Below are 57,671 nucleotides of genomic sequence, written 5' to 3'. Positions count from 1 at the left end.
GGGTTTGTGATGAGTCAATAAAATCTTCACGATATAAAATCTGATAGTTTGGTGTGTTAAGCGCATTGAGATCCGTTTCTGCTGTCGCGGTTACGACAGTCGTCTCTGTGGTATTCTCTGCCTGTGCAGAGGATAAATGTAGCAGTGATAGGCACGCCGCTAATACGGGTGTTGGTCGTCGAAATAACATGGGTTCCCCAATGATGTTGGGGATGGCAGAATACAAAAAAACCATGTATGTGTTTATTGCCAAAAAGCAAAACAGAATAGGATTTTTCTATTCCGCTATCGCCCTCCGCAATACGGTAATATTTCAATAGGCCGGTATCGGGCTCTCAACATTCGTTGATTACCGTTGCGGGGGCAGCGTTGGTTTCACACCAAACTTCCCGTTTAACTCAATCCTTAATTGCGATCACACGCTGTTTAATATTGAGCACCTACTGTAAGTCGCGGCACTTTAATGATAAACAATAATAAAAGCAACGCTGTTAACAATATAGATATGCAGTTGCATAAATTTTGTACGACTCATCAAGCACTAAGGTATTTAAAGTCGAATTGGTCATTGTGATCATCGTACTCGGCATCACCTGGGTAATGGTTATTATCAATCGACGGTTACCCTTAAGGCTGGGCTATGCTGTTTGTACCAAATGGTAAATCAGTGAGGGACCAATGTTATGCATTTTATGCATTCAGGGTGAACAATGGAATTGTCGTATACAATGAAGTATCTAGAATTGAAGACGGGTGTTAGTTTTATTCGCGCTATTTCATTTGATGATTTTCTGGTAAAAAATAAAAATAAAAATAAAAATAAAAATAAAAATAAAAATAAAAATAAAAATAAAAAGGGGAGAAACACATGTGGTTTCTCCCCTTTCGTTTATTTTATACTAGCTAACAGCTATTTTGTTAAAAATGAATGCCGTTCTCTAGTGAACTAATACGTGCTAATGACAAGGTATCAATGCCTTTTTCTGCCAGCATTGCTGCGCCACTTTGGAACGACTTTTCGAATAAGATACCGACACCGACTAATTTAGCTGTGGTTTGCTCAAGAATCGCTAGCGTCCCTTCAACCGCATTACCGTGTGCTAATACATCATCAATAAATAATACGCGGTCATTGTCATTAATGTGTTCAACATTGCAGTTCAATTCGTATGAGGTATTTTTAGTAAAGCTGAATACGTTAGTCGTTAGTACATTCTCTGGATCTAACATGCTACGCTTTTTCTTCATGACCACTAATGGCACATTGAGTTTTAAAGCCACCAATGTCGAGATCGCAATACCACCGCTCTCAATCGTTAAAATACGGTCGATCTTAGCATCTTGAAAGTGGATCGCTAATTGTGATGCACACCAGTCTAAAATCTGAATATCGATTTGCTTTGTTAAAAAGCTACTAGCGTCTAGCGCTACGTTCTTTACTGATTTTCCGTGTTCTAAAATCGCTTTTTCTAATAAATTCATGTGTCAGTCCCTAAATTATGAAATTGCTAAATAAACAATAAATAGTAGTGCGAGTGAGTAAATAATCGGGTGAACTTTTTTGCCGTCACCTTGTACTAACATAACGAAACAATAACTGATGAACCCCATTGCCATGCCGTTTGCAGGTGAGAAGGTTAACAAGCTAAATACCATAATAAAGAATACAGGAATTGCTGACTCTTTCTTATCCCAGTTAACGTTTGCCAAATTCTTAATCATATAAATACCGATAACAACCAGTGCTGGTGCCACAATCGCCGAGGTAAAGATTGAGAATACAGGAAATAAGAACATAGATATTAAGAACATCACGGCCACCGTGATCGCACTGATACCTGTTTTAGCCCCTAATGATGACGCGACTGCAGATTCTGAATAAGCGGTAATTGACGTCGTTCCTAATATCGTACCAATGATCGTACCGCCTGAATCAGCCACTAATGCCGATTTCGCGTTTGGTACTTTACCGTCTTTACCGATAATACCTGCATCACGGCCGACACCGACAATCGTACTTAAACCATCGAAAAAATCGACAATAAAGAAGATCACAACTAAGAAAATTAAATCAGTCAGTTTTGGCATTGTTAGTTGTGACAAATCAAAGATAGCACCGAATGTAGGCGCTAAACTTGGCGGTATAGAAAATACTTCAGTTGGTAAGGTAATTAAGTTACTGCCCAGGAAGTGGTCGCTTAATAAACTTAAAATTATAGATGAGATGAACGAAATAACAGTCGCGAGTTTCATATCGCGGACTAAACAGCCAATCGCAATAAAGATGCTGAACAGGGCGATAAATACTTTGGGATCGCTAGCATCACCCATACTGACTAAGGTAAACGGGTTACTTACAATGATACCGGCGTTACGTAAACCAAGAAAAGAAACAAATAAGCCCAGACCAACTGCAATACCGAGTTTTAAATCTTCAGGAATCGCATCAATCATCACCTTACGAGCTGGTGTTAAGCTTAAAATTAAATAGAGACAACCAGAAAGGAAAATAGCAAAGAGTGCTTCATGCCAAAGTAACGAGATACCGCCACCGAGTAAGATAGCTTTAAAGAAGCCGTTCATCGACATACCCGGCGCTAACATAATTGGGTATTTAGAAAACGCACCCATAATAAATGTTGCGATAGCTGCAGACAGTGCTGTCGCGGTAAATACCGAGCCTTTGTCTATCCCTTCGATGCTTCCTAAGATTGCCGGATTCACTGCTAAGATATAACTCATCGCTAGAAAGGTAATTAAACCCGCGTAGATTTCATTTTTTACAGTTGCGCCACGCGCAGACAGGAGGAAGTACTTGTCCATTAAACACCCATTACTATTTAGTTGGTTGATTTAAAATGACAATATTCCGAAGTATAAACTTGGGTAGGGAACCATACCAGAAAAAAGGTACAATTATCCTGCTTCATTGTAGGTCTGAAATTTACGGTTTCAGAGTAGAGACTTAAGGCCCATATTGCCAAAATTATACAACGTCACATTGCTTGCGGGGCATCATAAAGATGTTGACGCAGTTGTCAATTTTTTTGTGCGATGCGATGATTCAAAACAGGCCGGTATCTATGCTATAAACAGCCTGTATTGTTAGGGCGGACTGCTACTTATAGGGCTTTGAAGGGATTTAGGTATATAATGGGATAATATTAAATGTTTTTAATTTAACTGACCTTTTGGTCAATATTCGAACAAGACGATAATATGCTTTATATGTTCATATTTGACTAAATATTGGTGAACTTGTTGTTAATTTGAACTTTATTATGTCCTGAAACGAAAAATGGTGAGCCTAGGCTCACCATATCTATCAACTTAAAAGAACCACTTTAACTTTTAAAAGAATTACTTTTTAAGTTCAGCAATTGCTTTAGTTAATTCGTCAACTTTAGCATTTAGCGTGTCAACTTTAGTGCTATCAACACCAGAGATTTTAGTGAACACTTGGTTTACGCGAGTTTCTAAAACATCTGTAGAGATTTTTTTATCAGATAATTTTGCTTTTGCTGATTCTTCAATCTTAGCGCCTTTAGCAACAAGTTCTTCGAATAATGTTGAAGATTTGTCTGAAACTCTGTTCGCTTCATCAATGCTTTTACCGTATGCACCAAGACCTGCTAGCCAAATATTTTTAGCGATTTCGTCTTTGCTGCTCCAAAGTTTTTTAGCTGTATCAACTACGTTTAATTGTGTCATGGTACTTATCCTTTCTGGGTGCGTTTCGATTTGATGTGGCCAGAATATGGTTTTAAATTAGAAAATGCATACAAATTGTGGATTTACTTTTATGAAAATAAAGATTAATTTAGAATGGTTTTTCAGTCTAATTATGCTCCACTTATTTGGTCGTCACCTGATTTTTGTATTCGTAATTCAAACATGTATTTGTGTGATTATATGTAGGATGAGTGAAAGGGTGATGGGAACGATTTTTTATTCATATAATACTTATCGAGGCTCATAACTTTTGTTTATACATATTGTTCAATTATTAATTGAACAGCTATCTTATTATTAATGACTATTATGCTGTTTTTATGAACCGTTGCATTGTTACAACGAAAATTTAATTATATTCAATTCTGCTTTTTGAGGATGGTGACTATAATTCGGCGACTTAAATTTAATTGAGAGGCTAACAGTGGAATTTCAACAATTAATAAAAGATGGTCTGGCGCTTGTGTCACGGGTAAGACAAGAGATTAGTTTTATCCGTGGATGTAATTATACGCAAGCAAGTTTAGACATCTTACACACAGCTTCTTATAATTTGGCTTCTGCTGAAGATTTACTGAATTATGCCGATGAACTTGCCTTAAAACAGAGCGATGCCGCAGGCGAGAAAGTGTTGATTGCCAGTGATGCGATTAAAAAAGTACAGTCAATGTTATCCCGTAAATTTGATGCAGAACTAGACTGCGAAAGCCAACCTTGGTTTGATGATGTAAGCCGTCATATTGGTATATGCGCTTAACGAAAGATTGTCACATTCAAGTTAAAGTACGCGATCACCGTATCGATAAAAGCCAGTTACATTTTGTTTCTGGCTTTTTTGTGTGCGTCATTCTCCGTTAGTGGGCGCTAGTCACTTAATTTGTGACGCTCGGTTAAACCAAAGTCATCTAAGATGCCATAAAAAGCTGGTAGAATTAAGATCACTAACATGGTGGATGCTAGCAAACCAAAAATCAACGCCACAACCAGTGGAATAATCACCTGAGCTTGGATACTTTGTTCAAGTAATATTGGCATTAAGCCCGCTGCCGTTGTCGCTGTGGTAATTAAGATCGCACGAATACGGTGAGTTGTTGCATGTATTGCTGCTTGTCTAATGTTATTACTCTTGACTAAATCTTCTTTGATAAACTGTACTAACAAGATGGAGTTATTTACGACGATCCCGGCCAATGACGTAAAGCCCAGCATTGACGGCATAGTCAGATCATAATTCAGCATGTAATGACCCCAGAATACCCCAATGAGTGCCAGTGGGATCGCAAGCATAACAATGACAGGTTCAACATAACTGCGGAACTGGAAGCTTAAGATCGCAAAGACCACGAACAGACCGATTGAGAAACTTTTTACCATTGAAGTACCAGTTTCAGCGGTGGATTCAACTTCCCCGCCTAAACGCACTTCAATGCCAGGGTATTTCTGTGTCAGGCTAGGGACGAAATCTTTCTGCATCTGCGTCATGAGTTCTACGGTATTGGCTTTTTCTTTATCAATGTCACCTTTTAACGACATCGTCCGGATATTATTAATACGGTTCAACTGACTGACACCACGGCCCCATTCTACTTTCACAATACTGGCAAGGGGGATTTGGCTACCATCAGCAAGTGTAAAAGGGAAATCTTCATAGTAAGCCAGATCAGAGCGGTAACGCTCGGCCAGCCTCACGTCTAATTCGACATTTTCACTGCCGATTTGTAACTCATCGACGGTGACACCAAAAAATGCCGCGCGCAGTTGTATCGCAATATCCTGCCCTGTGACACCAAACGTTTCAGCGCCAGGCAGCAGTGACATTCTCAGCTCGGGTTTACCATCACGAAGATTGCTGATAATGTTACTCACACCATTAAATTGTGACAGGTATTGTGCCAATTCATTACCTGCATCTTTCAACGTTTGAATACTAGGATGACTGAGTTCAATATCAATCGCACGCCCCGCTGGTCCGATTGCTGGCTCGCGGACAATCAGGTTTGTCACACCGGGAATCACACCAATCTGTTGTTGCAGTGCAGCTAAATAATCGGCCATACGTGTCGAGCGTTTTTCTGATGTTAGCAGGTCAACAAAGATCGTGGCGACATGTTCACCTGTTTCGCCTGCGTCTGGATTCGCGCCACTTTGTACCGTGATATATTTCAGCAATGGTTCATTATCGGGTTGTTCCCCAAACTGGGCACTGGTGATCTTAATATCTTTGCTGATACGGGTCACCACTTTATCAGTTTTATGGAGAGGGGTGCCGGGCGGCATTAATACGGTGATCTGTACCCAATCACCTTCCACTTCGGGAAAGGCCGAGAAGCGCAACATTCCACTGGATGCCAGTGATATTGTACCGATGAATAAGACTATTATGCCTGCTGTGACCATATAACGACGGTCGACAATGGCACCAATTACTTTAGGTAAAATCGTAAACTGGAAGTATTCGAATTTTCTATTAAAGCGACCTTTAAAACTGCTTTCTGCTACCTTGTCATCGGCATCTTTAATAGATGCGTACAAGTGATGCGGCAAGATTAAAAACGCTTCAACCAAGGATACACTTAAGGTGATAACTAAAGTTATTGGGATAACTTTAAGTACTGCGCCCATGTCCCCTTCAAGAAATGCAAGCGAACCAAAGATCGCCACTGTGGTTAAGAACGATGAAAACACCCCATTTTTAACTCGGTTAACCCCTTTGACTATACCTGCAAGTTTGTCTTCGGTTTTACTGAGTTCATGAGCGATACTTTCGGATAATACAATGGCATCATCCATTAACAGGCCGATAGCCACTAGCAGCGCCACCATTGACATCAGGTTTAAGCTAATGCCCACCAATGACAGTACATACATACTGGCAAGGAAGGAGACTGGTAAGCCCATTGCAACCCAGATGGCGTAGCGCCAAGGGAAAAATAACCACATCACCAAGAATACTAAAATGAACCCCTGCCAACCGTTTGATAACAGAAGATCCAGGCGATCTTTCGCGATCGAGGCAATGTTTTTTGTGAGCGAAAATTCAATATTATCCGGTGTGTTCAGTTTTTCGCTTACAATAAATTGTTGTATTTCTTCAAGTACATCCAGTGAGTCATCGGCTTTCGATTTTTTGATATCGAGCATGGTACCTTCTTTACCATTGACCGATATTTTTGATTCGTCTAGTTCAAAGCGTCGGGTGATTGTAGCTATGTCTTTTAACTGAACTTTACTACCATCTTCATTACTTAAAACAATGATCTCACCCAGTTCGCGTGGGGTATAACGTTGTGCATCGAAACGTAATAAGATTGTGCTGCTAGGGGTATTTAGGTTACCACTGGGCATTTTCACATTTTGTTTGGCGATCTGGTTTGCCACGTCCTGTACTGATACGTTGAGTTGGCGCAGGGCGATTAAATCAAGTTCGACGCGCAGTTGTGGATCAGAGAAACCATTGATCTCAACTTGGGCAATACCTTTTAAGTGTTTTAGACGGCGCTTAACATCTTCTGCATACAGTTTGAGTGCTTGTTTATCCATGTCACTGTAAATAACCAGACTGACCACACTGTCATATGTCAGGAGTTCTTTTACAATGGTCGTTTCTACTTCATTAGGGAACTGGTCAATGGCATCGACTTCGGTTTTAATATCTGAAATAAAGGTTGTGCCATTACCGTCATGGGTCATTTCCGCAGTCGTTACCGCTAAACCTTCACTGGCACTACAGGTGAGTTTTTTGAGGTTGTTTATCCCATCAAGGGCATCTTCCATTGGCAAACAAATTGCCTGTTCTACATCTTCAGGGCTTGCGCCTGGGTAGGGTACAGTAATTTGTGCGATAGTTACTGAAAAGTCGGGAAAGGTTTCACGCTTCATATCTGAAATAGTGATAGCACCGAGCGCTAAAAACATCGCCATAATTAAGTTGGCAGCAGTTGGATGTCTGGTAAAGAATTGGATCATTATTCTTTATCCTCTGTCCACACTGTCGGCGCGAGTTTTAAGCCATTGGCAACAGGGATAATGTCAGATAACACCACCTGTTGACCGGCTTTAAGGCCATCTGCTTTAATGGCGGCGACTTGATCGCGAATAAACAGCACATCAACGGTTTGTAATTGGAGTCTGTTATTTTTATCCACCAGATATAAACGATTATTATGCAGGGCTGCTAATGGCACGGTTAATTGCGGTTGAACTTGGCCATTTACGGTCACTTCAACAAACATACCCGAGATGATCGGACTGTCATTGGGATCATTACGTTTAATGAATTCAAGAACATCAAAGTCAGCTTCAACGACTAAGCCTGCAGTGCCTAAGCGCGAATCAATTTCACCTAGAATTCGGGTTACCTTACCTCGCCAATGGGTTTCTGATGATGAATTACGTAATGTAATATGTGCCGTTAAATTCGCGGTAGCGATATCAGGGACAGCGTTAAGATTATCTAATACCCCCCGGTCTTGTTTTAAGCTGTGTATTAGGCGGCTGAGCTGGCTGGTGGGCATTTTCGCTTCGACTTCTAATTTCGACACGTCATGGGCCAAGATTAGACTGGTGCCAGCAGACACAAATTGTCGCAGTTCGGCGTTAACATCAATAATACGACCGTTAAATGGCATGGTAATGATGGTATTGTCTAAATCCAGTTGTGCTTGTGCGATTTGGATTTGCGCTTGAGCTACTTGTGCTTGTAGTGCTTTTTTACGGGCTGGAAGTTGACTTACTTGTGCTTTTAAATCATTTAATTGTAGTTGGGTATTGTATACGATACGTTCTTGCTGCTCTAAGCTTGACGCCGAGATAGTACCTTTTTTGTTTAGTTTGATATTACGTTGGTATTCTTTTTTTTCCAGCGCAAGGGTTTTGCTTTCGACTTGGTATGAACGCGTTAAGCGCAGTTCTTCAATATCGAGATTTTCAACTTCAGCGTTAATACTGTCTAAGTTCGCGTGTGCAGTTGTTAGATTTAACTTATACGAGGCCGGGTCTAGGCGCAGTAGTTCCACACCTTTATTGATGAACGTACCACGTTGTAATCGTTCGTTTTTGTAAATCAATTTGCCGTTGACTTCGGAGATACCTTGCCACTTGTTTTTCGCGATGACATGACCATAACCTTTTACTGTGGGAGCAATGCTCAGAACTTGGACCTGAGTAGTATAAACACTGCGTGCAGGTTCGAGCGTTTCTAATACAACGTTTTTTTCCATGATGAAGTTATTAATGGCCATGATACCTAGCCCTGCAGCAATGCCGAGTGGTAGCCACAGTAGCTTATACTTCTGCATTGTATTGATCCGTTGTAATTGAATTGATTAACATATTATAGTTCTGTTGGGCGAGATTGTGATAAAACTGCATGTCTAAATCAGTGGGGGTTAATTGTTGTAATAAAGGTTTAAATGCACAAGGGAAGACACATAAACTTAGAATTTGAATCGTTAATAACTCCGGATCTAGTTCCGATTTTATATCACCTTTAGTTTGCAGTTTAGTGAGCATCGTTTTGATTAATTTGAAGGATTGCTGTGGCCCTTCTTGAATAATATGCGCTTTAAGCTGCGGGTTGTCGTTACTGGTCATGTTACGTCTGATGATGTGGTGTAAGCTTTTATTTTCTTGAACCGTCGTATAATAAAGTATAAATATATCATGTAGATTATGTAATGTTGGCTTGGCGACATGCTGTTTGAAAATATCTAATATTGGCTGGCGATATTGCGACATAGCGGCATGAAACAACCCTTCCTTATTTTGGAAGTAATAGCGGATCATCGCTGGAGTCGTATTGGCTGCGATTGCAATTTTTCGGGTACTGATTTGGTTGTATTCATTATCGGCGAATAGCTCAAATGCCACCGTCATTAAATGTTGGCGGACATTGGTGTCGGAAGATTTTGTGGGTCTACCTATGTGACGAATCGGGGGCTTATTTTTACTATCGTTATTATCCATTTCTGCATCACCATTAATTAGTCAGATGGATAATTCTGAACTTGTTTGAATAAATTATCCAGATGATTAATTTCCCATTTTTACCGTTTTGGGTGAATTAGTTCGTTAGCTGGTGATTTTAAGTAAATGCCGAATACGTCGAGATACCAACTTTTCAATACCTGTGCTAATTAATTTTTTATCATCTTTGACGAAAAACATTGTCCTTTAGGGCGGTGATATAAGTCATCATTGCGCAGTAATAACCCCCCTGTGCTGTTAGTAACATTGACATATTTGCATATCGAACCTAGGTTTATAACTTAGCCTCTATCTATGTATGGATACTGTTATCTAAGGCGCTGAGAATTGAGACTTATTACGTATAAATACAGGTTCTACCCAAACAATGAGTAGGTGAAATATATGTACGTAATGTTCGTTAACTCACCTGAGGTAAGCTTTAACTTTATGATTTAAAATAACAAATCTTTATTTTAAGAACTGTGATTGTAAAGAAAGTTTAATTACAGTCAACTTCTGTAAAGTAAGGTAATTGTCATTTTACAAAGAGGATCTAGCGAGTTTTTTTTTATTTATTTTAATCTTTATTTTTTATTAGTTTATCTTCCATCAATCCTAAATTTTTGGATTATTAACTACCGAACCTAATATGAGCGCCTCTTGATATGTTTTTTTTTAAGACTAAGCTTTGAAAGTGAAATAACAACTCAAAAACAAATTAGGAAAACTAATGAATATAAGTAAGCATACTATAGTAGCTTCATTGCTATCTTCAATTCTTATGGGTTGTGGCGGAAGTGGCAGTGGCGGCGGAAGTCGCACTACAGACTCTGATCGTGTCCTTCAGTATAACTTTGATAATATAGCTTCAGAATTTTTAGGCGCAGATATAGATTATGAGTTGACAACGGGGCTACAATTTAACTCGGGGTGGAATGGAGAGACGGTGAAAGCGTATAACAAGCAAGGAGTTCAAGTTGAATCTTTTAGTATAACTCCAACCATACTAGCGAGTAATACATGTGCTCAAAAACCAGAACCGTTGAATTTAGGTAAACAAGGTGGTCCTCGCTTTAATATATCACCTATTGGTAGTGATGGTTCTCGCCACGTCGTTAACTTTGAGGGCTTACCAAAAAAGTATCAACCTAATTTTACAGATAAATGTGAGTACCAAAATTATAGTCTTCATGGACGGTATATTATCGGAAGTTCAAACGAAAAATTAACTGATCTAGGTGACAAAGAAGAGATAGTAAACCCTACTGATTTGGTGTCTTTAGATGATATGAGCAGATTACTATCTGTTTCTATACCTAATTTGGAAGAACCACTTTCAAAGTACGTGAGCAGAAAAGTAAATATGTCTGATCATGAATTTATTGTCAACAATGATAGTGGTGCTGTAAGAGTATTCGATACTGATCTTAACCAATATGTTAATCTTGACGGTACAAAAGGTAAAAAATGGCAATTTTATGGTAACAACTATCTAATTTCAACATTCATAGGTGGTAGTGTATATGTTTATGACATTAAAAATAAACAACTTATCGATGATGCATCCTTTGAAGTAGCCGTAAATTTTAAGGCTAGCATAAAAGATTTAGCGGATGATAAAATCGTAATTAGTTATGGTATCTTTCCTGATGAAAATAATGTTAAAGGATTACCTTTTAAATTTGTCTACGATAAAGCTAATACTGAGAATAAAGTATATGTACTTAAGCAGGGTGAATGGGTAATAGCTAGTGAAGAAGCTGATCGACTTCCATTATTAACTGTTTATTTTGCAAGTTTAAAAAGTGGTGATGTATCACAATTTGATTATGATTTAACTAATGATAACTTTTATGCAACATATAATCTGAGTGGTGGTGGATTTACAGTTAAGGTTAGTACACTAGAGAAGTTAATAAGTACAGGTAATATAGATGGTATAGCTGATATCAAGATTATTACTGGTTTTCCTGATGAGAAAACAGGTATACAGAAGATTAACGGTAGTGTGGTCGTGAAATCACGGAATGTCGACTATACCTTGAACAAAAGAACGGACACTTTTTACATGATTAAGGATAATGATAAATCTCGTCTTGGTGGTATTAGTACTGACAATATGAAGAGTATTGAAGCTTCATCTCACAATTAAAGATGAAAAGCAAGTAACTGTGTTTCCTACGGTTTAGGAAACACAGTTACTCTTGAAAAGAATATTCAGTCGTTTAAGCACCTAGCCAATCACAAGTTTCGTTTCTGCGTAGCGCAGTTTTTTTGCTCTTGGACTCGCGAGAAAGTAAGCGAGTGTTAATGGCCCCAAGCGTCCCATAAACATCATGAAAATGATAATGAGCTCACCTGATTCGGAAAGTTTGCCTGTTAAACCTCGGGATAAGCCGACGGTACCCAAAGCGGAGACAGCTTCAAAAACAATATCAATCATGGGGGCATCCTCACTGAGTAACAATGCAAAAATGGCTAACCAAGTGACCCCCACCGATATCATCGTCAGCGCCAGTGCTTTACTCACAGTGTCTTTAGCTATTTCACGTTTAAATACATAGATCGATTCATCACGACGTAAATAACTATATGTCGCCATAATCAGTAACATAAAAGTGACTACTTTTATTCCGCTGGCAGTACTTGACGACCCCCCACCAATGAACATTAATACTAGCATTATGGCTGTGGTTGCATCCTCAAGCTGGTCAATCGCTAAGGTATTAAAACCTGCTGTACGAGGACTCACAGCCTGAAACCAAGATGCTAACCACTTTCCCAGTTCGCTGAGTGGCGCTAAGGTATTTGGGTTATTGTATTCAATTAGATAGATGGTAATAACGGCGAACGCATTGATGAATATTGTACCTGTAATCATCATTCGGCTATAAACTGTCAAACGTGACCAGCGTCGGTTACGGCGTAGATCCGTCCAGACTGAAAACCCAAGACCGCCGATAATGAGTAGCCCTGTAATTGTCAGGTTAACAACAGGATCTGCGACATAAGGCATTAAACTATCAGCACTCAAGGCAAAACCAGCATTGTTAAATGCGCTGATAGTATAGAAAAATCCATGGAACAAACTGGTTGTCCAACCCAATTCGCCACTCCAGTATACCGAGAGAATCACCATACCAATCAGTTCTACGAATAATGAAAAAGCCAATACCGACTTGGCTGTGGATGCTAATGTTGAGGTGTCGGTTTGGTTAAAGGCTTCTCTTGCCACTGTGCATTGCAAAAAACCGATTTTTCCGCCCAGAGCAATCAGTGTGACAATCGCGAACGTCATTAATCCCAGACCACCACATTGGATCAATAGCGCAATAATGGTTTGACCAAATGGCGTGAATGCCGTTCCGGTATCAACCACAACCAACCCAGTGACCGTCACCGCTGATGTTACTGTAAAAAGACTTTGCAACCAAGAAATAGGTTCTAGTGTTGCGATCGGTAATTTCAGTAAACAGGTTCCAAGCAGAATTAAAAGTGCAAAACTGCCACTCAAGATGAGCGGTGGTGCGCCAAGTAACTTTTTACCCGCTTTGGGCTTACGCTCAACGGGTGACATTGAAGGGTGCCATAACACCACGTTACACCAACCTTGGAGCTATGCTCTTTAGTTCAGTTCGTGTACCACACAACAATAGCGTGTCATTCACATGCAATACAAAATCATCATGAATGTGAGTGAAAACTTCCTGTTCTCGATTAACTAAAACCGCACGTACATTACTTCGAATATTACCAATCACTTGCGAGATAGGCTTATCATGCAGTGCGGATTTTATGTGAATTTCGACTACATAAAATCCATGGCCGATGGATAGATAATTATTCACCATAGGGTAATTAAGGGCTTGAGCGACACGAACCCCCATTTCTTCTTCTGGGTGAATTATCCGTGATACCCCGAGTTTGGACACTATCGTATGGTGTGCTTTGGTACTTGCTTTAACCCAGATGCCTTTTACGCCAAGATTCTTTAATGCGAGTGTGCAAAGCAGGCTGGACTGCATGTCTTTCCCTATTGCAACCAGCACGGCTTCACTGTTTGCGAGGTCTAATTCACTTAGCACACTTTCGTCGGTCGCATCACAGATAACTGCCTGAGTCAGTTCTTCTACGTATTTTTCAACAATTTTCGGGTCTGTGTCGACCCCTGTTACCGTGTGGCCAAGATGAATTAATTCCAAGCTGGCAGAGATGCCAAATCGCCCCAAACCAATAACTGTAAAATGAGCCATAATGACTGCCTTTTCTATTTTCCAAAAGTGATAAAGAAGCCCCCGAAAGCGCTGCTCGGTATCGTTATGTTAAGTAAATAAAATAAAATAAAATGAAACGAAACGTGTTTAAGGATTAATGAAGCCTAGAATTATCTGATATTAATCGATAACCCAGTCCTGACTCTGTCTTTATGAGTTGTTGTAGATCGGCACTATCGCTGAGTTTTTTACGCAGCTGGCTCACTAAAATTCGCAGATAATGAGTATCAATGCGATGTGAGTGCCCCCAAATGTCCTCAAGTAACTCCGTTTGCTTCACTAGTTTCCCGGGCTGGTTCATTAGCTTTTCAACGAAAGCAAATTCCTTTTTTGTTAAGGCGACCTCTTTACTGTCCAGCCATACTTGATTAGTGCTTTTCTGTAATTGAAGTCGGTCACTGACGAGTATATCTGAGCAAGACGCTTCATCGACCAAATCACGAACAAGCACTTTAATGCGCACGATCAGTTCTTTAATGCCGAATGGTTTGCTCAAGTAATCATTAGCTCCTGCTTCTAATAGGCGTACTTTTTCTGCTTCCTGATCTCTTGCTGTTAGGATGAGCACAGGTGTTTTAACGGTTTGACGAATAGACTGCAAAAATTGAGTACCATCCCCATCAGGTAGTCCTAGATCAAGCACAATAATATGCGGTTGCTCCCGATGGAAAATATCCAGCGCTGATTTAATCGATGTTGCACCAATATAGTCGAAACCTTCCGCTGCTAATGAGATACGAATAAAAGTATGAATTTGTGGTTCATCATCGACCACCAATACTTTATAAGTCATTTATTGATCCTCTTTAGTGATGGGTAAACGTATACGAATGAGACAGCCATGAGTCACGGGTATCGCTTCAACATTACCGTTATGAGCGGTCAGAATACCCTTAGCGACGGCTAACCCTAGTCCGGTGCCACTATCATTATTTTTGTGCGTATTCTCGCTATAAAACAAGTCAAAAATATGTGCCGCTTGATCAATCGTAATACCGTCGCCTTCATCTTGAATATCTAAAATGACCTCATTACCTACTTGGTAGGCGTTGATATTGACCATGTTGTCTGAAGGGGTGTAACGGAGTGCATTATCTAATACATTAAAGATAGCCTGTTCAATCAAGGAACTACTTATCTGCAACGTGGATAATGGCGTTGCTGCGATGAGCTTGATACGTTGTCGTGATTCAGGAAAGCGATCGATAGTTTGGCTAACGACGTTTAAAATGGAATCGGCACTTTTATTGAATCTAAGTGCGCCGTGCTGCAATTTGGTTGCCTGCAGCAGATTTTCTATGTATTGATGCAGTCGATGGCTTTCTGCTGTTGCACTGTCTAACAACTCTATTTTTTCGCTCTCACTGAGTTTTTCCATATACTCTTTTAAGGTCGTTAGTGTACCTATGATAGTCGCTAATGGTGTGCGTAAATCATGTGAAACCGAGAGTAGGATGCTGTTTCTAAGCTGCGCTTGTTTTAACTCATTTTTCTGATGCTGGTAATGATCCGCCAATTGACTTGCTGTCAGTGCGACAATGACAAATACCAGCAGGTTCACTATATCGTCCATATTAAACATCTGTAATGAATAACGCGGAGTCGTGAATAAGAGATTGAAACTCACGGCTTCGAAGATAGCAGCAAAATAAGCAAACTTCGCGTTACATCGTAAGGCTACAATCACCACGGCTAACTGCAAAATAAGTAATACTGCAATCGTTGCACCGAACAGCAGATCAATGATAACGCTACTTAATAGCGCGCTAATTAATATAACGAACGTGAAAAACACGAGGTTAGAACGCCAATACTTGTACATCATACAAACAGGCCATAAAGAATGATTTGTAAATACTGTAGCAAATTAGTGCCAGTTGTTCGCGTAAAGAAAGCGTAAAATTAGTGATTCTTCATGATGTCAATCTGATAGTTAAACACGTGCAATCGTTGTTATTTAATAATTAATTATCGATAATCGATAATTAATTATTGAAATACACTTATTTCTGCCTTAGTATCCAGTTATCTACTTAACAGGAACACTCATTATGTCCAAGATTCAAAAGCAAAGCCGTCGTGCTCGTATATTTTTTCAAAGCCTTTTTGTTTTCACCCCAATAGCGGTATGTTATTACTGGCTAACGGTTGAAACATCATATGATTTTCTTACATCGTTAGGGGCCATTCAAATCACGCATAACATCGATAGTTACACACAATTACCGCTAACGTTAACAACGCGAATATTAGCCATGATCGCTAGCTTATTTTTATGCAGTATCATTATGTATGCGCTTAAGGTACTGATTAATTTATTTCGTAGCTACGAACGGAATGATATTTTCACACTCGATAATGTGATGAGCTATCAAAAACTAGGCTACAGCTTATTCTATTGGGTTGGTGCTTCTGTCGTTTACGGCACACTAATGTCGCTTATCTTGTCATTTAATAATCCTCCTGGCGAACGTATGATTTCAGTTGGATTTCTAGGGGTGGATTTTTTAACATTAGTACTTGGCTTTATTATCTTGATTATTTCATGGGTGATGAAGGAAGGTTATATTCTTGCCGCTGAAAATAGCCATACAATTTAAGGAGCCGAGATGACTATTTGTATTAATTTAGATGTAATGATGGCTAAGCGAAAAATGCGCTTAAAAAGCTTGGCTGAAGCTGTTGGTATCACAGAGGCAAACTTGTCGATTTTAAAAAACGGTAAAGCGAAAGCGGTCCGGCTATCAACACTCGACAAGCTTTGTGAAGTACTAGAATGCCAGCCTGGCGACATTCTTGAGTTTGAAGTTAACAAAAGCGATAACGCCAGTTCAGAAACGGTTTAAACCGGAGCTATAGATGACAGTTTTAAAAATGAAAACTAAATTGTGGCTTGGGTTTTATCTATTTATCATAGGTATTCTCGCAGTCGGTATTCATATTCAAATGACCAAAGCAGGAGTTAGTTATCCTCAATGGGAACCGCCTGAGTGGGTACCACTGGCGTTGTTTGTATTGCAAAATATTGGAATACTATGGTTGAGCAAACGAGTTAAAGAGTGGAGAGTATCGCCAAGCTTTATCAAGCAGTGGTCTATGGTTTTTATTACGATGGCGGCTTTGCTGGAACTATTTATACGTTTACCACTAACAGCAGGTTATACAGTTGATCAGCAATATCTGTTTTTATGGGTTTACAGCTATTTACCTGAATTGTTAATTACGTTAATGATTACTGGGGTTATTGTTGCTATTAGTCGAGGGTCAGCACTAAACGGTAAGGTGATTAGTATTTTGTTAGTTATTATTTTTAGTGTACTGGCTTTTTACTTTGCTCTGCCGGTATTAAAAGAAATAACTCAGCCGCTACTTCAATATTTAGCAGAACCAGACCCCGCTGGTGTTTTAGTATCGCCATATCCGTGGCAGGTAGAGGTGATTGCCTCTGTTACTTTTATTGAACCAGTGATGGCATCATTCTTTATTTGTTATTTGATTTATTTGAACCGTTATTTAGGACTCAGTAAATTGATTTTACAGACTATTATCGCGTTAATGGTGTTAACGCAGAGTGGTGCAAAATTTGTATTTTATCTGTATTACTCAACTATTGAGTCTTATATTGAGCGTATTTTGAGTATGGGTCAGTTTACCTTGGAGTGGGTATTTATCGGTGTAGCTGTGAGCTCAGCGATTGTGTATTTGACACGTAAACAACGCTTTTCCACTGTTTAAATGGATGATTTGTGGGTGTAACAACCCACAAATTAAGTGTTCATTATAGCCTTATCCCTTCAATAAATTTAAAGCATAGGAATAATGGAGGCGAGTAACAATCCGGCCATGCTGTAGTTGAAGAGCTTTATTCTGTTTGGTGCTTGTAGGCTGGTTTGTAGCTTTTTCCCTGCCGCCGTCCACAGACTAACAGAAGGTAGATTAACAAAAGCAAATATCAAAGATACGATCAAAATATCTTGCTGTGCATTTGATGAGGCATAAACGGTTATTGCGGTTAGTGCCATTGTCCATGCTTTTGGGTTGACCCATTGAAAGCTAGCTGCTGACATAAAACTCATGGGTCTATAGCTAGATACTTCGCTGGTCATGTTTTTACTCTTGGCAATTTTCACGGCTAAATACACAAGATAAATCATACTGACTATACGTAAACCTTGCTGGACCACAGGATAGGCTGTAAATAACCCCATTAGGCCAAAACCAACCAAATAAACCATCAGGCTAAAGCCAAAAGTAATACCCAGCATATGAGGGATAGTACGCATAAAGCCAACGTTCGCGCCAGAGGTCATCAACATAATGTTGTTTGGCCCTGGTGATACGGTTGAAACAAGTGCGAAAGTTATTAGTGCTATAAGTTGTTGATATTCCATATTTATCCATATTGTCGTTTCGATTTGTAGTTGTATTTTAAGCAAATACGAGGTAAATTTTGTGTCTATATTTGCTCTCACTAAAGAAAATTCACAAGGAATGGTCGCTATGGATAGGTTTGACGAAAGAATATTGCGTGAGCTTAAATTGAACGGTAGATTGTCGAATGTAGAGCTTGCAGAAAGGATCGGATTATCGGCTTCTGCGACATTACGCCGTGTGCAAGAACTAGAACGCAGTGACGTTATTCAAGGCTATCGTGCCGTGCTAAATTCAAAAAAATTGGGTATTGGCTTTATCGCTTATGTCACTATTGGGTTGTCGAGCCACAGTCAAAAATCTCAACGCGGTTTTGAAGAGCAGATCATGGATGTGGAGCAGGTGACTGAGTGCCACAATGTTACTGGCGCCAATGAATATTTACTGCGAGTCGAGACTGCTGATCTGACCGCTTACAAACGTTTTCATTCTGATGTACTCGGCGAGATCCCACAGGTAAATTCAATTACAACGCTGGTGGTGATGGAAACAGCGAAGGACGCACGGGCGTAGTGCGTGCGTTGACTGCCGAAAAATTGATGCTGTCTATTGCTAAGGTATTAAGGCGTGAATGATAAACTTAGTTAAACTGCGTCTTTACTTTAAAGTTAAACAAAGTGTATCATAGCGTTGCTTTATTATATGTTTCGTAGAATTATACATTTCAAATCCAGGGTACAGAGATGACGCCGCCATAACCTTCAGACTACCTCCTCTATGCAATTTGTATGACTTTTCTGTCTAATATCAGGTTCTTGCACATCGTAAGATTAGTATAAATTGAACTTTATCAGCACGAGCTAGTATGTCTATCGAAGATACTACTGCTAATTGTTGATGCTCTCTATTTTCCTGAAATATTTTAGGCTGCTCAATCAGCTCTCGTGTCTGCGTGACAAATAGCATTATTTAAAGCAGGAGTCCTTCAATCATGGCATCATTGCCATCGCTATTTATCGTTTAAAAGTACACTACATTGAGTGTGGATACCTTCGTGGATGTTTTCTTCCTGGAGGCCATTGACTGTGCCTAAAATAGCATAATCCCCACGATGTAATGGCTTACCTAAACGAAATATCCGTGCATCATCACGTGTTTTCACGTGCCTTGATCTGGATTATTTTAGGAATTTTAATGTCAGGTAATCATCACTACTATTCAGCACACCGTTCCCAAGAAAACCGAGATTACAGTGTTAATAAGGCTAATTCTATTGCGCTTGTTGTCGAGGGCGGAGGTCAAAAAGGTATTTTTACTGCGGGGGTGCTAGATGCTTTTCTTAAAGAAAAATTTAATCCGTTTTCATTATTAATTGGTACCTCGGCAGGCGCATTAAATCTTGCCTCCTATATTTGTGGGCAATATCGGCACGCCTATCGCGTGATTACAGAAGCCACAATGCATAAAAGCTTCTTTAACATGCGTTCTTTTTTATTCGAGAGTAAAGGTATGGATCTTGATTGGTTGATTGAACAAACAAAAACAAAGATACCGCTTGATTGGAATCGTGGTTATGAAAATATGACAAACCGTGTAGTGTTAGTGACGGCTACTCAAGCTGATAATAACCAAGTGGATTATTTTGATTTATTTGGGGCCGGTTGGGAACTGGCATTAAAAGCGAGTTGTTCTATTCCTGGCATTTATAATACGCCAGCTACACTCGATAAATATCATTGGTTAGATGGTGGAGTGCAGGCGCCAATACCGTTAGAAGAGGTGTATCGGCAAGGCTATAAACATATTGTCGTGATTAGAACTGCACCGCCAGAGGTCAAATATGAACATAAACTTTTAGCTAAATTAACACCGTATATTAAAAATTTAAAAGCCAAAGAAATAATGAATAACTTAATCGATCATGAAGAATCGTATCTTAAAGCTCAGATGTTTTTAGAGAGACCACCTGAAGATGTTTCCATATACGAATTGCATCCAACTCGGTTATTAAAATCAAAATTGATTGGTAGCAAAAAGACATCGCTTGATTATGATTATCAACAAGGGTTTGATTGTGGTCGACAATTTTTAGAATCTTATCAAGGGATTGATATGTATCGATGATGTGTCTAAATCCACTATTCCCTGACTAGGCTAAACATGCCAAAGCGTTATAATAGACTGAAAAATAAGTATTAATCTTGATGTTTGTGTCTTTTAGGCCTAAGTTTTCAACATTTCCTCGCAACCTTCTATTTCCCCTTGTGTTGCATGTGTACATTTTATAAGGTGATAGGTTACTTTGGCGTGTTGAATATCTAGCGTCATCGTGTTTCACGCTACACCTGAATGGATTCAAACGATTTGGAGCTAGCTCTTATTTACATATTAAGGAAGAAAGTGATGATTGATGATTATTGGGAAGCGAGTGACTATGCAAATCATGCTAGCTACGTATCACAGATGAGCCAGCAGGTTATGCAGGACCTAGCACCGAAAAAAGGTGAGAGAATTCTTGATTTAGGCTGTGGTGATGGCGAGTTAGCTAAAGTGATGGTTGATTTAGGCTGTGAAGTCATTGGCGTTGATACGAGTCAAAATTTGATTGATGTTGCTCGTAGCCGAGGAGTTGATGCTCGTCAAATAGATGCGCAAGCTATTGATTTCGAGTCTACTTTCGATGCGGTATTTTCCAACGCTGCATTACACTGGATGCCTAAACAAGAAGAGTTGATACATCGGGTATATAGGGCGCTTAAACCTGGAGGTCGATTTGTAGTTGAAATGGGCGGGCAAGGAAACATCGCTATATTATGCTCAGCGATGACTGTCGCACTTTCCGAAATAGGTAAAGATTTTTCCTCACGTAACCCTTGGGTTTTTCCTTCACCGGAAGAGCACAAAAAATTATTAACCTCAGCAGGATTTAAGGTAGAAACAATAACGTTGCGTGATAGACCTACATTGTTGCCTACAAATGTGCGAGGCTGGTTTTTGACTTTTACACAGGAAATTCTTAGTGATCTAGGTGAGTCTTCGAGAGCCTCTGTGATTAAGCGAATGGTCGATTTGTGCAGACCTAAACTTTGTGACAGCAATGAGCAATGGACGGCTGATTATAAACGATTGAATTTTGTTGCGATAAAAGAAGGATAGGCGTAAGACGCCAATACGCTTAGCGTTAAAATAAACGTATACCTCAAAGTGCAATACATTCCAGCGATAACGCAGTTAGTCAGGTATAACATTGATTGCCGGCTTTCTTGCCGTGTGTCTTCAGCATCACTTCTATAGGCGAGTTTTAGCCTCGCCTTCCACCCAGTACTACGCCTCTTCACAACATGTAACTTATTATTTATCGTTTTTTATTAATGTTTTATGGGAAATGGTCGATACGCTGCATTGTGTCATTGATGGATTATTCAGAATATTCTCATTGTTAGGAAGTAATAAATAGAGAATGAAGGACGTAACGAAGAGTATGAGGTTAATTTAAAGCATATTCTAAGTTTGTTAGACACTACTGCAGTTAATTTTATGGATGTAAATTATCTCAGCAGTTAATCTCTGATCTATCTAATTGTGGAATAAAAACAATGATAAAAAATTTAGGATTTAAAAGGCTCATCATATTGTCGGTAGTTATTTTACTGACCGCTATTTTACTTGTTTCGAATATAATTTCTTATAATATAATTAAATCTAAAACAATTGAAGATGTGAACCTGCTGTCGAGTTCAATCGTAAGCTACGAAGCTAAAAAAATTGAAGATTGGTTTACAACAAAAACGGATGCGCTTAATGCTATGTCCCAAAAATATAAGTCAAATAGCCTTGGTGATGATTACGTCACAATTGCGCGACTTATAAAAGAAACCAGTGGTTTTGCTAGCGTCTTTTTCTCATTTGACGACGGTGTCACGTATTCTACAGCTCAAAATTCAGACTGGGTTAATGGCGTTGCGATTATAGAACGTTACGATGCGCGTAAACGCCCTTGGTATACCAAAGGTAAGAACACAGCAACGCTAGACGTGACGGATGTTTATAATGCTAGGAGTACTGGTCTTCCGGTTATCTCAGTCGTACGTAATATCGGTAATGGTGTGCTGTTAGGTAATATTGGTTTAGAAATTCTTGAAAAAACCGTTAAAAATGTTAATTACCCTGGCTCTGTGACTGCAATTATGGATAGCGATGGTAAGGCATTAGCATCCAATTCACTTACATTGAAAACGGGTGTTAATTTTTCTGATATCGGTATGGGTGATGTTAAAACCGGTATGCTAAGCGAAAGAGCACATACTACCGCTTATACTTTAGGTGGTGTCGATAAGTTAGCTTTTACTCAAGAAATCACGCTTACTAATGGTAAGCGATGGTACTTATTTATTGGTGTTGATAAGTCTGTCGCTTATGCTGAAGTTGATGAGGCGTTAGAAAGTGCGATTGTGGTCTCTGCTATTATGCTCGCAATTGGCCTATTCTTGACTATTTTCGTATTGAATATTGTTTACCGTCCAATTGTATCATTGAAAGCAGTTGTCATGGATTTATCGAAAGGTAATGGCGATTTAACGCGTCGTTTACCGGTTGAAAGTAACGATGATTTAGGTGATATTTCGGGCGGTATTAATGCCTTCATTAAGAACCTACAAACCTTAATGCTTGAGATCGATAACTCTTCACAGCATATTTCTGAAAGTGTAGGAAAGCTAGAGCAGCAAACGACAAGCAATAACCAAGTATTGGATGCTCATTCAATTGAAACAGACCAAATCGCAGCGGCAGTCGAAGAAATGAGTGCAACGGCAAATGATGTTGCCAGTAATGCAGAGGAAGCTTCACAGTTTACAGATGCAATGAATAAGCAGGTTGGTTCGTCGAAAGTGACGGTAACAACGACCACATCAACCGTGTCTAAGCTGGTTGACAATGTAGAAAGTTCATCAAAAAGTATCCAAGACATTGAGAAAGATACGCAAGCTATCACTAAAGTACTTAATGTGATTGGTGAGATTGCAGAACAAACAAATTTACTTGCGCTTAACGCGGCAATTGAAGCTGCGCGAGCGGGTGAACAAGGTCGTGGCTTTGCTGTTGTTGCTGATGAAGTTCGTGCGCTAGCGGCGAGAACGCAAGTGAGTACGGCTGAAATCAAAGAGACGCTGGATGCATTAACTATGGGGTCAAGTTCAGCTATTTCTGCTATGGATATGACACAAATAACCTGCCAGCAGGCCGCTGAAAGTACGTATGCAGTAGCTGAAGATTTAGATAATATTGCTAGTTCTGTCACTCAGATAAATGATTTAAATACGCAAATTGCAACCGCAGCTGAGGAACAGAGCAGTGTTTCGAGTGAGGTGACTCGTAACATGACTGCGATCCGTGAAATGGCGCAAGAGCTAGCTCTAAACGGCCAATCTACCGCACAAGAATCGATCAATGTTGCTGTTGCCAATGAGCAACTGAAATCAATTGTGGCTCAATTTAAACTGAAGTAATCTCGTTTCGTCTTATTTTAGTGAATAAAAAGCCATTAAGTATTCATGCTTAATGGCTTTTTTATCACCTTCGGCTTTTTAACTAATTAGTACTCGCGCTTACATATCCTTACACTAGTTTACTTACGCTTAAGAATAACCTTATGGTAGATTGTCGACATATAAATCTTGATCTAGATCAAGAAATGTCTTTATGGCTCGTAACCTAACGTGCCAAGCAAACCATAATTATGAGGTTAATAATGTCGATCACTTTCCAAGGAACACCTGTTTCAGTATCTGGTACTTTCCCACAAGTTGGCCAAGTTGCACCAAGCTTCACGCTTTGTGCTGCAGACCTGAGCGAGCTAAGCCTTGATAGCCTGAAAGGACAGCAAGTTGTGTTGAACATTTTCCCAAGTATCGATACGCCTGTATGTGCGACTAGTGTGCGTGCTTTTAACGAAAAAGCAGCGAGTATCGACAACGTAACAGTGCTTTGTATTTCTGCTGACTTACCGTTCGCAACAAGCCGTTTTTGTGGTGCAGAAGGTATTGAAGGTGTTAAAACTGCTTCTTTCTTCCGTTCACCAACGTTCACAGAAGACTATGGTGTTAACTTAAACGAAGGCGCACTTGCTGGTCTTGCAACACGTGCTGTTATCGTTTTAAACGAAGAAGGCAAGGTTGTTCACAGTGAATTAGTATCTGAAATTACAGATGAAGTAAACTACGATGCTGCGATGTCTGTTTTAGGATAATACGATGAAAAAAATAGCTATATTATTATCTGCTTTACTTTCAACTAGTGCGTTTGCACAATTTGAAACGACAAAAGAGAGTGCGAGTTTTGGTACTGGTCAAATCGTAACACTTGAGCAAAGCAACAAGTTTGACTTGACTGGTAATGCACTAAAAGTTGGTGACTTTATGCCATCAGTTGTACTTATGACGTCTGGCTTAAAGTCTTACGACACTAGTGCTGAAAGCAAAGGAATCAAAATATACAGTGTTTTGACATCTGTTGACACGCCAGTATGTGTACAGCAAGCTGTTGACCTATCAAGCTATGTTAACTCAAATGATAATTTGAAAGGCATTGAATTCTACGCACTTAGCGCAGATACACCTTTTGCTCAACAACGCTTTATCAAGGACCATAATCTTGATGGTGTGACTTACTTATCAGATTCTTTAGATCATAAATTTGGTCAAAAAACGGGTTCATTGATCAAACAACTTGGTTTGTTAGCACGTAGTATTATCGTAACAGATAAGAACAATCAGATTATTTATCTTCAGCGCGTACCTGAGCTGACGACAATTCCTGATTTAGAAGCAGCAGTTAAGATTGCGCAAAGCCGTCTATAAAATAAACCCTGTTTTATGTGATAGCAAATTTAATTTAGCCTCCTCATTGGAGGCTTTTTTGTATCTAAAGCTCTCGTTATAAAACAAATGTATTTGGAACAAAACACCTAAATGCGGTTGGCGCGGTAAACCTGATTATCAACTTTTGATACAACCCAAATAACCAACGACACTTGCCCATGAGCTGTAATATGCTAAGTAGCATAATTGGCCTAAGCTTAGGTGTTGAGTAAGCTGGAATCCTTGCTTGGTGCTGGTAGGATTACTATAGGACGGTTAGCTGTTACTTAATTAACCGCGAACAGAGCAGACTACGTTTATAGACATAGTAAAAAACAGTATAGAAAAATTATAATTGCGTGGTTACAACGACCTGTATCATGACAGCGTTGTACATAATTAGGAAATAGACATGTTTTTGCTAAATAACATACATAATAAAAATTACAAAAAATGCTATCCAACAGAATCAGATGTCATATTTGATATCTCGGAAAAGCAATTAGGAAATGTTAAAAATGCTGCTTGGAAAGAGCTTCGAGAAGGAAGTATCGTTTGTGTAGTGACAAGCACAAAAAAGGTGAGCACTTTTTGCAAAGTGACTGCGATTAAGGGCCTTGGAGACAATGATCCGGATTGTGGCGAAACATTTCTTTTATTTGGTGTCGTAATCGCAAAACTTATGCCTGAAAGTAATATGGGCTTACTGCTTAGTAAATTCAGTGTGAAGCATCAATATCTTACCAATAGTAAATTTAGCATTGGATCTAATGTGGTTGAATTGGGCACAGTGTTAGATACCTTAGAAGTAAAGACCAGACGCGGCATTAAAAGCATTAGTGAGCTTAAAGCGAGCGCATAACAAATGTACTCGCCTTAAATATGAACCGTATTAGCTTAATTTAAAACGTGCAACCAACGCTGCGAGTGTCTCGTTTTCGTCGGTAAGACTCTGCACACTTATCTTTGTTTCTTGACCGTTTTGACTTAACACTTGCACCATCTCTTGGATGGTATGCATATTACGTGTGATTTCTTCAGTCACAGAGCTCTGCTCTTCAGATGCGGTTGCAATTTGCGTACTTAAATCATTAATTTCAACGATAGATCCTGTCATACTATCTAGGCTCTTTGTTACTAATGATGTGTTTTCTGCCACTTTCTGACAGCTCCCGGTAGTATTGTTCATTGCGGTGACGGCTGAGCTGGCTCGAACAGTCAGGCTTTGCAGCATATCATTAATTTTAGCGGTACTATCTTGGGTTAAGGCTGCTAAAGAACGCACTTCATCTGCCACAACGGCAAAACCACGACCTTGTTCACCTGCTCTTGCGGCTTCAATTGCGGCATTCAATGCTAACAAATTCGTTTGATCAGCAATGCCCCCAATGACTTCTAATACCGTTGCAATATTCTTCGTACTTTCATCCATCGCGTGGATACTTTTTGCCGTATCATCCATTTCAGTCACTAAAGACATGACACTATTTGATGCCTCGATAACCGTCACTTTCGATGCTTTCGCGTCATCATTTGCGACTTGTGTACTGGTTGCTGTTTGGAGTGCATTTTGGGCGACAATGTCAGCGGTTGTGCTCATCTCGGTAATAGCCGTTACTGCTAATTCCGTTTCTGCACTGTGATTATCCAGCGCTTGTGTATTACGCTCAGACTGTGAATGAATATCATGAATACCACGTGTAATATTTTTTGAAGCGCCGGAAATATCTAACATCATCGATTGTAAGTAACCAATAAAGTTATTTACAGAATGGCTAATATCGGCGACCTCATCATTCCCCTTAATGACTAATCTCGAAGTCAAATCTGCTTCACCAGTCGATAAATTATCAATACTTAATTTCAGCACAAGTAATTCACGAATAATTCGGTTGATAATCCAAAGTGAAAGCACAATAGCAAAAATGAAAAGTGCAGTTGCGAATTTAAAGTTATTTATTATTTCATTATCGAAAATATCAGTTGTTGCTGTCGTTAAACTATCTTCAATTGTTAATATTTCACTCTCATAAGTACCAGTACCTAGTGACCAGCCCCAATCAGGGAAGATGTTACGTATATACAGGATCTTATTTTCTACTTTATTGGTTTCTTCATTTTTAAATGTCGCAGACATAAAAATATCAGACTTATTTTGAAGGCTGTTTGCTGCATTACGGGTAAAGTCCGCAGTCGTACCGATTAACTTCGCGTCTGGATGCATAAGGATTTTACCGTTTGCATCTTGAATCCAAAAGTAGCCATCTTTACCATACTGAGTAAGACCGACCGCATTCAACGCCATATCAATTTTGCTTTGTTTTAATCGGCTCGTATATTCACCTGTCGCAATAACAAGGTTAAGTGGCTCAAAATAGAAAGAAGCCGACATTTTTTCTTCAACTTTATCCGATGCAGGGTTTAGAAAATAATATTGGCTATAACCAATGGTTGATTTTTTAGCACTATTGATAATATCTCGAGCGTAGTAATTGCCTTTTTTATCTTGCGAATTATAACTAGACGTCCCAATAATGCGATGGTTTGCACCATTTGCCATGTATTCAGATGAATCCGCATCATAAGCAAAAATGTAACGTCCACCATTCCAACGATAGTTATCTATAAAGGCATAGATATTTTCTTTTGCATCGTCGTCCGACGGTGCGTCAGAATACATATCTGCAATTGTTTTTTTGAATGTTAATATCTCAGTGCGGAGTTCTTGCCTAATATTATTGCTAGAAGATGATTCATATAAACTGGCTAAAGAGAAGCTAAGGTTGTCGGTTTGACCTTGTAAGTTATTCTTTATTAAGCTTTCGACTTTCGTACGAATGTTAACTTTCTCTGCCTCTAGTACTGTCTTTTCTGTCATAAAAATACTGGTAATAAAGAATCCATTAACAAGTAATAGCATTACGCAAATTGTCAGTGTTAATTTAATTTTGATTGTTATTTTCATTAGACTCAATTTCGGAAAAGCGTGATTTAATATAAATCACTGAGATCACAGAAAAATAACATATAAATTACATTTTTCAACATCTTTGTTTAACTTTAAAGGGGTAGGTTGTAACAGCGTGACTCACTGGATTTTTCATTAGTAACAATTAAACAACTGAATTAACTATGTATATCAACACTAAAGCAGATGTTAAGGTTTAAAATGGGCATCTAAAATGCGCAATTGATATCTGTTAAATCGATATTTAATATTGTGCTGAATATTTGTTCATTTACATTAAAATCTTATTATTCATTGAGTTTGTCGCTATTGGCCGCGGGAAACTGATAGGTAGTCTGTTTAAACCGAAATACACCACTAGTGGTAGGTTTACCAAAGTGGTGTGCTGATTTGTCGGAATTGATTGTTATTGTTGCGGCCTGTTAGTCAGTCGAAGGGTTTTACTTGGGTCCAGATAGACACGAATAAACTGGTTCATGTCTGCAACCGAAATACTGTTGAATATCGCAGGTGCATTTTCCCCTCAACAGTGTGACTTATGTTTAGTCGTTACAATTAGTTACAAATAGGTATGACTTAAGCTGAATTGAGGTTAGTGATCTGACAACAGGTCAGGATTATTCACTAAGTTTCTCACTCCATGTGCATAATGCTCGTCAAAAACATTGTTTTTTAGCCACGTACCTACGCTATTTATATTCACCTTCATTACTTGTGGACGAACGCTCCAGCTAACCTGAAAAGGAGAGCCTATTTCGTTATAACTCGGTCCAGTTGTTGAACCTGCATACTGTACCGGAGTACCTGTATTACTTGGAATATTGACTGCTTGATTAACACCATTGGCCATACCGAGCTTAGTTAACTCAATAAAGTTGTTCGCTTCTGGATCGTTAACAAGTACGTAAACTTGAGTCTCAACTCTAAGTTGTGGGTTTTTATTCGTATCACTGAAACATGAGCCTAAAGTTGGACCAGGGCTTACTTGAGCAGTTGAATAGACATAGTGAGCTTCAATTGTATCGCCAGGGTATAAACTGCCGTGCTTACTTGCACCGACTTCATATTTAAGTGGAGATAATTCTTGTTGGGTTAATATACCTGAGTATTTATAACCGCTGTGATAGCCTTGACCGTCTCCGTTACCTGCATATTGGGTAAATTCCCCGCCTTTATGCTCTGCATTTTTATGAAAATGGATATTACAGAGGTTCATTTTTGTGTATTCAGGCGCTTGTGAAAATACTTGTTTGTTTCGGCCTTGTATTAGGTCAATATCACGTGGTGACTGAGGACCGAAGCCTTTACTCTGAGTATTGTCTGCTAAGGCTGATCTTTGTTCTTTTATTTGTTTATCTGAAACATGAGAAGTAACCTCTTGCTCAGAAGCTGCACTTGCAAAAAGTGGGGAAAATGCAGCTATGCTAAATAGTAATGTCTTGTTATCCATGTTCATCCTTTACTAATCAAAAGTTAAAATATACAAAAATAGTTTTCTGTGTAACTAAGAGTATTAATATATATCAAAGAGGTTTCAAGGTATCGGACAAGCTTGAATACTCAGTTCTAAAGCTATGCGTCAGCACCATTATACCTTGATATGATTCTGGTGCTAAATATTAGTGTATTCTTCAGACCAAACATCATGTATTTCAGGCCAACCCCAGACATTTATCGACACACCTTTGAGCACCCCTTGAAAATATAAGGTCTGCCTGTGATGCAGCATGGGTATCATCCAGTGCTCAGTAATCATTGCTGTGCTAATCGATTCCAACTCGGTAAGATAATGGGTTAATGGCTGTTGTTGGCGGATGTTGATTAATTTAGTTTGCAACCAGTCTCTGGCGTCAACAGAAAGACTGTGATTTAGAACCGTATTCGATAACATCCAGTGAAATACCGACGTTGGCAGGTTGTCGTCTAAATCCAAACTTATCAATATAAGGTCTTCCATTAGTGTATTGGCACTGGCCTTTTGCAGTAACTCCTCAAAGGAATAGACGTTAATTTCGCATTCAAATCCCGCTTGTTCAAGTAACACCCTCATCGCCTGTGCACATTCCTTTAAGGTATGGTGCTCGAATATTGCGATCGTCAGTTTGCTTGGCAAAGGCTGCGCTGTTGTGCCTGTCGACGTTATTTTTAACCAATTGGAAAGCAGATTGTATGCTGGAATGGCTTCAATCGGGTTGGTTGACTTACTTAATTCTGCCATTAATTTATCAGCCGCAAGCAGTTGGCTAAGGTATTTACGCTGTAATAATGAAAGCTGAGTTTTATTGTTTATCACCGCCAGCAGGCAGCCATATTCTATTCTGCTTTTTTGATCGCTTTCAATGGCCTGATCATTACTTGAAGTCCCCTGTTGAAGACTGCCGATTTCTTGCTCAGGGCTATTTTCCTGTTCAAGACTGTTAATGTCTCGTTCAAGGCTGCTAATTGCATAATTTGAACGGATCTGACTGGTTTTATGTACCACATTTGCCTGTATTTCCCTGATACACGAAGGACTGATTTGTGGTGACGCTACTTGCCAAATAGTGACGGTATCGGTAAGTGCGCGATGGCCATAATAGTTGTCGTATGCCTGCAATCGCAAATACTGCTGTGTGTGTTCCTGTACCCTAAATGCACCACTACCGACGATAGCCGTGGTTGCGTTAAGCTGAGAGTAAGGTTGAATTGAGTACTTAACATCAGCAACGAGTCCTGCAAATCCAGGGTCTGGTTGATCTAATTGAAAATCGATACAGAGCGGGTTTATCGCTGATATATGGATGACATGTGCCAGTTCAGTTTTGTATGTCGCTAATCGTTTTAGGCGATTAAATAATTCCGCTATCTTATCGGCATTAATGGTACTGCCGTCATGAAAGGTAAGCGCTGGGCGCAGATAGAATCGCCAGCGCTGTAACTCTGCGTTGTAAACCCAGTGGTGGGCTAGTTGGGGGCTGATAACTCCGTTCTTATCGCACTGTACCAGGCAGCAATAAACCTGGCGTAACAAGAAACGTTCGCTGTTTCTTAATGCAATATGCGGAAGTAGGGCTGAAAAAGAACGCGCGTAAGTCAGTTGAATGTGTAATCGACCTTCACGTTGTACCGCGCCAGAGGTGTTTTGCAGCAATTGCCCAAATAACAGTTGATCATGGTCGATAAGCGCCAGTGCTTTCTCGTATTTACCTACGGCGATCATCTGCTGCGCTAGTTCTGCTTTCAGCTCATCGACAGCATAAACGAGATAGAGCCGAGAACGTTGGTTACGGCCTGCTTTTGGTGTCCATTCTAACCAGCGTAAATCACGCATCTCGTTTAATAAGGTACGGCAATGTCGGGAACTGGTAAACATTACTTCAGCCACTTCATGCAGGGTGATCGCTATTTCTTGCTTAACACCTAACTTACTTAACCGAGAGAAATACAGCATTTTCTTATCATTGTTCAAAACGGGCACCATATCGTCATCTTGACTTCCCTGTTTAGTGAGGAAATCGGGTAAAAAAGACATTATAGGTAAGATTACGACTTTAACCGGAAGTAAACAATATAATTCAATCTGTTTTTCACTTCCCTTTATTGGGTGATACTTACCTCAGTGCTTAAACAAACAGAGGAATTAACATGCTAGAGATAATCAAGAAAATATTACTAAATACATCAAGTAATGCACTTACTGAGTATTATCAGTCTCGGTTGAAAACAAGTAACAGTGCCGTTGAAGTAGAAGCGATTCTTAGCATGGAGTCGTTAATGACATTTAGTGAGGAAGAAGATCAGCAACGTGACGGGGTTAAATGAGAATCGAACATGTGGCGATTTGGTGCAAAGATCTGGAAGAAATGAAACATTTTTACACGCACTTTTTTAATGCTACAAGTAATGAAAAATACGAAAACCGGACCAAAGGTTTTCGTTCTTATTTTTGACTCTGTCAGGTGGTCCGCGTATCAAGTTGATGCAGATGGATTCGGTTTTAATATCTCCATCTGCTACCCCTTGTTGCATGTCAGTATTTTTTACACCTAATAAACCGATAATGATATGCCGTTCTTGAAATTCACTAAAGTGACATAAAAACAGTAGGTTGCTGGTATTGGAATGATACGTGCTTAAAGTAGTTTAGTGCTGATTTATATTTCACATAATTCTCAAGCAATATTTTAGGAGATCTGAATATGAAAATTAAAAAGATCGCAAGTTTCTTACGAAATTCTATTGTTGTAGTCAGTTTGTGCGGCATGGCAGCCACTGCTATGGCAACTATCATTGATTTCGAAGATGTTGCTGTTACTCATAATACACACTTAATTGTTAACAGTTTTATAGCCAATGATTTCGTGCTTTCCAGAGATGGGAACGGCCATATTGATCTTGGGAATGATGAGGTGTTGTATACAAACAACGGCACACAGGTTGCTTTTGTGCATAATGGGTCTTTTACCATCAATGTGGATTCTATTTCCGGCGACACGTTTGAGATTTCCCAGTTTGACGGTGCGGAGTTTTGGAGAGACGGACAGGCAAATGCAAGCGCAATAACACTCGATGGTATTACTGACCTAGGGATTAATGTCTCAGAAAGTTTTGTGTTGGACGGTATTTTTGATGGCCGTAACGGCGTTGATGACTTTGAACTATTTACAGTCTCTAATGCCTTTCAAAATTTAGTTCATGCTGAATTTTCTGGCGGTGGAGCAGCCTTCTCTATTGATAACATCATCGGTTATACCGCGAGTGAAGTTCCTGAGCCATCTATCTTGTTTCTTTTAGGTATTGGCATCACATTTTTTGCTGCAGGGCGTAGAAAAATACGCGTAACGGATTAACTGATTTTTATGCATTTATTTCCTTTGCTATAAATTAAAATAATAATAGAATCAGTTGTATATTTGTCATTGTTAATTATTAACCGGACTTGAAAATAAATAACAGGAACGCATATTATCGGCTCTACGCGTCTTTGCGTGGAATAATTAATTTTACTAAACTTGTGTCACTTTCAACTATGACACAAAAAAGGTATTTTCTATGTTCGGTATTCCTTCTGGTTCACTCAATATTACAGCGGAACTATTAGGGTTACCAGATGTGAAAGTGATAGACGTCCACACTAATCTATTGGTTCGTGAGATCACTATTGCAGTTGAAAGTACACGAAACACCTCCTCTGTCGTCAATGTGGTAAGCCGACTAAATCACATGGTTTGAGCCGTAAATTACGATTGCGACATTTGCCCATGTTTGGCAGAGATACGATCATTGAAATCATTCCTCGCAGGGTTGATGTGAGCATTGTGATGGGGGGCCCTACCACCACCGAAAAACTGGATTGGTATGATGCTAAAGGCAAATTAACCAAACCATTAGAGCATCACTTACTGTTTGAGTTGGTCAATTCGACCGTCGCGGATGTAAGTCGTAAAGCTGATGTAGATTATCATACCGTTGATGCCTTAATTGATAGCTATATTGAAACCGACATCGATTCTTCGACAATTAAAACACTGGGTGTTTTAGGGCTTGATGAGATCAGTATGAAGAAAGGTTATCGAGATTTTGTCACACTTATAACCTACCGAGTGGATGATAGGGTTAACATACTAGGTGTCATGGGCGTTAAATGTTCAATTTTATCCGGTTCTTACGTACAATCCCGATATCATTACGCAACAGTGTCAGAGCAGTATATTATGATTTATACGATGGTTATATGAATGCTTGTAAAGCTGTATTCAATAAGACTATTCCCATTGTCGCTGACCGTTTTCATGTCCGTAAGTTGTATCGAAAGAGTCTCGTTAGTTTACGGAAGTCCGAGCTGAAACGATTAAGAAAAGAGCTTACGGCGGAAGAGTATGCAGAGTTTAAACCAGCTATATCCGTAAGCGCGTAGTTAAGCGGTGAAGCCTGATATCATCAGGCTTCTAGGTCTGTATTCCAAGGCAATAAATCACTTAAATCAGAAAGTTCATCCCGTTGTGGCAGTTCTGTGAAGAGTTTTTGGAAGTATAAATACGGATTTATATCGTTCGCACGGCAAGTCATCACAATACTATAAAGTACTGCGCTCGCATCGGCACCATCGACTGATTGACTGAACATCCAATTTTTTCTACCTGTGGTAAATGGCCTGATATCTCGTTCAGTGACGTTATTATCAATCCCTAATTCTCCCGAATACAAATAGCGTCTCAGCTTTTCCCATTGATTTAAGGTATAGCTAATAGCCACGCCTATTTTACTTTTCGGAGTGACTGTCTTTCCACTTTTGCTTAACCATTCATGAAATTTCTGCAAGACTGGTTCGGATTTTTTCACTCGTAAGTGTTGCCGTTCTTCGGGGGTTAATGATTTGGCTTTTTTCTCAATCGCGTAAAGCGATTGAATGTAATTTAATGCCACAGTGGCTTTGCCTGTCTTTTTTGGCTGCGCGGTTAAGGCATCGTGAAATTTACGTCTTGCATGAGCCCAGCAACCAACTGGAATAATATCATCGATATTTCATAAACACTGTAACCATCGCATTGTAAGTAACCTGCAAATCCAGTTAAGAATGCTTTAGGGCAGCGACGTGCGCGACTCGGTTGGTAATCGTAGATTACAACCGGCTTTGCCGTGTATTCATTGCTACGATAAACCCACATGTATGATTTTTGCTGCGGGGTTCTATCTTTTTCATCAAGTACTTGGATCGTTGTTTCATCTGCGCATAGCGTTGATTGAGCAAGTAAATGTGTTTTCATTACCGCTAATAATGGGTTGAGTAATTCAGCACTTTTAATACACCAATTAGCCAATGTGCCTCGGGTAATTTCAAGACCACCGCGAGAAAATATATCAGTTAAACGATAGAGTGGTAATGCATCGCAGTATTTAGCGACGACAACTGCGGCCAGTGCTTCAGGGCTAGCAATGCTGCCAGGTATTGGCTGTGCTGGTTTTGATGCAGTCACTACTGATGAGCTAATTGACGTTGCTTCGCATGCACGACAGGCGTATTTAATTTGTTTGTGCTTAATAACGCTGATTTTTTCTGGAATGATCTTAACTTGTTCGCTTATCTGTTCGCCACACTCATGCATATCATGCCCACAGCATGAGCATGTTGGAGTGTCGATAACGTAAGACTTTTCTTCTCGTTCAAGATGTTCAGGTAAGATCTTACGGCCTTTTCGTACGCGAGGTTTACTTTCTTCTGATTGGTTTTCTTCAGCTTCATTGAATGTGCCTTTAGGCATTTTTTCACTACGTGAACCAAACTCTTTTTTACGATTGAGTTTCAACTGTTCTAAAGCGATATTAAGGCTATTTTGAAGCTTTTTGTTTTTAGCTGATAATATTTTGTTGTCTGTATCCAAATCTATATTTTTAGAGTTAAGCACCTGATTTTCACGCTGCAAGTTTGCCTGCATTTGTTTTAATTGTTCAATATCATCAGGTAGTTCAGTAGTCATTTATTAGCGCTCAATACAAGTAGATAGCGCTAGTTTTCCTGTTGTATTGGATCATGCAACAGGCAATTGTCGATCCAGTGACGATCACCTCACTGCGAGACCATTTAAAGGCTTGTGTGAATGAGCAGTTTCTAATGATAATCCTGAGAGCAACCAATTTAGCTGATGTTGGTTGATTGTCAGAGCGTCTTGCTCACCAGTGGCACAAGGCCACTTAAAGCGGCCTTTCTCTAAGCGCCGATAGTAAAGCCAGAAACCATTGGTATCCCAAAATAAGATCTTAATTTTATCGCGATGGCGATTCAAGCTTCACTCAGCGGGTCCATTTCCAGCACATCACTGACGATTAAAGATAAGCCATCAATGGATTTACGCATGTCCGTATGACCCGTAACAAGGTAGATCAGCTTGTGTGGTGTCATGCTGAAAACACACTTAAAAATTGCTGTAATTTGCTCGGTTCTAATGACACGGGAAATGAAAATTGATAACCATTAGGTAATGTTAGAGTGAGTTGCTGGTCAGGTTTAGTTTCAGGAAATACGAGTGGTATAACCTTCTGCTTATTTGTTTTTTTTAGGTGGTTGTGGGCTGAGCTTTTTAGACCAAGCATAAAATGTGGATACGGCAATATTGTTACGTTTACAGAATTCAGATTTGTTTAGGCCACTTGCAGCTGAAATATGCGCTGCCAATGTTGTTCTTTTTTGCTTTGTGACATGATTTTATCCCTTCATTTAATGAAGGATAATCATGCAATAACTGAAAATATTTGGTAGGTGGGGTTAACTCAGCGCTTACCTTGCTTCGTAGACAGCTCTTAGCTCATCAATTAATTCTTTAGAGTTCAATATTTCCTCCTAATACGCTTAGCAACTTGTTATTTGGTTGAATTTCCGATTAAAACGATGTAATTACTAATATATTTTTTAGCTTAACTTTATATTATTAGCTATAGCTTTCATATTATCGTAATGTTCGTACTTAATTCTCTCCACCTTCACATCACGACTCCACAAATAGGCATGTAATGCATTAACTTCGCGCTTATCATATAGGGCAACACATAAAGTACTGTAAGCACAATTCAACGCACATCTATCTAACCCCCCTTCGGTAAGTCGAGGAAGAATTTCTTCCAATCTTAACTGTACTTTCTCACAACTCTTTTTCGCTGATTGCGAAACAAGTAAGTCCTCTTGAGATAGAAACATTCCGATGCTCTTAATTACATCATTCAAAATATGCTTAACGTTAGGGCTATACAAACTACCATCAAGTGTGTTGGTTACTCTGAGAATCTAGGGTCGACGTTATTCTGTAGTTATTTTTCATTAACAAGCAAGTATTGAGCCATTAAAGTTTAATTGAATTTTTATTGAGGCTTTATTACTTTTTAGTTGTTTGGGCGCAGACTCAGCAAGCAATACTGTTTTTAAGCGCATATATAATGGCTCAAGTAATGCCGCACAGCGTAATATCCAACTCGACATTGTTTGACGGCTTAACTCAATACCGATATCACTGAACATAGTTTCTTGTCGATAAAGGGGCAAACCAAATTGATATTTACAGGTAATGATTTGACTGAGCAAGCTCGGTGTCGCCATGCTTTTGGGTATCGGTGTTGCTGGCATTGGTGCCATTTTTACCTGACTTTCAATCTCGTTATTTTCACAATGTCGGCACGTATACTTCGGGCGAATGGTTTTGATGACTTTAATATAAGCAGGGACAAACTCAAGGGTTTCGCCACTACTTTCACCTATCTTATGTAATGGATGACGGCAACAATCACACGTTTATGTGTGTCATCAATATCAACTGTAATGGTCAACTCAAATCGGACACTTGCTTAAGCTACTTTTCTTAATATCTGTTGCTCAAATTCCATCGGTGATAAATACCCCAATGTCGTATGTGGCCGCTTGCTGTTGTAATAAGCAAGATAATCCAAAATACAGAGTTCAGCGTCTTTCTTTGTTTTCATGTTGTCGGCAATACTCCATCCAATGATTTGCCTTGAATATAAATCCATTACAACGGCTAAGTACATCCAACCTTCAAGTGTCCAAACGTAGGTGATATCAGTTGTCCAATATTTATTTGGCTGTTGAACATCGAATTTACGATCTAACAAATTATCTGCAATATTAAAATTATGCTTACTATCAGTCGTTATCTTGAATCGTTTTGGGTAGCGAGCTTGCAAGCCTAAACGCGACATTAAGCGCCATATTTTATAATAGCCTACATCAAAGCCTTCTTTGCGTAACTCATTGGTTAATCTGCGATACCCTAGCGTTTTCCTGTGATAATTAAATATCTCAGTTGCCTTGATATCAAGCGCAACATCTTTCTTAGGCGACGCTCTATTTGATAGCCAGTGATAAAAAGCACTAGGGCTTACGCCCATTGCTTTACATGTAACTCGAATTGGAAATGTCTTCTTATACTCAGCAATAAACTGAAACCTTACTCGCTTTCCTTGGCAAAGAAGACTGCGGCCTTTTTTAGGATTTCCTTCTCCATCAGCAGTTTAGCGTTTTCTTTACGTAGCATATCAAGTTCATTACGTTCAGATAGGTTCAAGCTTTCTTGTTTGGTTCCTGGTCTGGCTTGCGAACCACTTTCAGCCTTAACCCAACGCGTGATAGCACTTAATGAAATACCTAAGCTATCTGCGGCACCTTGACTGGTATATCCTTGCTCAGTAACGAGTTTTACAGCGCCTTGCTTGAATTCAGTTGTAAATTTCGGACGTTTAAATTTAGTATTCATAATCACCTCTAATTAACATTATACTTAAATGCTTTTAGAAGTGTCCGATAGAATTAAACCACAACAATAACCTTGTTCTGTTATTAAGCCTAAAGCTTCCTCTTTAAACTCTTTGATATAAGTTCGGTACTGTCTTTTCGTATTCATGCTTACCTCAATTGTTGGTTCTATTATCCACAATCAAGGTGTCCAGATAGATTAGACCAGAATAATTGATGTCGAAAAGGATGTTAACTATTATCAGAATGCAACACAACCCTCCTTGTGAACATACAGTTGTAAAACAAATATACCCCAAGTTCAATGTCCTATTGTGAAAGTAACATTTTATTAACTATTAATTAACTTTTGTCCGTTGAAATGGGGATCTGCGTATGAAATACTCTAACAAACAAACATAAACTCAAGATCATAGGAATAAGAATATATGTTAAAAAATAAGAGTTTTTTTTTAAAAAGTTCACTTTTATCGCTAGCACTGTGTTTTCCTGCAATAGCCAGTGAAGGCATTTTTTCTCCAGTATATATTTACAATAAAGAAAGTGAGACAAATAAATTTATATTAAGCAATTCAGATTGGAGTTCAATTCAAAGACTTACGAGTAATCTTCTTTCTCTTCCTCACAGTAAAGCCGAATTAAAGGCGAGATTAGATTTAAATGATAATAATGATTTTGATCAATTTGAACCATTACTTGCATCATATAAGGGGATTCATGATAAAGCACATGAATGGCTAACAGTCATACATCCAAGCATGCTAAAGTCCGCTTGGTCAATCGTCTCTTATGCTGATGATATGTCTGTATATTTAGCCCAGCTTCAACGAAGTATGGCTAAATTAGCTGACACAAAAAGTGAAGAAGACTACAAGGTTGTAATAAAGATAGCTGAAATATTGAGAAATCAGTCTGAGGGTTTCGAGCATGAGAGTCAGGAATCCTTAGATAGTTTCAAGGAATATAAATGGTATCTTTATCAACAAAGTAAAAATTTAAACACAATCCAAACTAATTATACAGAAGATATAAAGAATATAAATACAGTGGCATTAAAGGAAGAAATAACCGACTTTCTGGATAAAGTTGAAATATTACAAAAAAGGTCAGAATTTCTAGAATATCAAGAGATGATGATTGCAACTTATATATGGATCCCAATAGCAGGATGGATAAGTGCACCTATTGTCGCCAAAGTTTATGGAGATGAAGACTCGATAATATTACAAGAAATAAAAAAATTAAAAAATATAATTAGTGAAGATAAACTAAAGCTATCACTCTTCCAGACATATATATTAGCCGATAAGAGTATGGCGCAGAGTATCACATACCTAAATACCCTGTCTCCTTTATTATCTAAGGTATCAACACAGTGGCAAAAAATGTCATATGATATGGATTCAGTTATTAAATATAGTAATCGAATCATGAGGGGGGATAGCACACTTGAATCGCTAGTGGGAGAAGGGGAAGTACAGCAAATAATTAAAGACTGGACAGACTTATCTACACTGGCTGAGGACTTTATCCGCAAGGCTAGAATTATAAAAAAATAGCAATATAAATAATCCCTTGAAATAGTTAATGAGTAAACTACTAAAATTCAAGAAGTATGAAAAATAGTAGTTTACACATTAAATTTAGTACATTTTCGATAAAATATCAATAAAAGGATAATTGATCATAATGCAATTTAATACAAAAAAAAGTATTCTTAGTGTCCTCATACCATACCTAATAACTTTTAACAGCTTTGCAGGAACATGCACATTAGACCTTGAAGATGAAATATACCGAAATACTCTACTAGCTGATTCACCAGTAGAAAATATAAAAGCAGAAGGAGAATTAGGGTTTGGAGATCTTTTTGGTTCTGCCATGTTTCTTGTCGGAGCGTACAGTCTAATTAATACAATAGAACATGGTGATGTAAATGAGATTCTGGCTAGTACAACTTTGACGATAGCTGGCGGAGCCAGTGTGATATCTTCTGCTATTGCGAAAACGACAGGAAGTCTTATTGCCGAGATCGTTGGAGATTCACTCGATGGTATAGGATTCGTCGTAGGAGCGATACTAAATACAGGCACTATAATGGAATTAGATTCTAAGATCGCTGAATTACAGCTAAGTGCCGAGCCCAGTGAGATGCTGGACACGTACCAGAACGCAATTGATAGTGCTCTTGAGACAATACGCCCGAACGATGAATATCTAGACTTGCCTTTAGAACAATTGGTTGAATTAATTATTAATAATTCAGATGAATATGTTCTATTGCAAAATAAACGAGTATTAGACTTCATTCAACTCAATACTTTTTCATCAGCATTAAAAATACACGTAGAGAAAAATAAATTTTCATCCACTTCACTTGATAACATGAAGAATGATTTTAACGATATAGTTGAATCTATTTATGACCCATCGGATTATTTCTTAAATATTCAGATTCTAGGTCAAAGCTACTTTGCTCCAGGTAAGTTTACAGATACTATCACGATTCATGCGGATTATACAAGTGATAGTTGGCAATCTTATATCCAAAAAATAGAACCTGTTATCGACTCTAGCTCTTACATATTACGAGATAAATCGTCAAAAATAACTCAAAAAATGGACATTACTAAAGACCTTTTGGATGAGTTCTCCCTTGTGACATCGGATTCTGAACGGATTGCATATAATGATAAAATTGATAAAACTATTGGTTGGCTATATTTTAGCAAACACTTTATAACATTTATAAACAATCGTGTAGAACCTATAGAAATCACGGATAATATACTTTCTACGTTGACATTAGGCTTATGGGAATTTTTCTCTAATGATTCTTTACCTAAAGGTTTGATTAATGACTTATTGATAATGAATCATATAAATCAAATCTTAGAAAAATTATCCGGTGAAACAAGTATACAGGAAGATGAAGGCGTTATTTTCAAGAAAATAGTTGAATTCAGCCAAATAAAAAGCATAGATCCTGATCCAGAGAAAGATACAGGGTTCTTAGAACGTGCCATTAAGTCAGCTCTGAAATCTGCCCAAAAAGACGTTGCGCCGCTTTATGTAAAGGAGCATATCAATAAAGATTATCAGGAAAAATTCAAAAACATCTTATCAGACCATATTTCCGTATATTCAGAAGACATAAAAGAAAATATTGCTCGGACGCAGAGCGCTTATATGGAAAGACGTAAAGACGCTATGCTGTCTACACTAAGGTATTCACGCTATCAGCTTGCTTTAGTTTCAAAGCATGAACATGATGTAATTACAGATATTAATAACATTATTGATCAAGAAAGAAACGCATTAAACCCATATATAGTTGATGCTAAAGATACCAAGGATTCTCTAATAAGAGTTAAATATAACATTATCAAGTATAAGGAAAATATAAAAAGTGAAATAATACCAGGTACATATTGGACATATGGAAAGACTCCTAGAATAACAGTATATTTTGATACCGTCCTTGAACACCTTGATAAAGCATACAGTGTTGTCGATTCCTTCGATAATTAATATTAATTCATATACGTAGAGGCGTTACTTTGCATACATATATAAATAAAGAAAAATATAATTTTACTATAGGCTTTGTTGTTACAGTAGTTACCATATTTCTCCTGCTTATTTCTAACATAGCAAACGCTAAACCGATTAAGTTTGATGATATATATATTGATAAGTTACTCAATGGAAAAGCATGGGAAGCTTTGCGTGGTTCATCTCGATCGGGGGACTTAGATTCAAGAAAAACAATAGAAGATGTTATCTTACGAATATTAAACTTTGATGATAGCAGTAGTACTGAATTTATAAAAAATAAAAAATTAATCCGCGAAGTAGATATTCATTCCGAAAATATAAATAAAACAGAAGTATGGGAGATAAATGCAAAGTTTGATGATGATATTAATTTTAATCTCAAGGTGAGTAAAAAATATATTAATTTAGATATTGATGGAGGACAGGAAATGGGGAGGGGAACCCTAGAGAAGATGGCATGGGATTTTGATCACATGCTAGGCCTAGGAATAGTACCACCTGTTGCTGTAGATAAAGACACAGAAAGTAATACTACAATCATATATAGTCTTTTTGCTGAGGATACCGTTTCGGATAACTACCGGTTATTATCTTCAGACCTTGCTCAAGGCCTCAGTTTTGAAGGAGAACCAATAGAGCATATGGGGGTAGAGTTTACCGGAGTTGAAGTAATAGACTGGCTGTTTGGAAATACAGATCGTATTACCATTGGTTCAGCGGGAAGTAAAATAACACTTGCTGGTATAGATGTTCCAGCTCGTGGCATAATTCAAGACAATTTCCTTATAGATTCAGAAGGTTTTCCTATCGCAATAAATAATGAGTCTCTATTAAGTGCGACAATGCCAAAATATCCTATTACAAATTCTTCTTTAAGTGACTTTTTTCATTCTTACCATGTCTATGAGCGTTTTCTTGACTATTCTCATCTTGGTGAGTATACCGCTTCAGATTTTATGGAGACCTATTTATTAGAACTTCCAAAAGACTTTTTAGCGATACTTGAGGCACAACTGGCACAGGTGAATGCAAAACTTTCGAAGGAAAATCAGATAAAAGATATAACAGAGATGATAGCTCAGCGATGGAATGCTATAGCTGACCAGGTCGAACAACGCTGGGGAATTTCAGAGGATCCTGTAGAGACGAAAATAGAGATTGAAGCCGAACCTAGACAACAGGCTTCACGTACTAAGGACGCTCTTGCTTTAGTTAACCCTGAAGATAAAAAAAACATCGATATATCAGAACTAACCCATCCACTACTCGAGGAACAATCAGTTCGAAGCACAAGAGGTGACTCAATATACATTCAAAAAAGTCTCCGATGTAATGAATAAAATAGAAAAAACCTACTGAAACCCCCCCCACCTTACTTCACGCCCTAACAATTTAGGGAAAGGAAGGGGGGATTTGATAAAAAGGATTTAAAAATTATGAATATAAACTCAATAAGAAAATTATCAGTGGTGTATTTTTTAATTATGACATACACCGTTTTGGGTGCTGGGCTGGCTCAAGCTCATACATTAGATCAGAAATATTTAGATAATATTTTAAACGGAAAGGCATGGACTGCATTACATGACGCAACGACGGCTGGAGACTTCGAAGATAAAAAAATTATAAAAAATATAATTCTGGATATATTAAATTTTGAGGATTCAGGGAATGTAACTGAGGCGAGGCTGATACCTAGACCTGAAAACGAAGGAGAGCCGAACAATCTACACCCTGTAGAAATGTGGAGTGTAACATCCGAGTATAAGGAGCAAAAATTTAAAATCAAAGTATTAAAGAAAAGAATTATACCGCCTACTAACGCACCCTACGAAAAAGGAGCCGAACAATCTGAATTAATGGCTTGGAAATTTGATGATCAACTAAATCTAGGTATTGTCCCTCCAGTGGTCATAAATAGTACATCAGAAGACGGTAAAGGTGGTGCTGATGTGTACTTTCTTTTTGTTGATGACGCAATATCAGACAGCTACAGGATATTAGCCCCTAATAACATAGGTATAGAACATGATGCGGTGATCATAATGGATCATATATTTGGCAACCCCGATCGACTTTATGAATACTTGAGTACTCGTTCAAGAGAGATTAATGGGATAGACTACCCTATTAAAGGTTGGAGGCAAACAAATTACCTCATAGATGAAGACGGTAATCCCATTGCTATAGATAATGAACAACTTGTTTCTGCCTACAGCATCACCAAAAAAGAATATATTTCAGAAGAAGCTTATTATGACTTTGCCTATTCCAAAGATGTTTATGATGCTTTTATTAGTCATTCTGATCTTTCTCCAGATGGGTATGAAACCATTTTTTTGGAGGCCTATTTAGCCGAGTTGAGTAAAGAGGAACAGCATATATTACAACAAGATAAAACATTAGAAAAAATTACTGAACGTTGGAATGACATTGCGAAGGAACTCCATGACAGATTTGGAGCTTCTGATTATGATTGGTCAAATCATGGGCGCTTACATAAACAATATGCCAACAATAGAAAGAGCGCTATAGATCAATTTCGTGAAGACATTGATGTGCCGACAAATGAATATGTACTTGGAACAGATATCAGTCAGTCAAAGAATAAAACCATTAGTGAACTCCTTCTATCTAAAAGCAGGGGAGATAGTAAAACTTTAAAGAAAAATACATTGTGTAAATAATTATTAAAGACCAGATAACCGTTTAAAAAACACACGGTAAAACATCTCCAATAAACTAGCAACGTGATCCGATAAAATAAACACTATAAAATTAATTAAAATGGATATAAATATGGCGTTAATAAAAAAAAATATACTGATATTCTTATGTATTATTGTATACATAACGTTGAGTGCAAGACCCGCTCAATCACATACTTTACATCAGAAATATTTAGATAATATTTTAAATGGAAAGGCATGGGTTGCATTACGTGATGCAACTAAATCTGGAGACTTAGAAGATAAAGAAATTATAAAAAGTATTATCCTGAATATATTAAATTTTGATAATTCTGGGCATGTGACAGAGGGAACCATTAAATATAAAATAAAAGGCGGTATAAATAATTTGAACTCTATAGCAGTATGGGAAGTAGAATCAGAATACGAGGGACAGAAATTTAAGACAAAAATATTGAAGAAAAGAATTGTAGCTGATAGCTATGGAGAATCCTCTGAAAGAGAGAAATTTGAATTAATGGCTTGGGAATTTGATGATCTACTAAATCTAGGTATTGTCCCCCCTGTGGTTATCAATAGTACACCAGTAGGCGAGAACGGAGCCTATGTATACTCTCTTTTTGTTGACAATACAATATCAGACAACTACAGGATATTAGCCCCTAATGACATAGGTATAGAGCGTGATTCAACGATCATAATGGACTATATATTTGGAAATAGAGATCGACTTTATAAAAACAGCATAATTTACGAAAAAAAAATTAATGACGTAACGTACGCTATTCAAGGTTGGGGACAAACTAATTATCTCATAGGTGAAGAGGGATACCCTATTGCTATAGATAATGAATTTCTTGTTGAAGCTACGGGCAACATAAAAAAAGAATATATTTCAGAAGAAGCTTATTATGACTTTGCTTATTCCAAAGATATTTATGATACTTTTATCGATCATTCTAATCTTTCTCCAGGAGGATATGATACCTTGTTTTTAGAAACGCATTTTGCAACAATTGAAGGGGAGGTTGCCATTGAATTAAAACAAAGCCAAGCATTAGAAAAAGTTACTGCTCGTTGGAATGAGATTGCGAAGGAACTCCATGAAAGATTTGGAGCTCCTGATTATGATTGGTCAAATAATGATCGTTTACATAAACAATATGCCAACAATAGAAAGAGCGCTATAGATCAATTTCGTGAAGGCATTGATGTTCCGACAGATGAGTTTGTACTTGGAACAGATATCAGTAAGTCAAAGAATGAAATCATTAGTGAACGCCTTCTATCTAAAAACAGGGGGGAGAGTAAAACTTTAAAAAAAATAAGGTTATGTGAATAACCTCAGAGAGGTTTAAACGTACCGCTGTTGTTGCTACGAAGAGGGGAAGATCTAGCCTTATACGATCCAGAATCCCAAACCAGTATTCTTATCCAACAAGTTGATACCGCTGCACAGACCAACAAAATGAAGCTGAGAACTGCGTTAGGAGAAATACATTTAGAGAGTATAATATTGAAAATGGACCTACTATTATCAGCAACACCTAATGAGATCATCACTTATGGGATGTTACAGGAAGGAGAAATAGTCCCAGTGGCGATAGAAAATGCTTCATTTGATAACACAGATATTCCCGAAAATACCCTAGTAAAGGATGTTCCGGGGTGGAATCTTTTTGCTTACAATACTGCAATTGTACGTGAAACCTCGGGTTTATCCGCTGTTGATGGCGGGAACTTCATGCAAATTAGCTGGAGTGACAGCTCGATAAATCAGGAGCTGAATGAAACTTTCGATACCGCTGCAGATTATCAATTGGCGATGGATTTCGCTAATAGCAAGTATGGTATTTCCGTCTCTGGCTTCGAGATTCGTCTATGGGCAGGCGATACCCTATTAGGTAATGCGGTATTGTCGTACAATCAAGCTCGTGAGCGTTTGGGGTATGGTCGATGGAATACGCTGACGCTTAATTTGGATGGTCGATCCCACCAAGAGGCATCAGGGGAAAACCTTAAGATTGAAGTGCTTAATACGGGTACAGAACAGCAGGATACTGTCAATGTGGACAACATACGTCTTGAGACGTTCACTGGGGCTATGGCTGTTTTTAGCGACAATGCGTATACCATTAAACCATTAAGCGAGTAGTGGCTCCGGTTCATTAAGCTCAAATAGGACATAGGTGTCTCAGTTGACCAAGAAAGCCCAATATTTGATTTTGGCGGATATCATGCTCGAAAGTAGCAAAATGCACACGCTTGCAGAGCTTGTCGCGATATCAGGGTTCACCGCATCGCAGGTTGATGCTCAAATCGCTACGCTAAGGTACAGGCACGAATATGCGCTGCTTGTCAAAAGATTGGGTTGTAAGCACCAATACGGTTTAACGGTAGTGAACAGTTTCGGTCAACGTGATTTCGTCACTGAGCTTTTTGCGGGAAATGCATCAAAATCGTTGGCGTTATCTCGTAGTATCGTGAATGCGGAAATATGGTGATTGATATCTGAGGTTACCGAAATTTAGACACAAAAAAAGCTACTCGATGAGTTAACGCCGATCAGTGAAGAGAAATATGATCGGTTGACTGATCCTTTGAGTGGTTCAAAATACCCTTTTTCGTATAGATTGAGGGTATTTTTTTTGCTTGCACATTGGCTACTAGATACGGATACATTTGCTAATCCAGAATCACTTTCTACCTTTCAAAAAGACCTGCCGCTTGAATGGATTGAAGAAGTATTAGAAAAAACTAACAAAGCGAGCATTCGAAAACGTAAACTGCCTGCTGAGTTAGTCGTATGGTTAGTCATTGGTATGGGGTTATTTCGTGATCGTTCTATAACGGATATCGTTTCCAAATTAGATCTTAACCTCTCAGATTCACTCGGTGATAATGTCGCTCCAAGTGCAATACCTCAAGCCAGACAAAGGCTCAGCGATGAACCTCTTGCTGAGTTATTTTCAATGACGGCAAAGCATTGGGGAAAGGAAGAAGACTCAGACGATAAGTGGAATAATCTAAAGCTTTTTTCAATTGATGGTACTCAACTCCGGTGTCATGACACACCTGAACACGTAGCATCATTTGGATATATTAATTATAGTAAAGACAAGCACACTGAATACCCGATTGTCCGTCTTTGTGCTTTGACTTCACTCCGAAGCCGCATTATTCACGATGTTGCTTTTGGCCCAAGTTTCACTGGTGAAATTAGTTATGCCAAAGCACTTACCCGTTCCGCTCAAAATTCATCTTTAACTATTTTTGACCGCTGCTATCTCAGTGCGGAGCTTATGATTAACTGGCACCGAAAAAATACAGATTGTCATTGGTTGACGCCTATTAAAAGTAATACTAAATATGACATTGTTGAAGAGTTAGGTAACGGTGATTATATAGTCGAAATGGCGGTGTCTGCGCATGCGAGGAAGGAACATAGCAGCTGCGCTGCAATTGGGCTGGCTGAGAGATAGCGTGTATAATCACATCCTCTTTTGGTTGAAGCCGTGTTGTTATTACTTATGTTTTCTTCTTTTATTTTACAAATATCGGTCACGAATTAATTAGAAGACCGCTTCCTCCGCCAAAAGTGCATCACCCCAGACCCGTCCGTTATGCATTTGAAAAAAATAAACGCTGGAAGGAGATGATAAACGCGGCACCTGACACATTTAGGCCGATAGAAATTGAAGAAGTCACCAAAATGTTAGCCTGCGCTAAACCTGTTCTCGGTGGTAAGGAATATTGCTGTGATAGAGCCGATTGTCCTCATCAAAAATGCCGCTATTTTACCTGTTCTAGTCGTGCTTGTTCGTCCTGTGGTAAAAGTCCACTGACAACTGGATAATTCAACAGGTGAACAGACTGCCTGATTGCCATTGGCAACACATGACCTTTACGATGCCCGATGTACTTTGGTTGTTATTTTTTGATAATCGTTTTTTATTAGACAAAATATGTCAATTGGCGGTTGATAATTTACTTTATGCGGCCAAAAAACGCGGATTAATCATCGGTATATTTTGCGCTATCCACACCTATGGTCGTCGATTAACATGGCATCCTCATGTCCACGTATCTGTCACGTTAGGAGGCCTCGATGAGAAAGGTAAATGGCGTGCTATTGAGTTTTTTCATGAAAAAGTAGAGCAGCGTTGGCGTAATAATCTGTGTGACCTTTTACTCGCTGAATACGAAAACCTTAATGTTAATCAAAATAGCTACTGTGATTATGATGAGTGGCGTCGATTTATTCATGGTCAACGTCAACGTTTTTGGCACGTGCACTTTGCCCAGCTAACTAAAGACCCAAATAGTACGATCAATTATCTTGGGCGGTATTTAAAACGGCCACCTATATCGGGTATGCGGTTAAGCCACTATCGTGGTGAAGCAACACTTTCATTTAAATACTTAAATCATCGCACTGGTGAATATGAAGAAGAGCACCTATCATAGGAAGAATTAATTCGCAGAATAATACAACACATCCCTGAAAAGGGTTTCAAAATGATACGTTATTATGGTTTTTTAGCGAACCGCGTGGTTGGTACATTATTAGGTAAAGTGCGAGATGCTTTAGGGATGAAAAAGCTAACACCAGTCGCGCGATTACGCTATGGGCAAATGTTAAAAAGCTTTTTAAATCAGGACCCATTCACCTGTATTTTGTGTGGTGGAAAAATGGTATTTCGTCGTTTTATTGCTGGTAAAGGCAGAAGAAATTTGGTTGAAGAGGCATTTGATAATTGTTAAAAATAGCGTTGTGGGATAGATCTATCTAAAAACCCAACCGTACCCCTAAAGAGTTGCTATTGCTCGCGTTAATTAACACTTTTTAATAATTTAGCAATTCAGGATCCTTTTTTCAGAATTGAGTCAGAAGAAAAATTACTTTTTGTATCATTTTAGCTAAATACTAGATCTTTCAGATCGCTAAACATCAAGATGACTTCGGCACGACAAATAAACCATTAAAGCCGAAAGCCACGAATGCTAATCAATTGATATCATCGCCCTTTTTTATTTTTTAATTGATAAAATATTGCTTGTTTATTTTCGTTAACATAGCATTAAATACATATTTATTTATAACCATCAACTGTCGACCCGGTCGCGTTTAACACCTACAGCTACATGTTCAATTCTTATTTTGATTCCTCATTTTTCGGGTCTTCGACCTCATTAAATGTCATTAACGTGTTCATACTAAGAATGGCTTCGACCTCAACAACACTTTTTATCCTAGGTGGCGTTTATGGAATTTGAATACATTTTATCTACAGTCATAAATCAGATGATTTTCATACTTCAGCATTTATTTATAATGATAAGATGACCTTATACATTTAGAAAATAAGGATATTATCTAATGACGACTAGAAATATATTATTATTAATCTCGATTGCAACACTAACTGCTTGTTCCGCACCAGAAGAACAGTCCACATACGCTTATCAGTATTACAAAGAGCAATATATCAAATTCGAAAAAGTGCTAACTGAATGTGGAAATAAAAGTAAGCGCTTAGTTAACCCCACCTACCAAATATTTTCAGTTATTGCATGATTATCCTTCATTTAATGAAGGGATAAATCATGTCAAAAAGCAAAAAAGAACAACATTGGCAGCGCATATTTCAGCTGCAAGTGGCCTAAACAAATCTGAATTCTGTAAACGTAACAATATTGCCGTATCCACATTTTATGCTTGGTCTAAAAAGCTCAGCCCACAACCACCTAAAAAAAACAAATAAGCAGAAGGTTATACCACTCGTATTTCCTGAAACTAAACCTGACCAGCAACTCACTCTAACATTACCTAATGGTTATCAATTTTCATTTCCCGTGTCATTAGAACCGAGCAAATTACAGCAATTTTTAAGTGTGTTTTCAGCATGACACCACACAAGCTGATCTACCTTGTTACGGGTCATACGGACATGCGTAAATCCATTGATGGCTTATCTTTAATCGTCAGTGATGTACTGGAAATGAACCCTCTGAGCGAAGCTTGGTTTATCTTTTGTAATCGCCATCGCGACAAAATTAAGATCTTATTTTGGGATACCAATGGCTTTTGGCTTTACTATCGGCGGCTAGAGAAAGGTCGCTTTAAGTGGCCTAGTGCTACCGACGAACAAGATGCGCTGACAATTAATCAACATCAGCTAAATTGGTTGCTCTCAGGATTATCATTAGAAACCGCTCATGCACACAAGCCTTTAAATGGTCTCGCAGTGATGTGATCGTCACTGGATCGACAATTGGCTGTTGCATGATCAAATACAACAGGCAAACTAGCGCTATCTACTTGTATTGATTGCTAATAAATGACAAGTGAACTACCTGATGATATTGAACAATTAAAACAAATGCTGGCAAAGTTGCAGTATGAGAATCAGGTGCTTAATTCTAAAAATAAAAAGCTTCAAAACAGTCTTAATATTGCTTTAGAGCAGTTGAAGCTCAATCGTAAAAAAGAATTTGGTTCTCGCAGTGAAAAAATGCCAAAGGGCACATTTAACGAAGCTGAAGAAAACCAATCAGAAAGCAAACCTCGCGTACGAAAAGGCCGAAAGGCCTTACCAGAACATCTTGAACGAGAAGAAAAGTCTTACGTTATCGACACACCAACATGCTCATGCTGTGGGCATGATATGCATGAGTGTGGCGAACAGATAAGCGAACAAGTTAAGATCATTCCAGAAAAAATCAGCGTTATTAAGCACAAACAAATTAAATACGCCTGTCGTGCATGCGAAGCAACGTCAATTAGCTCATCAGTAGTGACTGCATCAAAACCAGCACAGCCAATACCTGGCAGCATTGCTAGCCCCGAAGCGCTTGCCGCTGTTGTCGTTGCTAAATACTGCGATGCATTACCGCTCTATCGTTTGACTGATATTTTTGCTCGCGGTGGTCTTGAAATTACCCGAGGCACATTGGCTAATTGGTGTATTAAAAGTGCCGAATTACTCAGCCCATTAATAGCGGTAATGAAAACACATTTACTTGCTCAATCAACGCTCTGCGCAGATGAAACTACGATCCAAGTACTTGATGAAAAAGATCGCACTGCACAGCAAAAATCATACATGTGGGTTTATCGTAGCAATGAATACACGGAAAAGCCGGTTGTAATCTACGATTACCAACCGAGTCGAGCACGTAGCTGCCCTAAAGCATTCTTAGCTGGGTTTGCAGGTTACTTACAATGCGATGGTTACAGTGCTTATGAAAATATCGACGATATTATTCCTGTCGGTTGCTGGGCTCATGCAAGACGTAAGTTTCACGATGCCTTAACCGCGCAGCCCAAAAAAACAGGCAAAGCCACAGTGGCATTAAATTACATTCAATCGCTTTACGCGATTGAGAAAAAATCCAAATCGTTAACCCCCGAAGAACGGCAGCACTTACGAATGAAAAAAGCCGAACCAGTCTTGCAGCAATTTCATGAATGGCTAAGCAAAAGTGCAAAAACAGTCACCCCGAAAAGTAAAATAGGCGTGGCCATTAGCTATACCTTAAATCAATGGGAAAAGCTGAGGCGTTATCTTTATTCGGGTGAATTAGGGATTGATAATAACATTACCGAACGAGATATCAGGCCATTTACCACAGGTCGAAAAAATTGGATGTCAGTATTTTTTACACCTAATAAACCGATAACGATATGCCGTTCTTTAAATTCACTAAAACAACATAAAAACAGTAGGTTGCTGACATTGGAATGATACATGCTTAAAGGTAGTTCAGTGCTGATTTATATTTCACATAATTCTCAAGCAATATTTTAGGAGAGCTGGATATGAAAATTAAAAAGATCGCAAGTTTCTTACGAAATTCTATTGTTGTAGTCAGTTTTTGCGGCATGGCAGCCACTGCTATGGCAACTATCATTGATTTCGAAGATGTTGCTGTTACTCATAATACACACTTAATTGTTAACAGTTTTATAGCCAATGATTTCGTGCTTTCCAGAGATGGGAACGGCCATATTGATCTTGGTAATGATGAGGTGTTGTATACAAACAACGGCACACAGGTTGCTTTTGTGCATAATGGGTCTTTTACCATCAATGTGGATTCTATTTCCGAAGACACGTTTGAGATTTCCCAGTTTGACGGTGCGGAGTTTTGGAGAGACGGACAGGCAAATGCAAGCGCAATAACACTCGATGGTATTACTGACCTAGGGATTAATGTCTCAGAAAATTTTGTGTTGGACGGTATTTTTGATGGCCGTAACGGCGTTGATGACTTTGAACTATTTACAGTCTCTAATGCCTTTCAAAATTTAGTTCATGCTGAATTTTCTGGCGGTGGAGCTGCCTTCTCTATTGATAACATCGTAGGTTATACCGCTAGTGAAGTTCCTGAGCCATCTATCTTGTTTCTTTTAGGTATTGGCATCACATTTTTTGCTGCAGGGCGTAGAAAAATACGCGTAACGGATTAACTGATTTTTATGCATTTATTTCCTTTGCTATAAATTAAAATAATAATAGAATCAGTTGTATATTTGTCATTGTTAATTATTAACCGGACTTGAAAATAAATAACAGGAACGCACATTATCTTAGTGTCGATTTTAATATCCGATTGATGTGGGAATCGAGATGACCTGCTATACAAATGTTATATTCTAAAAGGGCTGTTCATGATAAACCTATTTAAAGTTACCTTGATCACAAATCTATTGGCTGCTTTAGCTGTATTCGTTCTCTTTAAGTATGTCGATGCTTTTACTTCAACAAGTCTTATAGATCACCTGCATTTTTAGGTTCTATCTTGTTGCTGTTGTGATCTTAGCGATACTACTTAAAATATCACCAAGTCGTTATTATTCTATGCCATATATTTTAGGCCATGCTCTTTCCAATGCATCAAGTCCATTAAATGGTTCCTGCATTTCTTGAATTGAGAGTAATGCTTTTTGGGTGTCAGCAGGTAGTTGTTCGAATTTTCTTTTTGCTGGTAAATATAAATCTATGAATTGGATTTTTTTGAGCGTTAACAATTCATTTTCAATTTCACTATTACCATTTTTATAACTTTCAACTTCGGCAAGTAATAGGGATTCCATAAAATCACGGTATATATTTGCCATGCACTTACGATCCGCTAAATTCATAACATGGCCAAACCCTTCAACAGACTCTTGAGGTAATTTTTTTAATATATCTATAGCCGAATCAGATAATGTTTTCTGTCTTTTATTTCCACATTCAGTTAGCACTTTTTCGAATTTGATATATTGCTCTTTGTAATACTGATAAGCATATGTGGACTGTTCTTCTGGTGCGGAACAAGCAGTTAGTGTTGCAATCGAGATTAATAATAATATATTTTTAATTGTCATTATTTTGCTACCTTACATCCATAATACATGGCTCTCCAAAATTTACGCTCTTTTGGTGTTAGATCATTTCTATATGTTTGGTGTGTTACAATTTTTTCTATTTTATTTTTAGCTATTGCATCAAAAGCGCTGACAGCTTGAAAGAAAATCTCCCAATTACTTTGGAATATATTATAAGCAACAGAACCTGCGGGGCCTCCTGCCGCCTCTGTTAGGTTGGTCGCTGCCTTTAAGATAGGTTTAGCCCCCAGAGCTGTAATTTCTTCAGGGATAGCTTTTCCTGGGCTTAGAACTAATCCCGCAAAAATTAAACCTAAATTACCTATTGTCAGAGTAATCCAGCTTTTTGTTGATAGCGTATGTACCTCGTTTATTAAATCTATCGCGCTTTGACTACTTGCGCTAAATTCAAGTTCTACAATGGTTGGACATACATTTTGATTTCTAGTCGTCATTAGATAATATCCTTATTTTCTAAATATATAAGGTCATATTATCATTATAAATAAATGCTGAAGTATGAAAATTATCTGATTTATCACTGTAGATAAAATGTATTCAAATGCCATAAATGCAAAAAGGCGAGCACAATAATGGACATGCCCATATCAATGCTCGCCTTTGTTAGCTTAAATACGCAGTTCTAGACCTGCGTATTCACACTAATTTATTCTTTACCGAATACGTTATTTTCTTGCTCAAGTACGCGGACAAAGGTAGTTCGTTTGCTTAGCTCTTTTAATGATGCTGCGCCAACGTAAGTACAAGTCGAACGAACGCCACCTAGGATATCGAAAACAGTGTTTTCGATTGGACCACGGTAAGGTACTTCTACAGTTTTACCTTCTGAAGCACGGTATTTCGCAACACCACCTGCGTGTTTGTTCATCGCAGTGGTAGAGCTCATGCCATAGAATTTCTTCGTTTTCTTGCCATCAACTTCACACAGCTCGCCGCCACTTTCGTCGTGACCTGCTAACATGCCGCCAAGCATAACGAAGTCTGCGCCGCCGCCGAATGCTTTAGCAACATCACCAGCGCAAGAACAACCACCGTCACCAACCACCATGCCACCAAGACCGTGTGCAGCATCTGCACATTCGATGATTGCAGACAGTTGTGGGTAACCAACACCTGTTTTAACACGTGTTGTACATACTGAACCTGGGCCGATACCAACTTTGATGATATCTGCGCCAGACAGGATAAGTTCTTCTGTGATTTCACCAGTAACTACGTTACCAGCCATAATCGTTTTAGAAGGGTACGCTGCACGTACTTTACGTACGAAATTAATAAAAAATTCTGAGTAACCATTAGCTACATCGATACAGATAAACTGTAAACGCTCATCTAATGCTAGAACTTGTTGAAGTTTTTCGAAATCTGAATCTGATGTACCAGTAGATACAAAGATATGGTCAAAGATTTCTGGGTTTGCTTCTAGGAACTCTTTCCATTGGGCAACAGTGTAATGCTTATGTACAGCTGTTAGCATTTTGTGTGCAGCAAGTTCTTTTGCCGCTTCAAATGTACCTACAGTATCCATGTTTGCAGCAATAACTGGTACACCTGTCCAAGTGTACTTGCTGTTAGGGAAAGTGAATGTACGCTCTAAGCTTACTTGTGAACGACTCTTTAGAGTTGAACGTTTTGGGCGGAAAAGTACATCTTTAAAACCTAGCTTCAATTCTTGTTCTATACGCATGACATCTATCTTCTGTTTGTTTGCACAGGCTCTTATTCTTACGCTACGGTATATTGCAGGCGCAAGAAAAACCCTAATTCAATGGGTTCAGGATGGTACTGTGCAAAAAATTATAAGGATTTTAGTTTAAGCGGTACAAGCGAATCGTGTGTGCGGGTAAGCCGCGTTTATCCAACGCGCTTATACGGGTAGATACTAGTCTAAGGGTCGTTATCTTGTAAAGGCTTTATTTTGGGCTGAAAGGGCGGATAGATTAATTTCCTGACTTGAAAGTCAGTATTTACGCGGGTCTAGACAGTGTTTAACTTTTTTTAAAATAATGAAAATAATTTTTAAGTGAATTAGGGCCATATTTTAAACAGGAGAATGTAATCGCTTGTTAAACAAAAAAGACCAAAACCCCAACGGCATTACAGTGCTTACCGTGGGTGTTTTGGCCAAAGGCTTATCAACTATTAATAACGACCAACTAGCCGCGACAGACTAGGGTGCTGTTTTTTTAACAGGGTATATACCGTTTATAGTAACGAGAATAAGTTTTTCACATCATCCAGTTCAGGGATCAATTCCATTTCGCTGCCGATGTTATGTTGCTTAGCTAGCTTGTAGATCAAACGTAGTACTGAGTAATCTTCCAATGCAAAACCTACTGAGTCATACAAGATAGTGCCGTCTGTAGCAACGTTCAGTGTTTTTTCGCCTTTCACAATTTCGTGTAGTTCAGTACAGGTAAAGTCAGGACCCAGTTGTTGGATCTCACCTTCAACGCGTGATTGTGGTAGGTATTCAACAACAATCGTTGCACTTTCTACTAACTCTTTTTCAATTTCTGTTTTACCAGGGCAATCACCGCCAAGACCGTTAATGAATACGTCTTTGCTGATCATGTCCTTGGTTAATACTGTTTGGTATTTCTTGTCTGCTGTACATGTGGTAATTAAATCAGCACCTTGAACCGCTTCTCTTGCGTCTTTACATGGTGTTAGGCGAATGTCGAAACGCGCCATGTTCTGTGCAAATTTACGCATTGCTGCAGGATCTGTATCAAAGTAACGTACTTCTTTTAAATCAAAGATGAACGAGTATGCTAAGAATTGGAATTCACTCTGTGCGCCAGTACCGATTAACGCTAATACTTCTGAATCTTTTTTTGCTAGATGCTTGGCAGCCATTGCTGATGTTGCAGCCGTTCTGAAACCTGTAAGCAGAGTCATTTCAGAGAACATAAGCGGTTCGCCAGTCTCAGTTAACGATAGTTGACCTGTCGCCATTACTGTCATTTTGTTTTGCGCTGGGTTTTTTGGGTGGCCATTTACATATTTAAACGAGTACATTTCAGCATTAGAAATCGGCATTAATTCGATAACACCATCGTCAACATGGTTGGCAACACGTGGACATTTATCAAAGTCGTGCCAATTTTTATAATCTTCAGTCAATGTATCATTAAGCTGTGCAAAAAAGTCTTGGTAGCCAACTTTCGCAATTACCGCTTTAATATCTTTTATCTCTAAAACAATCATGGTGATCCTTGTTAAATTCCGTCTAAGGTAAAAGAGAAAAATCGAATTTTTCCATTACATTCATGATTACAATAATCAATGAGTGGTTTATCTAATACGTTTAATAATGAGATACACATCAGTTATGTGCATCGGGTTAAGTGCTATTATTATTCGGTTTAGCTTAATAAATTGCCAGCATCACGCCCTAGGGGTATGATTAATTTTCGTCGAATAGACTCACCTTATACTTAAATACGGATTAAATACCTGCCTATGCCAGCGAAAGGAACGAAAGGTAAAAACCGTAAACAAGAGTTAATCAATGCCACACTTGATTGCATTGCTAACGAAGGTTTACAAAAAACCACTGTACGTAATGTGGCTGAATATGCGAACGTGACCAACGGTCTGATCCGTTTTTACTTTTC

Annotated in this window: 55 protein-coding genes, 4 pseudogenes and 2 riboswitches (2 of these 61 running past the window's edge); of the genes and pseudogenes, 33 read left to right on the top strand and 26 right to left on the bottom strand. The window is 38.6% G+C overall.

The window, feature by feature from the left end; translation table 11 throughout:
- The 4 genes from HWV03_RS16555 to HWV03_RS16540 form a co-directional block, all read right to left on the bottom strand.
- Positions 1-190: the beginning of a TonB-dependent receptor gene (locus HWV03_RS16555; RefSeq protein WP_211676892.1), read on the bottom strand. Its footprint begins 1,838 nt before the window's first position; the window shows 190 of its 2,028 coding nt (coding positions 1-190); it begins with the start codon at positions 188-190; the stop codon falls past the left edge of the window.
- Positions 191-302: 112 nt separating this feature from the next.
- A riboswitch (cobalamin riboswitch) is annotated at positions 303-435 on the bottom strand.
- A 483-nt stretch (positions 436-918) separates the two neighbouring features.
- Entirely contained in the window at positions 919-1,482 is a 564-nt protein-coding gene (locus HWV03_RS16550; RefSeq protein WP_211676891.1) for a xanthine phosphoribosyltransferase, read from the bottom strand.
- Between the two features lie 15 nt (positions 1,483-1,497).
- The gene (locus tag HWV03_RS16545; RefSeq protein WP_211676890.1) at positions 1,498-2,823 is read right to left on the bottom strand and encodes an NCS2 family permease; all 1,326 of its coding nucleotides are present in this window, start codon (positions 2,821-2,823) and stop codon (positions 1,498-1,500) included.
- Between the two features lie 89 nt (positions 2,824-2,912).
- Positions 2,913-3,014: riboswitch (purine riboswitch) on the bottom strand.
- Positions 3,015-3,360: 346 nt separating this feature from the next.
- A complete protein-coding gene (locus tag HWV03_RS16540; protein WP_045109495.1) occupies positions 3,361-3,711 on the bottom strand; it encodes a phasin family protein in 351 nt (116 codons plus the stop codon).
- Between the two features lie 445 nt (positions 3,712-4,156).
- Between HWV03_RS16540 and HWV03_RS16535 the strand changes: the two genes are divergently transcribed.
- Positions 4,157-4,489: a hypothetical protein gene (locus tag HWV03_RS16535; protein ID WP_211676889.1), complete on the top strand. Its 333-nt coding sequence runs from the start codon at positions 4,157-4,159 to the stop codon at positions 4,487-4,489.
- 107 nt (positions 4,490-4,596) lie between these two features.
- Here the strand turns inward: HWV03_RS16535 and HWV03_RS16530 are convergent, their stop codons facing one another.
- From HWV03_RS16530 to HWV03_RS16520, 3 genes are read right to left on the bottom strand one after another with little or no spacing between them, the layout of a single operon-like run.
- Positions 4,597-7,698 carry an efflux RND transporter permease subunit gene (locus tag HWV03_RS16530; RefSeq protein WP_211676888.1) on the bottom strand — a complete coding sequence of 1,034 codons (3,102 nt, stop codon included), beginning with the start codon at positions 7,696-7,698 and terminating at the stop codon, positions 4,597-4,599.
- On the bottom strand, positions 7,698-9,029 hold the full coding sequence (locus HWV03_RS16525) for an efflux RND transporter periplasmic adaptor subunit (RefSeq protein ID WP_211676887.1): 1,332 nt from the start codon (positions 9,027-9,029) through the stop codon (positions 7,698-7,700). The genes HWV03_RS16530 and HWV03_RS16525 overlap by 1 nt, the downstream gene beginning before the upstream one ends.
- Positions 9,016-9,696: a TetR/AcrR family transcriptional regulator gene (locus HWV03_RS16520; RefSeq protein ID WP_211676886.1), complete on the bottom strand. Its 681-nt coding sequence runs from the start codon at positions 9,694-9,696 to the stop codon at positions 9,016-9,018. The genes HWV03_RS16525 and HWV03_RS16520 overlap by 14 nt, the downstream gene beginning before the upstream one ends.
- Before the next feature lie 733 nt (positions 9,697-10,429).
- Here HWV03_RS16520 and HWV03_RS16515 point away from each other — a divergent pair.
- Positions 10,430-11,851, top strand: coding sequence for a hypothetical protein (locus HWV03_RS16515; protein WP_211676885.1), 1,422 nt, complete (start codon positions 10,430-10,432; stop codon positions 11,849-11,851).
- Between the two features lie 81 nt (positions 11,852-11,932).
- Here HWV03_RS16515 and HWV03_RS16510 read toward each other — a convergent pair whose 3' ends face one another.
- The 4 genes from HWV03_RS16510 to HWV03_RS16495 all read right to left on the bottom strand — a co-directional run bounded on the left by HWV03_RS16510 (position 11,933) and on the right by HWV03_RS16495 (position 15,795).
- Entirely contained in the window at positions 11,933-13,297 is a 1,365-nt protein-coding gene (locus tag HWV03_RS16510) for a TrkH family potassium uptake protein (protein WP_211676884.1), read from the bottom strand.
- Position 13,298: 1 nt separating this feature from the next.
- Positions 13,299-13,952: a potassium channel family protein gene (locus tag HWV03_RS16505; RefSeq protein WP_211676883.1), complete on the bottom strand. Its 654-nt coding sequence runs from the start codon at positions 13,950-13,952 to the stop codon at positions 13,299-13,301.
- A gap of 115 nt (positions 13,953-14,067) precedes the next feature.
- Positions 14,068-14,766: a response regulator transcription factor gene (locus tag HWV03_RS16500; protein WP_211676882.1), complete on the bottom strand. Its 699-nt coding sequence runs from the start codon at positions 14,764-14,766 to the stop codon at positions 14,068-14,070.
- Positions 14,767-15,795, bottom strand: a complete 1,029-nt coding sequence (locus tag HWV03_RS16495; protein ID WP_211680277.1) for a sensor histidine kinase — start codon at positions 15,793-15,795, stop codon at positions 14,767-14,769.
- Positions 15,796-16,024: 229 nt separating this feature from the next.
- Between HWV03_RS16495 and HWV03_RS16490 the strand changes: the two genes are divergently transcribed.
- Genes HWV03_RS16490 through HWV03_RS16480 form a run of 3 tightly spaced genes read left to right on the top strand, consistent with a single transcriptional unit; the run spans position 16,025 to position 17,708 of the window.
- Positions 16,025-16,573 (top strand): DUF2975 domain-containing protein, encoded by a 549-nt coding sequence (locus HWV03_RS16490; protein ID WP_211676881.1) that lies wholly within the window; start codon positions 16,025-16,027, stop codon positions 16,571-16,573.
- Between the two features lie 9 nt (positions 16,574-16,582).
- Positions 16,583-16,819, top strand: coding sequence for a helix-turn-helix domain-containing protein (locus HWV03_RS16485; protein ID WP_211672575.1), 237 nt, complete (start codon positions 16,583-16,585; stop codon positions 16,817-16,819).
- 13 nt (positions 16,820-16,832) lie between these two features.
- Entirely contained in the window at positions 16,833-17,708 is an 876-nt protein-coding gene (locus HWV03_RS16480; protein ID WP_211676880.1) for a hypothetical protein, read from the top strand.
- 68 nt (positions 17,709-17,776) lie between these two features.
- Here HWV03_RS16480 and HWV03_RS16475 read toward each other — a convergent pair whose 3' ends face one another.
- Positions 17,777-18,364: a LysE family translocator gene (locus tag HWV03_RS16475; protein WP_211676879.1), complete on the bottom strand. Its 588-nt coding sequence runs from the start codon at positions 18,362-18,364 to the stop codon at positions 17,777-17,779.
- 109 nt (positions 18,365-18,473) lie between these two features.
- Here HWV03_RS16475 and HWV03_RS16470 point away from each other — a divergent pair, with 109 nt between their 5' ends.
- The 7 genes from HWV03_RS16470 (at position 18,474) to HWV03_RS16440 (ending at position 26,063) form a co-directional block, all read left to right on the top strand.
- The gene (locus HWV03_RS16470) at positions 18,474-18,917 is read left to right on the top strand and encodes an Lrp/AsnC family transcriptional regulator (protein ID WP_211680276.1); all 444 of its coding nucleotides are present in this window, start codon (positions 18,474-18,476) and stop codon (positions 18,915-18,917) included.
- A gap of 621 nt (positions 18,918-19,538) precedes the next feature.
- Positions 19,539-20,468, top strand: coding sequence for a patatin-like phospholipase family protein (locus HWV03_RS16465; RefSeq protein WP_211676878.1), 930 nt, complete (start codon positions 19,539-19,541; stop codon positions 20,466-20,468).
- 279 nt (positions 20,469-20,747) lie between these two features.
- On the top strand, positions 20,748-21,500 hold the full coding sequence (locus HWV03_RS16460; RefSeq protein ID WP_211676877.1) for a class I SAM-dependent methyltransferase: 753 nt from the start codon (positions 20,748-20,750) through the stop codon (positions 21,498-21,500).
- Between the two features lie 440 nt (positions 21,501-21,940).
- A complete protein-coding gene (locus HWV03_RS16455; RefSeq protein WP_211676876.1) occupies positions 21,941-23,851 on the top strand; it encodes a methyl-accepting chemotaxis protein in 1,911 nt (636 codons plus the stop codon).
- 239 nt (positions 23,852-24,090) lie between these two features.
- The gene (gene tpx, locus HWV03_RS16450; protein ID WP_255547186.1) at positions 24,091-24,591 is read left to right on the top strand and encodes a thiol peroxidase; all 501 of its coding nucleotides are present in this window, start codon (positions 24,091-24,093) and stop codon (positions 24,589-24,591) included.
- 4 nt (positions 24,592-24,595) lie between these two features.
- Complete coding sequence (locus HWV03_RS16445; protein WP_211676874.1) at positions 24,596-25,201, top strand: peroxiredoxin; 606 nt, start codon at positions 24,596-24,598, stop codon at positions 25,199-25,201.
- A 412-nt stretch (positions 25,202-25,613) separates the two neighbouring features.
- The gene (locus HWV03_RS16440) at positions 25,614-26,063 is read left to right on the top strand and encodes a hypothetical protein (protein ID WP_211672567.1); all 450 of its coding nucleotides are present in this window, start codon (positions 25,614-25,616) and stop codon (positions 26,061-26,063) included.
- 30 nt (positions 26,064-26,093) lie between these two features.
- Here the strand turns inward: HWV03_RS16440 and HWV03_RS16435 are convergent, their stop codons facing one another.
- From HWV03_RS16435 to HWV03_RS16425, 3 genes are all read right to left on the bottom strand, one after another.
- Positions 26,094-28,166, bottom strand: a complete 2,073-nt coding sequence (locus tag HWV03_RS16435) for a methyl-accepting chemotaxis protein (protein WP_211676873.1) — start codon at positions 28,164-28,166, stop codon at positions 26,094-26,096.
- A 595-nt stretch (positions 28,167-28,761) separates the two neighbouring features.
- A complete protein-coding gene (locus HWV03_RS16430) occupies positions 28,762-29,619 on the bottom strand; it encodes a delta-class carbonic anhydrase (RefSeq protein WP_211676872.1) in 858 nt (285 codons plus the stop codon).
- 162 nt (positions 29,620-29,781) lie between these two features.
- Entirely contained in the window at positions 29,782-31,629 is a 1,848-nt protein-coding gene (locus tag HWV03_RS16425) for an SgrR family transcriptional regulator (protein WP_211680274.1), read from the bottom strand.
- A gap of 164 nt (positions 31,630-31,793) precedes the next feature.
- On the opposite strand from HWV03_RS16425, the gene HWV03_RS16420 reads away from it, so the two are divergent.
- From HWV03_RS16420 to HWV03_RS22830, 6 genes are all read left to right on the top strand, one after another.
- Positions 31,794-31,970 carry a hypothetical protein gene (locus tag HWV03_RS16420; RefSeq protein WP_178138014.1) on the top strand — a complete coding sequence of 59 codons (177 nt, stop codon included), beginning with the start codon at positions 31,794-31,796 and terminating at the stop codon, positions 31,968-31,970.
- On the top strand, positions 31,967-32,098 hold the full coding sequence (locus HWV03_RS22835; RefSeq protein ID WP_370629409.1) for a VOC family protein: 132 nt from the start codon (positions 31,967-31,969) through the stop codon (positions 32,096-32,098). Before HWV03_RS16420 ends, HWV03_RS22835 begins: the two co-directional genes overlap by 4 nt.
- A gap of 249 nt (positions 32,099-32,347) precedes the next feature.
- Entirely contained in the window at positions 32,348-32,998 is a 651-nt protein-coding gene (locus HWV03_RS16410; protein ID WP_211676871.1) for a PEP-CTERM sorting domain-containing protein, read from the top strand.
- A 202-nt stretch (positions 32,999-33,200) separates the two neighbouring features.
- Positions 33,201-33,380 (top strand): hypothetical protein, encoded by a 180-nt coding sequence (locus tag HWV03_RS16405; protein ID WP_211676870.1) that lies wholly within the window; start codon positions 33,201-33,203, stop codon positions 33,378-33,380.
- Positions 33,381-33,409: 29 nt separating this feature from the next.
- A complete protein-coding gene (locus tag HWV03_RS16400) occupies positions 33,410-33,886 on the top strand; it encodes a transposase family protein (protein WP_211680393.1) in 477 nt (158 codons plus the stop codon).
- Entirely contained in the window at positions 33,793-34,065 is a 273-nt protein-coding gene (locus HWV03_RS22830) for a transposase (RefSeq protein ID WP_211676869.1), read from the top strand. The genes HWV03_RS16400 and HWV03_RS22830 overlap by 94 nt, the downstream gene beginning before the upstream one ends.
- A 23-nt stretch (positions 34,066-34,088) precedes the next feature.
- On the opposite strand, the pseudogene tnpC (HWV03_RS16390) reads toward HWV03_RS22830, so the two are convergent.
- The 7 genes and pseudogenes from tnpC (HWV03_RS16390) to HWV03_RS16365 all read right to left on the bottom strand — a co-directional run bounded on the left by tnpC (HWV03_RS16390) (position 34,089) and on the right by HWV03_RS16365 (position 38,407).
- Positions 34,089-35,626, bottom strand: a pseudogene (gene tnpC / locus HWV03_RS16390) (IS66 family transposase).
- A gap of 84 nt (positions 35,627-35,710) precedes the next feature.
- On the bottom strand, positions 35,711-35,932 hold the full coding sequence (gene tnpB / locus HWV03_RS22825; protein ID WP_211676868.1) for an IS66 family insertion sequence element accessory protein TnpB: 222 nt from the start codon (positions 35,930-35,932) through the stop codon (positions 35,711-35,713).
- Positions 35,929-36,048 (bottom strand): IS66 family insertion sequence element accessory protein TnpB, encoded by a 120-nt coding sequence (gene tnpB / locus HWV03_RS16380; RefSeq protein WP_211676867.1) that lies wholly within the window; start codon positions 36,046-36,048, stop codon positions 35,929-35,931. Before tnpB (HWV03_RS16380) ends, tnpB (HWV03_RS22825) begins: the two co-directional genes overlap by 4 nt.
- A 141-nt stretch (positions 36,049-36,189) precedes the next feature.
- Positions 36,190-36,321: an IS66 family insertion sequence element accessory protein TnpA gene (gene tnpA, locus HWV03_RS22820; RefSeq protein WP_446724891.1), complete on the bottom strand. Its 132-nt coding sequence runs from the start codon at positions 36,319-36,321 to the stop codon at positions 36,190-36,192.
- A gap of 684 nt (positions 36,322-37,005) precedes the next feature.
- Positions 37,006-37,428: pseudogene (locus HWV03_RS16375) on the bottom strand (IS66 family transposase); the annotation flags it as partial.
- 53 nt (positions 37,429-37,481) lie between these two features.
- Positions 37,482-38,090 (bottom strand): IS3 family transposase, encoded by a 609-nt coding sequence (locus tag HWV03_RS16370; RefSeq protein WP_255547185.1) that lies wholly within the window; start codon positions 38,088-38,090, stop codon positions 37,482-37,484.
- A gap of 11 nt (positions 38,091-38,101) precedes the next feature.
- Positions 38,102-38,407: a transposase gene (locus HWV03_RS16365; RefSeq protein ID WP_211676866.1), complete on the bottom strand. Its 306-nt coding sequence runs from the start codon at positions 38,405-38,407 to the stop codon at positions 38,102-38,104.
- A gap of 427 nt (positions 38,408-38,834) precedes the next feature.
- Here HWV03_RS16365 and HWV03_RS16360 point away from each other — a divergent pair, with 427 nt between their 5' ends.
- The 14 genes and pseudogenes from HWV03_RS16360 to HWV03_RS16290 all read left to right on the top strand — a co-directional run bounded on the left by HWV03_RS16360 (position 38,835) and on the right by HWV03_RS16290 (position 53,127).
- The gene (locus HWV03_RS16360) at positions 38,835-39,965 is read left to right on the top strand and encodes a hypothetical protein (RefSeq protein ID WP_211676865.1); all 1,131 of its coding nucleotides are present in this window, start codon (positions 38,835-38,837) and stop codon (positions 39,963-39,965) included.
- A 130-nt stretch (positions 39,966-40,095) separates the two neighbouring features.
- Entirely contained in the window at positions 40,096-41,937 is a 1,842-nt protein-coding gene (locus tag HWV03_RS16355) for a hypothetical protein (protein WP_211676864.1), read from the top strand.
- A 29-nt stretch (positions 41,938-41,966) separates the two neighbouring features.
- Positions 41,967-43,304 carry a hypothetical protein gene (locus tag HWV03_RS16350; RefSeq protein ID WP_211676863.1) on the top strand — a complete coding sequence of 446 codons (1,338 nt, stop codon included), beginning with the start codon at positions 41,967-41,969 and terminating at the stop codon, positions 43,302-43,304.
- 96 nt (positions 43,305-43,400) lie between these two features.
- Complete coding sequence (locus HWV03_RS16345; RefSeq protein ID WP_211676862.1) at positions 43,401-44,651, top strand: hypothetical protein; 1,251 nt, start codon at positions 43,401-43,403, stop codon at positions 44,649-44,651.
- A 112-nt stretch (positions 44,652-44,763) separates the two neighbouring features.
- Positions 44,764-45,996 (top strand): hypothetical protein, encoded by a 1,233-nt coding sequence (locus HWV03_RS16340; protein ID WP_211676861.1) that lies wholly within the window; start codon positions 44,764-44,766, stop codon positions 45,994-45,996.
- A gap of 27 nt (positions 45,997-46,023) precedes the next feature.
- Positions 46,024-46,809 (top strand): hypothetical protein, encoded by a 786-nt coding sequence (locus HWV03_RS16335; RefSeq protein ID WP_211676860.1) that lies wholly within the window; start codon positions 46,024-46,026, stop codon positions 46,807-46,809.
- Between the two features lie 43 nt (positions 46,810-46,852).
- Positions 46,853-47,158 carry a hypothetical protein gene (locus tag HWV03_RS16330; RefSeq protein WP_211676859.1) on the top strand — a complete coding sequence of 102 codons (306 nt, stop codon included), beginning with the start codon at positions 46,853-46,855 and terminating at the stop codon, positions 47,156-47,158.
- Between the two features lie 144 nt (positions 47,159-47,302).
- A pseudogene (locus HWV03_RS16325) lies at positions 47,303-48,106 on the top strand (IS4 family transposase); the annotation flags it as partial.
- Between the two features lie 203 nt (positions 48,107-48,309).
- Positions 48,310-49,418, top strand: a pseudogene (locus tag HWV03_RS22815) (IS91 family transposase).
- Positions 49,419-50,034: 616 nt separating this feature from the next.
- Positions 50,035-50,232 (top strand): hypothetical protein, encoded by a 198-nt coding sequence (locus HWV03_RS16305; RefSeq protein ID WP_211676855.1) that lies wholly within the window; start codon positions 50,035-50,037, stop codon positions 50,230-50,232.
- Complete coding sequence (tnpA, locus tag HWV03_RS22810; RefSeq protein ID WP_446724890.1) at positions 50,225-50,419, top strand: IS66 family insertion sequence element accessory protein TnpA; 195 nt, start codon at positions 50,225-50,227, stop codon at positions 50,417-50,419. The genes HWV03_RS16305 and tnpA (HWV03_RS22810) overlap by 8 nt, the downstream gene beginning before the upstream one ends.
- Positions 50,420-50,560: 141 nt before the next feature.
- On the top strand, positions 50,561-50,911 hold the full coding sequence (gene tnpB / locus HWV03_RS16300) for an IS66 family insertion sequence element accessory protein TnpB (protein WP_211676854.1): 351 nt from the start codon (positions 50,561-50,563) through the stop codon (positions 50,909-50,911).
- A gap of 84 nt (positions 50,912-50,995) precedes the next feature.
- Positions 50,996-52,402 (top strand): IS66 family transposase, encoded by a 1,407-nt coding sequence (tnpC, locus tag HWV03_RS16295; protein ID WP_211676853.1) that lies wholly within the window; start codon positions 50,996-50,998, stop codon positions 52,400-52,402.
- A gap of 74 nt (positions 52,403-52,476) precedes the next feature.
- The gene (locus tag HWV03_RS16290) at positions 52,477-53,127 is read left to right on the top strand and encodes a PEP-CTERM sorting domain-containing protein (protein WP_211676852.1); all 651 of its coding nucleotides are present in this window, start codon (positions 52,477-52,479) and stop codon (positions 53,125-53,127) included.
- 384 nt (positions 53,128-53,511) lie between these two features.
- Here the strand turns inward: HWV03_RS16290 and HWV03_RS16285 are convergent, their stop codons facing one another.
- The 4 genes from HWV03_RS16285 to HWV03_RS16270 all read right to left on the bottom strand — a co-directional run bounded on the left by HWV03_RS16285 (position 53,512) and on the right by HWV03_RS16270 (position 57,261).
- Positions 53,512-54,030, bottom strand: coding sequence for a hypothetical protein (locus tag HWV03_RS16285; protein ID WP_211676851.1), 519 nt, complete (start codon positions 54,028-54,030; stop codon positions 53,512-53,514).
- A complete protein-coding gene (locus tag HWV03_RS16280) occupies positions 54,030-54,485 on the bottom strand; it encodes a hypothetical protein (protein WP_211676850.1) in 456 nt (151 codons plus the stop codon). Before HWV03_RS16280 ends, HWV03_RS16285 begins: the two co-directional genes overlap by 1 nt.
- Before the next feature lie 212 nt (positions 54,486-54,697).
- The gene (locus HWV03_RS16275) at positions 54,698-55,738 is read right to left on the bottom strand and encodes a GMP reductase (RefSeq protein WP_211672556.1); all 1,041 of its coding nucleotides are present in this window, start codon (positions 55,736-55,738) and stop codon (positions 54,698-54,700) included.
- A 518-nt stretch (positions 55,739-56,256) separates the two neighbouring features.
- Entirely contained in the window at positions 56,257-57,261 is a 1,005-nt protein-coding gene (locus HWV03_RS16270) for an ornithine cyclodeaminase (protein ID WP_211676849.1), read from the bottom strand.
- 255 nt (positions 57,262-57,516) lie between these two features.
- Here HWV03_RS16270 and HWV03_RS16265 point away from each other — a divergent pair, with 255 nt between their 5' ends.
- Positions 57,517-57,671, top strand: the 5' portion of a protein-coding gene (locus HWV03_RS16265) for a TetR family transcriptional regulator C-terminal domain-containing protein (protein WP_211676848.1). 466 nt of this gene lie beyond the right edge of the window; 155 of the gene's 621 nt are visible here — the first part of the coding sequence; the start codon lies at positions 57,517-57,519; its stop codon lies off the right edge, out of view.

This window comes from Moritella sp. 36 (assembly GCF_018219415.1).
Classification (GTDB): Bacteria; Pseudomonadota; Gammaproteobacteria; order Enterobacterales; family Moritellaceae; genus Moritella.
The sequence above is the reverse complement of the archived record's forward strand: the minus strand, read 5'-3'. Positions and strand labels throughout refer to the sequence as shown.

Excerpts from the sequence above, each read along its gene's own strand:
- HWV03_RS16550 (WP_211676891.1), bottom strand. The coding sequence starts at position 1,482 with ATGAATTTATTAGAAAAAGCGATTTTAGAACACGGAAAATCAGTAAAG.
- HWV03_RS16545 (WP_211676890.1), bottom strand. The coding sequence starts at position 2,823 with ATGGACAAGTACTTCCTCCTGTCTGCGCGTGGCGCAACTGTAAAAAAT.
- HWV03_RS16540 (WP_045109495.1), bottom strand. The coding sequence starts at position 3,711 with ATGACACAATTAAACGTAGTTGATACAGCTAAAAAACTTTGGAGCAGC.
- HWV03_RS16530 (WP_211676888.1), bottom strand. The coding sequence starts at position 7,698 with ATGATCCAATTCTTTACCAGACATCCAACTGCTGCCAACTTAATTATG.
- HWV03_RS16525 (WP_211676887.1), bottom strand. The coding sequence starts at position 9,029 with ATGCAGAAGTATAAGCTACTGTGGCTACCACTCGGCATTGCTGCAGGG.
- HWV03_RS16520 (WP_211676886.1), bottom strand. The coding sequence starts at position 9,696 with ATGGATAATAACGATAGTAAAAATAAGCCCCCGATTCGTCACATAGGT.
- HWV03_RS16515 (WP_211676885.1), top strand. The coding sequence starts at position 10,430 with ATGAATATAAGTAAGCATACTATAGTAGCTTCATTGCTATCTTCAATT.
- HWV03_RS16505 (WP_211676883.1), bottom strand. The coding sequence starts at position 13,952 with ATGGCTCATTTTACAGTTATTGGTTTGGGGCGATTTGGCATCTCTGCC.
- HWV03_RS16500 (WP_211676882.1), bottom strand. The coding sequence starts at position 14,766 with ATGACTTATAAAGTATTGGTGGTCGATGATGAACCACAAATTCATACT.
- HWV03_RS16495 (WP_211680277.1), bottom strand. The coding sequence starts at position 15,795 with ATGTACAAGTATTGGCGTTCTAACCTCGTGTTTTTCACGTTCGTTATA.
- HWV03_RS16490 (WP_211676881.1), top strand. The coding sequence starts at position 16,025 with ATGTCCAAGATTCAAAAGCAAAGCCGTCGTGCTCGTATATTTTTTCAA.
- HWV03_RS16485 (WP_211672575.1), top strand. The coding sequence starts at position 16,583 with ATGACTATTTGTATTAATTTAGATGTAATGATGGCTAAGCGAAAAATG.
- HWV03_RS16480 (WP_211676880.1), top strand. The coding sequence starts at position 16,833 with ATGACAGTTTTAAAAATGAAAACTAAATTGTGGCTTGGGTTTTATCTA.
- HWV03_RS16475 (WP_211676879.1), bottom strand. The coding sequence starts at position 18,364 with ATGGAATATCAACAACTTATAGCACTAATAACTTTCGCACTTGTTTCA.
- HWV03_RS16470 (WP_211680276.1), top strand. The coding sequence starts at position 18,474 with ATGGATAGGTTTGACGAAAGAATATTGCGTGAGCTTAAATTGAACGGT.
- HWV03_RS16465 (WP_211676878.1), top strand. The coding sequence starts at position 19,539 with ATGTCAGGTAATCATCACTACTATTCAGCACACCGTTCCCAAGAAAAC.
- HWV03_RS16460 (WP_211676877.1), top strand. The coding sequence starts at position 20,748 with ATGATTGATGATTATTGGGAAGCGAGTGACTATGCAAATCATGCTAGC.
- HWV03_RS16455 (WP_211676876.1), top strand. The coding sequence starts at position 21,941 with ATGATAAAAAATTTAGGATTTAAAAGGCTCATCATATTGTCGGTAGTT.
- HWV03_RS16445 (WP_211676874.1), top strand. The coding sequence starts at position 24,596 with ATGAAAAAAATAGCTATATTATTATCTGCTTTACTTTCAACTAGTGCG.
- HWV03_RS16440 (WP_211672567.1), top strand. The coding sequence starts at position 25,614 with ATGTTTTTGCTAAATAACATACATAATAAAAATTACAAAAAATGCTAT.
- HWV03_RS16435 (WP_211676873.1), bottom strand. The coding sequence starts at position 28,166 with ATGAAAATAACAATCAAAATTAAATTAACACTGACAATTTGCGTAATG.
- HWV03_RS16430 (WP_211676872.1), bottom strand. The coding sequence starts at position 29,619 with ATGGATAACAAGACATTACTATTTAGCATAGCTGCATTTTCCCCACTT.
- HWV03_RS16425 (WP_211680274.1), bottom strand. The coding sequence starts at position 31,629 with ATGGTGCCCGTTTTGAACAATGATAAGAAAATGCTGTATTTCTCTCGG.
- HWV03_RS16420 (WP_178138014.1), top strand. The coding sequence starts at position 31,794 with ATGCTAGAGATAATCAAGAAAATATTACTAAATACATCAAGTAATGCA.
- HWV03_RS22835 (WP_370629409.1), top strand. The coding sequence starts at position 31,967 with ATGAGAATCGAACATGTGGCGATTTGGTGCAAAGATCTGGAAGAAATG.
- HWV03_RS16410 (WP_211676871.1), top strand. The coding sequence starts at position 32,348 with ATGAAAATTAAAAAGATCGCAAGTTTCTTACGAAATTCTATTGTTGTA.
- HWV03_RS16405 (WP_211676870.1), top strand. The coding sequence starts at position 33,201 with ATGTTCGGTATTCCTTCTGGTTCACTCAATATTACAGCGGAACTATTA.
- HWV03_RS16400 (WP_211680393.1), top strand. The coding sequence starts at position 33,410 with ATGTTTGGCAGAGATACGATCATTGAAATCATTCCTCGCAGGGTTGAT.
- HWV03_RS22830 (WP_211676869.1), top strand. The coding sequence starts at position 33,793 with ATGTTCAATTTTATCCGGTTCTTACGTACAATCCCGATATCATTACGC.
- tnpB (WP_211676867.1), bottom strand. The coding sequence starts at position 36,048 with ATGACACCACACAAGCTGATCTACCTTGTTACGGGTCATACGGACATG.
- HWV03_RS16365 (WP_211676866.1), bottom strand. The coding sequence starts at position 38,407 with ATGAATACTAAATTTAAACGTCCGAAATTTACAACTGAATTCAAGCAA.
- HWV03_RS16360 (WP_211676865.1), top strand. The coding sequence starts at position 38,835 with ATGTTAAAAAATAAGAGTTTTTTTTTAAAAAGTTCACTTTTATCGCTA.
- HWV03_RS16355 (WP_211676864.1), top strand. The coding sequence starts at position 40,096 with ATGCAATTTAATACAAAAAAAAGTATTCTTAGTGTCCTCATACCATAC.
- HWV03_RS16345 (WP_211676862.1), top strand. The coding sequence starts at position 43,401 with ATGAATATAAACTCAATAAGAAAATTATCAGTGGTGTATTTTTTAATT.
- HWV03_RS16340 (WP_211676861.1), top strand. The coding sequence starts at position 44,764 with ATGGCGTTAATAAAAAAAAATATACTGATATTCTTATGTATTATTGTA.
- HWV03_RS16305 (WP_211676855.1), top strand. The coding sequence starts at position 50,035 with ATGACGACTAGAAATATATTATTATTAATCTCGATTGCAACACTAACT.
- tnpB (WP_211676854.1), top strand. The coding sequence starts at position 50,561 with ATGACACCACACAAGCTGATCTACCTTGTTACGGGTCATACGGACATG.
- tnpC (WP_211676853.1), top strand. The coding sequence starts at position 50,996 with ATGACAAGTGAACTACCTGATGATATTGAACAATTAAAACAAATGCTG.
- HWV03_RS16290 (WP_211676852.1), top strand. The coding sequence starts at position 52,477 with ATGAAAATTAAAAAGATCGCAAGTTTCTTACGAAATTCTATTGTTGTA.
- HWV03_RS16285 (WP_211676851.1), bottom strand. The coding sequence starts at position 54,030 with ATGACAATTAAAAATATATTATTATTAATCTCGATTGCAACACTAACT.
- HWV03_RS16280 (WP_211676850.1), bottom strand. The coding sequence starts at position 54,485 with ATGACGACTAGAAATCAAAATGTATGTCCAACCATTGTAGAACTTGAA.
- HWV03_RS16275 (WP_211672556.1), bottom strand. The coding sequence starts at position 55,738 with ATGCGTATAGAACAAGAATTGAAGCTAGGTTTTAAAGATGTACTTTTC.
- HWV03_RS16270 (WP_211676849.1), bottom strand. The coding sequence starts at position 57,261 with ATGATTGTTTTAGAGATAAAAGATATTAAAGCGGTAATTGCGAAAGTT.